This is a genomic window from Nocardioides sp. Root151 (assembly GCF_001427925.1).
Taxonomy (GTDB): domain Bacteria; phylum Actinomycetota; class Actinomycetes; order Propionibacteriales; family Nocardioidaceae; genus Nocardioides.
Window position 1 is genome coordinate 51,226 of sequence record NZ_LMGG01000004.1, and the last position, 55,201, is coordinate 106,426.

61 protein-coding genes and 1 pseudogene (1 of these 62 cut by a window edge) are annotated in these 55,201 nt (G+C 69.6%); 51 read left to right on the forward strand and 11 right to left on the reverse strand.

Features of this window, described 5'->3' with window-relative positions; all coding sequences use genetic code 11:
- Nucleotides 1–93: 93 nt before the first annotated feature.
- Nucleotides 94–714 carry a 2-phospho-L-lactate guanylyltransferase gene (gene cofC, locus ASD66_RS08715; protein ID WP_056890724.1) on the reverse strand — a complete coding sequence of 207 codons (621 nt, stop codon included), beginning with the start codon at nt 712–714 and terminating at the stop codon, nt 94–96.
- Nucleotides 715–841: 127 nt separating this feature from the next.
- On the opposite strand from cofC, the gene ASD66_RS08720 reads away from it, so the two are divergent.
- Nucleotides 842–1,624: a lysophospholipid acyltransferase family protein gene (locus ASD66_RS08720; protein ID WP_056890725.1), complete on the forward strand. Its 783-nt coding sequence runs from the start codon at nt 842–844 to the stop codon at nt 1,622–1,624.
- Nucleotides 1,624–2,625 (forward strand): NAD(P)H-dependent glycerol-3-phosphate dehydrogenase, encoded by a 1,002-nt coding sequence (locus ASD66_RS08725; protein WP_056676235.1) that lies wholly within the window; start codon nt 1,624–1,626, stop codon nt 2,623–2,625. Before ASD66_RS08720 ends, ASD66_RS08725 begins: the two co-directional genes overlap by 1 nt.
- Nucleotides 2,626–2,692: 67 nt before the next feature.
- Here the strand turns inward: ASD66_RS08725 and ASD66_RS08730 are convergent, their stop codons facing one another.
- Nucleotides 2,693–3,760, reverse strand: coding sequence for a trans-sulfuration enzyme family protein (locus ASD66_RS08730; RefSeq protein ID WP_056890726.1), 1,068 nt, complete (start codon nt 3,758–3,760; stop codon nt 2,693–2,695).
- Nucleotides 3,761–3,805: 45 nt separating this feature from the next.
- On the opposite strand from ASD66_RS08730, the gene pyrE reads away from it, so the two are divergent.
- Together pyrE and ASD66_RS08740 are read left to right on the forward strand one after the other, a co-directional pair.
- Nucleotides 3,806–4,345, forward strand: a complete 540-nt coding sequence (pyrE, locus tag ASD66_RS08735) for an orotate phosphoribosyltransferase (RefSeq protein WP_235530014.1) — start codon at nt 3,806–3,808, stop codon at nt 4,343–4,345.
- A gap of 13 nt (nt 4,346–4,358) precedes the next feature.
- Nucleotides 4,359–5,495 (forward strand): D-alanine--D-alanine ligase family protein, encoded by a 1,137-nt coding sequence (locus tag ASD66_RS08740; protein ID WP_056676241.1) that lies wholly within the window; start codon nt 4,359–4,361, stop codon nt 5,493–5,495.
- 96 nt (nt 5,496–5,591) lie between these two features.
- On the opposite strand, the gene ASD66_RS08745 is transcribed toward ASD66_RS08740, so the two are convergent.
- Both ASD66_RS08745 and ASD66_RS08750 read right to left on the reverse strand, forming a co-directional pair.
- The gene (locus tag ASD66_RS08745) at nt 5,592–6,068 is read right to left on the reverse strand and encodes a DUF3515 family protein (RefSeq protein ID WP_056676243.1); all 477 of its coding nucleotides are present in this window, start codon (nt 6,066–6,068) and stop codon (nt 5,592–5,594) included.
- Between the two features lie 35 nt (nt 6,069–6,103).
- The gene (locus ASD66_RS08750; RefSeq protein ID WP_056676246.1) at nt 6,104–6,340 is read right to left on the reverse strand and encodes an Lrp/AsnC family transcriptional regulator; all 237 of its coding nucleotides are present in this window, start codon (nt 6,338–6,340) and stop codon (nt 6,104–6,106) included.
- A 101-nt stretch (nt 6,341–6,441) separates the two neighbouring features.
- On the opposite strand from ASD66_RS08750, the gene ASD66_RS08755 reads away from it, so the two are divergent.
- Nucleotides 6,442–7,413, forward strand: a complete 972-nt coding sequence (locus ASD66_RS08755) for a thiamine-phosphate kinase (RefSeq protein ID WP_056676249.1) — start codon at nt 6,442–6,444, stop codon at nt 7,411–7,413.
- Nucleotides 7,414–7,573: 160 nt separating this feature from the next.
- On the opposite strand, the gene rpmB is transcribed toward ASD66_RS08755, so the two are convergent.
- Nucleotides 7,574–7,759 carry a 50S ribosomal protein L28 gene (rpmB, locus tag ASD66_RS08760; RefSeq protein WP_056676252.1) on the reverse strand — a complete coding sequence of 62 codons (186 nt, stop codon included), beginning with the start codon at nt 7,757–7,759 and terminating at the stop codon, nt 7,574–7,576.
- Nucleotides 7,760–7,891: 132 nt separating this feature from the next.
- Between rpmB and ASD66_RS08765 the strand changes: the two genes are divergently transcribed.
- The 12 genes from ASD66_RS08765 (at nt 7,892) to smc (ending at nt 21,531) form a co-directional block, all read left to right on the forward strand.
- Nucleotides 7,892–9,541, forward strand: a complete 1,650-nt coding sequence (locus ASD66_RS08765) for a DAK2 domain-containing protein (RefSeq protein WP_235530015.1) — start codon at nt 7,892–7,894, stop codon at nt 9,539–9,541.
- A 34-nt stretch (nt 9,542–9,575) separates the two neighbouring features.
- On the forward strand, nt 9,576–11,834 hold the full coding sequence (locus ASD66_RS08770) for an ATP-dependent DNA helicase RecG (RefSeq protein ID WP_082563496.1): 2,259 nt from the start codon (nt 9,576–9,578) through the stop codon (nt 11,832–11,834).
- Between the two features lie 49 nt (nt 11,835–11,883).
- A complete protein-coding gene (gene rsmD, locus ASD66_RS08775) occupies nt 11,884–12,522 on the forward strand; it encodes a 16S rRNA (guanine(966)-N(2))-methyltransferase RsmD (protein ID WP_082563497.1) in 639 nt (212 codons plus the stop codon).
- Between the two features lie 7 nt (nt 12,523–12,529).
- Entirely contained in the window at nt 12,530–13,033 is a 504-nt protein-coding gene (coaD, locus tag ASD66_RS08780; protein ID WP_056676255.1) for a pantetheine-phosphate adenylyltransferase, read from the forward strand.
- Entirely contained in the window at nt 13,030–13,551 is a 522-nt protein-coding gene (locus ASD66_RS08785; protein WP_056676259.1) for a hypothetical protein, read from the forward strand. Before coaD ends, ASD66_RS08785 begins: the two co-directional genes overlap by 4 nt.
- A gap of 35 nt (nt 13,552–13,586) precedes the next feature.
- The gene (locus ASD66_RS08790) at nt 13,587–14,156 is read left to right on the forward strand and encodes a YceD family protein (protein ID WP_235530016.1); all 570 of its coding nucleotides are present in this window, start codon (nt 13,587–13,589) and stop codon (nt 14,154–14,156) included.
- 43 nt (nt 14,157–14,199) lie between these two features.
- Nucleotides 14,200–14,385, forward strand: a complete 186-nt coding sequence (rpmF, locus tag ASD66_RS08795) for a 50S ribosomal protein L32 (protein ID WP_056890728.1) — start codon at nt 14,200–14,202, stop codon at nt 14,383–14,385.
- A gap of 25 nt (nt 14,386–14,410) precedes the next feature.
- Complete coding sequence (rnc, locus tag ASD66_RS08800; protein WP_056890729.1) at nt 14,411–15,175, forward strand: ribonuclease III; 765 nt, start codon at nt 14,411–14,413, stop codon at nt 15,173–15,175.
- A 4-nt stretch (nt 15,176–15,179) separates the two neighbouring features.
- Entirely contained in the window at nt 15,180–16,031 is an 852-nt protein-coding gene (gene mutM / locus ASD66_RS08805; protein ID WP_056890730.1) for a bifunctional DNA-formamidopyrimidine glycosylase/DNA-(apurinic or apyrimidinic site) lyase, read from the forward strand.
- A gap of 173 nt (nt 16,032–16,204) precedes the next feature.
- The gene (locus tag ASD66_RS08810; RefSeq protein ID WP_056676272.1) at nt 16,205–16,417 is read left to right on the forward strand and encodes a hypothetical protein; all 213 of its coding nucleotides are present in this window, start codon (nt 16,205–16,207) and stop codon (nt 16,415–16,417) included.
- 163 nt (nt 16,418–16,580) lie between these two features.
- Entirely contained in the window at nt 16,581–17,819 is a 1,239-nt protein-coding gene (locus tag ASD66_RS08815; protein ID WP_082599417.1) for an MFS transporter, read from the forward strand.
- A 157-nt stretch (nt 17,820–17,976) separates the two neighbouring features.
- A complete protein-coding gene (gene smc / locus ASD66_RS08820) occupies nt 17,977–21,531 on the forward strand; it encodes a chromosome segregation protein SMC (RefSeq protein ID WP_056890731.1) in 3,555 nt (1,184 codons plus the stop codon).
- Nucleotides 21,532–21,575: 44 nt separating this feature from the next.
- Here the strand turns inward: smc and ASD66_RS25515 are convergent, their stop codons facing one another.
- Nucleotides 21,576–21,698, reverse strand: a complete 123-nt coding sequence (locus tag ASD66_RS25515; protein WP_268788519.1) for a hypothetical protein — start codon at nt 21,696–21,698, stop codon at nt 21,576–21,578.
- Nucleotides 21,699–21,995: 297 nt separating this feature from the next.
- On the opposite strand from ASD66_RS25515, the gene ASD66_RS08825 reads away from it, so the two are divergent.
- The 7 genes from ASD66_RS08825 to ASD66_RS08855 all read left to right on the forward strand — a co-directional run bounded on the left by ASD66_RS08825 (nt 21,996) and on the right by ASD66_RS08855 (nt 27,772).
- Nucleotides 21,996–22,445, forward strand: coding sequence for an acyl-CoA thioesterase (locus ASD66_RS08825; protein ID WP_056890732.1), 450 nt, complete (start codon nt 21,996–21,998; stop codon nt 22,443–22,445).
- Between the two features lie 154 nt (nt 22,446–22,599).
- Nucleotides 22,600–22,782 (forward strand): hypothetical protein, encoded by a 183-nt coding sequence (locus ASD66_RS08830; protein ID WP_156388612.1) that lies wholly within the window; start codon nt 22,600–22,602, stop codon nt 22,780–22,782.
- Between the two features lie 42 nt (nt 22,783–22,824).
- Nucleotides 22,825–23,997 (forward strand): signal recognition particle-docking protein FtsY, encoded by a 1,173-nt coding sequence (gene ftsY, locus ASD66_RS08835; RefSeq protein ID WP_056676292.1) that lies wholly within the window; start codon nt 22,825–22,827, stop codon nt 23,995–23,997.
- A gap of 191 nt (nt 23,998–24,188) precedes the next feature.
- Nucleotides 24,189–25,586 carry an ammonium transporter gene (locus ASD66_RS08840; protein WP_235530017.1) on the forward strand — a complete coding sequence of 466 codons (1,398 nt, stop codon included), beginning with the start codon at nt 24,189–24,191 and terminating at the stop codon, nt 25,584–25,586.
- Nucleotides 25,583–25,921: a P-II family nitrogen regulator gene (locus ASD66_RS08845; protein ID WP_056676294.1), complete on the forward strand. Its 339-nt coding sequence runs from the start codon at nt 25,583–25,585 to the stop codon at nt 25,919–25,921. Before ASD66_RS08840 ends, ASD66_RS08845 begins: the two co-directional genes overlap by 4 nt.
- 139 nt (nt 25,922–26,060) lie before the next feature.
- Entirely contained in the window at nt 26,061–27,437 is a 1,377-nt protein-coding gene (locus tag ASD66_RS08850) for an ammonium transporter (protein WP_056890733.1), read from the forward strand.
- Nucleotides 27,434–27,772, forward strand: coding sequence for a P-II family nitrogen regulator (locus tag ASD66_RS08855; protein ID WP_056676300.1), 339 nt, complete (start codon nt 27,434–27,436; stop codon nt 27,770–27,772). The genes ASD66_RS08850 and ASD66_RS08855 overlap by 4 nt, the downstream gene beginning before the upstream one ends.
- Nucleotides 27,773–27,778: 6 nt before the next feature.
- On the opposite strand, the gene ASD66_RS08860 is transcribed toward ASD66_RS08855, so the two are convergent.
- On the reverse strand, nt 27,779–28,168 hold the full coding sequence (locus ASD66_RS08860; RefSeq protein WP_056676302.1) for a hypothetical protein: 390 nt from the start codon (nt 28,166–28,168) through the stop codon (nt 27,779–27,781).
- Nucleotides 28,169–28,192: 24 nt separating this feature from the next.
- Here ASD66_RS08860 and ASD66_RS08865 point away from each other — a divergent pair, with 24 nt between their 5' ends.
- From ASD66_RS08865 to ASD66_RS08885, 5 genes are all read left to right on the forward strand, one after another.
- Nucleotides 28,193–30,427: a [protein-PII] uridylyltransferase gene (locus ASD66_RS08865; protein ID WP_056890734.1), complete on the forward strand. Its 2,235-nt coding sequence runs from the start codon at nt 28,193–28,195 to the stop codon at nt 30,425–30,427.
- A 92-nt stretch (nt 30,428–30,519) separates the two neighbouring features.
- The gene (ffh, locus tag ASD66_RS08870) at nt 30,520–32,073 is read left to right on the forward strand and encodes a signal recognition particle protein (RefSeq protein WP_056891411.1); all 1,554 of its coding nucleotides are present in this window, start codon (nt 30,520–30,522) and stop codon (nt 32,071–32,073) included.
- Between the two features lie 12 nt (nt 32,074–32,085).
- Entirely contained in the window at nt 32,086–32,760 is a 675-nt protein-coding gene (locus tag ASD66_RS08875) for a class I SAM-dependent methyltransferase (RefSeq protein WP_056890735.1), read from the forward strand.
- On the forward strand, nt 32,753–33,145 hold the full coding sequence (locus tag ASD66_RS08880; RefSeq protein ID WP_056890736.1) for an NYN domain-containing protein: 393 nt from the start codon (nt 32,753–32,755) through the stop codon (nt 33,143–33,145). Before ASD66_RS08875 ends, ASD66_RS08880 begins: the two co-directional genes overlap by 8 nt.
- Before the next feature lie 86 nt (nt 33,146–33,231).
- Complete coding sequence (locus ASD66_RS08885) at nt 33,232–34,305, forward strand: amidohydrolase family protein (RefSeq protein WP_056676314.1); 1,074 nt, start codon at nt 33,232–33,234, stop codon at nt 34,303–34,305.
- Between the two features lie 16 nt (nt 34,306–34,321).
- Here ASD66_RS08885 and ASD66_RS08890 read toward each other — a convergent pair whose 3' ends face one another.
- The gene (locus tag ASD66_RS08890) at nt 34,322–35,215 is read right to left on the reverse strand and encodes a VanW family protein (RefSeq protein WP_235530018.1); all 894 of its coding nucleotides are present in this window, start codon (nt 35,213–35,215) and stop codon (nt 34,322–34,324) included.
- A gap of 86 nt (nt 35,216–35,301) precedes the next feature.
- Nucleotides 35,302–37,314 (reverse strand): sulfatase, encoded by a 2,013-nt coding sequence (locus ASD66_RS08895; RefSeq protein WP_056890737.1) that lies wholly within the window; start codon nt 37,312–37,314, stop codon nt 35,302–35,304.
- A 227-nt stretch (nt 37,315–37,541) separates the two neighbouring features.
- Between ASD66_RS08895 and rpsP the strand changes: the two genes are divergently transcribed.
- The 13 genes and pseudogenes from rpsP to ASD66_RS08955 all read left to right on the forward strand — a co-directional run bounded on the left by rpsP (nt 37,542) and on the right by ASD66_RS08955 (nt 47,055).
- Entirely contained in the window at nt 37,542–38,069 is a 528-nt protein-coding gene (rpsP, locus tag ASD66_RS08900; protein WP_056890738.1) for a 30S ribosomal protein S16, read from the forward strand.
- 5 nt (nt 38,070–38,074) lie between these two features.
- Nucleotides 38,075–38,317 carry an RNA-binding protein gene (locus ASD66_RS08905; RefSeq protein WP_056676322.1) on the forward strand — a complete coding sequence of 81 codons (243 nt, stop codon included), beginning with the start codon at nt 38,075–38,077 and terminating at the stop codon, nt 38,315–38,317.
- Between the two features lie 79 nt (nt 38,318–38,396).
- Nucleotides 38,397–38,942 (forward strand): ribosome maturation factor RimM, encoded by a 546-nt coding sequence (gene rimM, locus ASD66_RS08910; protein WP_235530019.1) that lies wholly within the window; start codon nt 38,397–38,399, stop codon nt 38,940–38,942.
- Nucleotides 38,942–39,613, forward strand: a pseudogene (gene trmD / locus ASD66_RS25195) (tRNA (guanosine(37)-N1)-methyltransferase TrmD); the annotation flags it as partial. The gene rimM and the pseudogene trmD, both read left to right, overlap by 1 nt.
- A 171-nt stretch (nt 39,614–39,784) precedes the next feature.
- Nucleotides 39,785–40,123 carry a GNAT family N-acetyltransferase gene (locus ASD66_RS25200; RefSeq protein ID WP_327152719.1) on the forward strand — a complete coding sequence of 113 codons (339 nt, stop codon included), beginning with the start codon at nt 39,785–39,787 and terminating at the stop codon, nt 40,121–40,123.
- A 218-nt stretch (nt 40,124–40,341) separates the two neighbouring features.
- A complete protein-coding gene (gene rplS / locus ASD66_RS08920; RefSeq protein WP_056676326.1) occupies nt 40,342–40,692 on the forward strand; it encodes a 50S ribosomal protein L19 in 351 nt (116 codons plus the stop codon).
- Nucleotides 40,693–40,730: 38 nt separating this feature from the next.
- Nucleotides 40,731–41,606, forward strand: coding sequence for a signal peptidase I (gene lepB / locus ASD66_RS08925; RefSeq protein WP_082563500.1), 876 nt, complete (start codon nt 40,731–40,733; stop codon nt 41,604–41,606).
- Entirely contained in the window at nt 41,603–42,415 is an 813-nt protein-coding gene (locus ASD66_RS08930; protein ID WP_235530020.1) for a ribonuclease HII, read from the forward strand. The genes lepB and ASD66_RS08930 overlap by 4 nt, the downstream gene beginning before the upstream one ends.
- The gene (locus ASD66_RS08935; RefSeq protein WP_056676328.1) at nt 42,412–42,720 is read left to right on the forward strand and encodes a DUF2469 domain-containing protein; all 309 of its coding nucleotides are present in this window, start codon (nt 42,412–42,414) and stop codon (nt 42,718–42,720) included. Before ASD66_RS08930 ends, ASD66_RS08935 begins: the two co-directional genes overlap by 4 nt.
- Before the next feature lie 149 nt (nt 42,721–42,869).
- Nucleotides 42,870–43,238 (forward strand): YraN family protein, encoded by a 369-nt coding sequence (locus tag ASD66_RS08940; protein ID WP_056676331.1) that lies wholly within the window; start codon nt 42,870–42,872, stop codon nt 43,236–43,238.
- A complete protein-coding gene (locus tag ASD66_RS08945) occupies nt 43,238–44,836 on the forward strand; it encodes a YifB family Mg chelatase-like AAA ATPase (protein ID WP_056676338.1) in 1,599 nt (532 codons plus the stop codon). Before ASD66_RS08940 ends, ASD66_RS08945 begins: the two co-directional genes overlap by 1 nt.
- The gene (dprA, locus tag ASD66_RS08950) at nt 44,833–45,972 is read left to right on the forward strand and encodes a DNA-processing protein DprA (protein WP_056890740.1); all 1,140 of its coding nucleotides are present in this window, start codon (nt 44,833–44,835) and stop codon (nt 45,970–45,972) included. Before ASD66_RS08945 ends, dprA begins: the two co-directional genes overlap by 4 nt.
- A gap of 183 nt (nt 45,973–46,155) precedes the next feature.
- The gene (locus tag ASD66_RS08955; RefSeq protein ID WP_056679135.1) at nt 46,156–47,055 is read left to right on the forward strand and encodes a tyrosine recombinase XerC; all 900 of its coding nucleotides are present in this window, start codon (nt 46,156–46,158) and stop codon (nt 47,053–47,055) included.
- Between the two features lie 8 nt (nt 47,056–47,063).
- Here ASD66_RS08955 and ASD66_RS08960 read toward each other — a convergent pair whose 3' ends face one another.
- Nucleotides 47,064–47,669: a peptidoglycan DD-metalloendopeptidase family protein gene (locus ASD66_RS08960; RefSeq protein WP_082599515.1), complete on the reverse strand. Its 606-nt coding sequence runs from the start codon at nt 47,667–47,669 to the stop codon at nt 47,064–47,066.
- A 439-nt stretch (nt 47,670–48,108) separates the two neighbouring features.
- Between ASD66_RS08960 and rpsB the strand changes: the two genes are divergently transcribed.
- The 7 genes from rpsB to ASD66_RS08995 all read left to right on the forward strand — a co-directional run bounded on the left by rpsB (nt 48,109) and on the right by ASD66_RS08995 (nt 53,456).
- Nucleotides 48,109–49,275 carry a 30S ribosomal protein S2 gene (gene rpsB, locus ASD66_RS08965; RefSeq protein ID WP_082599419.1) on the forward strand — a complete coding sequence of 389 codons (1,167 nt, stop codon included), beginning with the start codon at nt 48,109–48,111 and terminating at the stop codon, nt 49,273–49,275.
- A 119-nt stretch (nt 49,276–49,394) separates the two neighbouring features.
- The gene (tsf, locus tag ASD66_RS08970; RefSeq protein ID WP_056676346.1) at nt 49,395–50,207 is read left to right on the forward strand and encodes a translation elongation factor Ts; all 813 of its coding nucleotides are present in this window, start codon (nt 49,395–49,397) and stop codon (nt 50,205–50,207) included.
- 144 nt (nt 50,208–50,351) lie between these two features.
- A complete protein-coding gene (gene pyrH, locus ASD66_RS08975; protein ID WP_056679138.1) occupies nt 50,352–51,104 on the forward strand; it encodes a UMP kinase in 753 nt (250 codons plus the stop codon).
- Nucleotides 51,105–51,170: 66 nt separating this feature from the next.
- A complete protein-coding gene (frr, locus tag ASD66_RS08980; RefSeq protein WP_200950049.1) occupies nt 51,171–51,725 on the forward strand; it encodes a ribosome recycling factor in 555 nt (184 codons plus the stop codon).
- A gap of 10 nt (nt 51,726–51,735) precedes the next feature.
- Nucleotides 51,736–52,611: a phosphatidate cytidylyltransferase gene (locus ASD66_RS08985; protein WP_056676352.1), complete on the forward strand. Its 876-nt coding sequence runs from the start codon at nt 51,736–51,738 to the stop codon at nt 52,609–52,611.
- A gap of 7 nt (nt 52,612–52,618) precedes the next feature.
- Nucleotides 52,619–52,915, forward strand: a complete 297-nt coding sequence (locus ASD66_RS08990; RefSeq protein WP_056890741.1) for a hypothetical protein — start codon at nt 52,619–52,621, stop codon at nt 52,913–52,915.
- A 13-nt stretch (nt 52,916–52,928) separates the two neighbouring features.
- Entirely contained in the window at nt 52,929–53,456 is a 528-nt protein-coding gene (locus ASD66_RS08995; RefSeq protein WP_056890742.1) for a histidine phosphatase family protein, read from the forward strand.
- Here ASD66_RS08995 and ASD66_RS09000 read toward each other — a convergent pair.
- Nucleotides 53,434–54,132, reverse strand: coding sequence for a hypothetical protein (locus tag ASD66_RS09000; RefSeq protein ID WP_056890743.1), 699 nt, complete (start codon nt 54,130–54,132; stop codon nt 53,434–53,436). The two genes, ASD66_RS08995 and ASD66_RS09000, sit on opposite strands and share 23 nt — an antisense overlap.
- Nucleotides 54,133–54,227: 95 nt before the next feature.
- On the opposite strand from ASD66_RS09000, the gene ASD66_RS09005 reads away from it, so the two are divergent.
- Both ASD66_RS09005 and rlmN read left to right on the forward strand, forming a co-directional pair.
- Nucleotides 54,228–55,070, forward strand: coding sequence for an META domain-containing protein (locus tag ASD66_RS09005; RefSeq protein ID WP_162254258.1), 843 nt, complete (start codon nt 54,228–54,230; stop codon nt 55,068–55,070).
- Between the two features lie 25 nt (nt 55,071–55,095).
- A protein-coding gene (rlmN, locus tag ASD66_RS09010; protein WP_056676367.1) for a 23S rRNA (adenine(2503)-C(2))-methyltransferase RlmN crosses the window boundary here: on the forward strand, nt 55,096–55,201 show its start. It continues 1,019 nt past the right edge of the window; 106 of the gene's 1,125 nt are visible here — the first part of the coding sequence; its start codon is at nt 55,096–55,098; its stop codon lies beyond the right edge, outside the window.

Consider the following 55,201-nt stretch of genomic DNA (forward strand, 5'->3'; position numbering starts at 1 on the left):
ACCCGCGAAGAAGGCTCCCGCCAAGAAGGCCTGATCCGCCGACTGCTCGATCCGGCGCCGTCTCCCGCCAACGGGAGGCGGCGCCGCCGTCGTTCAGAGGGTGGCGTTGGTGTGGTCCCCGACGCCGAGCACCATGGCCCGGCCCAGGTCACCCGCCTCGTCGACGTCCTGTCGCAGGCTCGACAGCTCGCCGTCGATGGGCAGGGCGTCGGCCTCGCGGTGGCGTCGCGCGGACTCCCCGCCGAAGTCCGGGTCGAAGTGGCTGAGCGAGCGGGCGGCGTACATCGTGGTGCCTGTGCCAAGGGCGTCGGTCACGAACGCGGGACCGTCGGCCGGCACCTGCGCCAGCGCCTCGTCGAGGTCGTCCGGCCGCAGTGCGGGCAGGTCGCCGCACAGCGCCGCAAGGCCGTACGCCGGCCAGCGCCGCGCGCACTCGTGGGCGGCCTGCACGAGTGTGCCGTTGAGGTCGCCGTGCACCCCGTCGGGCAGGACGGAGCAGCCCTCGGCGACGGCGAGTGCGGCGAACCGGTGGTCATCGGTGACCACCATGACCTCGGCGACCCGAGACGCCCGGCGCGCGGCCGAGATCGTGTCGCGCGCGAACGCAGTGGCCAGCGAGATCCGTTGCGGATCGGGCATCGTGGACAGGCGCGACTTGCCGATCGACGGTGGCTTGACCGGCACGAGGACGACGAACGAGGGCTGACTGGACATCGCGAAGATTCTCCCACCCTTCTCTCGACCGCGTGCCCGAGGGCAGTCGCGGCCGGCACCGAGTAGCCTGCTGGCACGTTGCAGCGCGATCACGGCAAGGTCGCGTGCGAAGGATGAAAGAGGCGCCTTGACCGTTCGTGATCTCGACCAACCCCGTGGATGGGCCTTCGGCCTCGCAGTGGCCGTGATGAAGCCGACCCTGCTCGCCGTGTCGAAGCGGGTCTGGATCGACGGAGAGAAGATCCCGGCCAGCGGCGGCTGCGTCGTGGTGCTCAACCACGTCTCCCACATCGACCCGATGATGGCCGGCCACTTCCTCTACGACCACGGCCGGATGGCCCGCTATCTCGCGAAGGCCGGACTCTTCTCCAACAAGTTCCTCCGCACCTTCCTCAACTCGGCCGGGCAGATCCCGGTGGCTCGCCAGACCGCGGACGCCGTCGGTGCCTACACCGCCGCCGTGCAGGCAGTGCGTGAGGGGCAGTGCGTCGTCGTCTACCCCGAAGGCACCATCACCCGTGACCCCGGTCTCTGGCCGATGACAGGCAAGTCCGGTGCCGCCCGCATCGCCCTCGAGACCGGGTGCCCCGTGATCCCCGTGGCGCACTGGGGAGTCCAGGACGTCCTCGCGCCCTACGGTCACCGGGTGCACGTGATCCCGCGCAGGACCGTCACGGTCAAGGCCGGTGACCCCGTCGACCTCGACGACCTCCTCGAGCTGCCGGAGAAGGAGCGCCTCTCCGTCCAGTCGGTGCAGACCGCCACCGACCGGGTGATGGCCGCGATCACCGGGCTGCTCGAAGACATCCGTGGCGAGACGGCCCCGGCCGAACGCTTCGATCCGCGCAAGGCCGGTGTGAGCATGACCGGCAACCCCCACAAGCAGCAGAAGAAGGGCAAGGACAACTGATGAGCAAGGTGGCAGTCTTCAGTGCCGGTTCGTGGGGGACCGCGTTCTCGATGATCCTCGCCGACGCCGGCAGCGACGTGACCATGTGGGCCCGTCGCGACGAGGTGTGCGCGAACATCAACGACAAGCACGAGAACACCGACTACATGGCCGGCATCGAGCTGCCGCACACGATAAAGGCCACCACCGACCCCGAGAAGGCGCTCGCCGGGGCCGAGGTCGTCGTACTCACCGTGCCGTCGCAGACCCTCCGGGCGAACCTCACCGAGTGGGCGCCGTACATCCCGAAGAACGCGGTGATGGTCTCGCTGATGAAGGGCGTCGAGCTCGGCACCGTGAAGCGGATGAGCGAGGTGATCGCCGAGGTGACCGACGCCGGTCCCGAGCGCATCGCCGTGGTCAGCGGCCCGAACCTTGCCCGCGAGATCGCCCGCCGTGAGCCCGCCGCCTCCGTCGTGGCCTGCGAGGACCACGACGTGGCCCAGCGCATCCAGGCACTGGTGCACTCGAAGGCGTTCCGTCCCTACACCTCGGTCGACGTGGTCGGCTGCGAGCTGGGTGGCGCCTACAAGAACGTCGTCGGCCTCGGGGTCGGCATGGCCGTCGGGCTGGGCTTCGGCGACAACACCACCGCGTCGGTGATCACCCGTGGGCTGGCCGAGACGGCCCGCCTGGGCATCAAGCTCGGCGCGAACCCGATGACGATGATGGGGCTGGCCGGGCTCGGCGACCTCGTCGCCACCTGTTCCTCACCGCTGTCCCGCAACCGCACGTTCGGCGAGAAGCTCGGGCAGGGGATGACCGCGGAGGAGATCTACGCGACGACCAACCAGGTCGCCGAGGGCGCCAAGTCGTGTGCCTCGATCCTCGACCTGGCCCGTCGCAACGGCGTCGACGCACCGCTCGCCGAGGCGGTCACCGAGGTCGTGGCGGGCCGCCTCACGGTCTCCGGCATGATGGACGGCTTCATCGCCCGCGACCCCAAGCCCGAGCACGACTGAGTGCGACAGGCAGGTCAGACCTGGGGACGAGGTCTGGGCCACTGCCGTGCCGGTTGACGCAGCAGCGTCACACCAGGTCGTCGAGCGACGTGCGCAGGTCGTCCCAGAGGTCCTCGACGTCCTCGATGCCGACTGACATCCGCACCAGCCCGTCGGGGATGGTGGAGGCCTCGCTGGCCCAACGACGCCGGCGCTCGAAGGTCGACTCGACGCCGCCGAGGCTGGTGGCGTGGATCCACAGCGACGTCTTGCGGGTCAGCAGGTCGGCGGCCATCGCGCCCTGCGCCAACACGATCGAGACGATGCCGCCGAACCCCGGGTAGCGGACCTCGCCGATCGCCGGGTGCTCCTCGAGCCGGCGTACCAGCTCCTTCGCGTTGGACTCCGCGCGCTCGACGCGGAGGTGCAGGGTGCGCAGGCCGCGCAGCGCCAGGTAGGCCTCGAGCGTGCCGGGCACGGCGCCGATCAGGTCGCGTCGCTTCTTGAGTACGTCGAACAGCTCGGCGTCGCGCGTGACGATCGCGCCCATCAACGCGTCGCTGTGCCCGGCGATGTATTTCGTGGCCGAGTGGACCACGATGTCAACGTCCATCTCGAGGGGCCGCTGCAGCAGGGGAGTGGCGAAGGTGTTGTCGACCACGACGTAGGCGCCGGCCTCGTGGGCAGCGGCGCGGATCGCGGGGATGTCGGCCACCTCGAGCGCCGGGTTCGTCGGCGACTCGAGCCACACCAGTGAGGCGTCCTCACAGGCGGCGACCACCTCGGCGGTGTTGGTGATGTCGACGAGGCGCGCGCTCACACGTCCGCGGGACTCCAGGTCGGCGAGCTGCATGATCGTGCCCGTGTAGGAGTGGCGCGGGGCCACGACGGTCTGCCCCTGGCCGACCAGGTCGAAGATCGTGGACACCGCGGCCAGGCCCGACGCGAACGACAGGCAGCGTCCGCCTTCGAGGTCACCGAGGGCATCCTCGAACGCCGTCCAGGTCGGGTTGCCGTAGCGGCCGTACTCGAGGTCGCCGCCGGCGACGTACGTCGACGCCATGGTGATCGGGACGTTCAGTGGAGCATCCGGCTCGGCCTTCGGGCGACCGGAGGTGACGGCAACGGTGGCGGGGCGCAACGGCTTCTCAGGCATGGGCACCACATTAGGAGGTCTCGGCCGTGCGACATGATGGGGCCCGTGACTGACGAGACGAACGACACCACCCTCGCCCGCGACATCGATGCCTGCTGCCGACTGAGCGGGGAGTTCACCCTCCGCTCCGGCCAGGTGTCGCACGAGTACTTCGACAAGTACCTCTTCGAATCAGACCCGGTCCTGCTGGGCCGGGTCGCCGACCAGATGGTCGACCTGGTGCCCGAGGGCACCGAACTGCTCGGCGGCCTCGAGCTCGGCGGCATCCCGATCGTCACCGCGCTGAGCATGCGGATGAACCTGCCCGCGCTGTTCGTGCGCAAGAAGGCCAAGGAGTACGGCACCTGCAAGCTCGCCGAGGGGCCGGACGTAGAGGGCCGTCGGATCACCATCATCGAGGACGTGATCACCACTGGTGGCGCCGTACGCGATGCCACGAACGCACTCCGTGCGGCCGGTGCCGTCGTCGAGGTGGTGGTGTGCGCGATCGACCGCAGCCCCGAGGGCGTCAACCCGCTGGACGACGTGCAACTCGAGGTGCGACCCGTCCTCACCAAGGCGGAACTCGACGCCGTACAGCGCTAGGGTCTGACGCCTTATGACTGATCAGACCAGGAAGCCCCGTGTCGCCGTCGTCTTCGGAGGCGTCTCCAGCGAGCACTCGATCTCGTGCATCTCGGCCGGCAGCGTGCTGAAGGCGATCGACCGCGAGAAGTACGACGTCGTGCCGATCGGCATCACCACCACCGGCACCTGGGTGCTGGAGAACCCCGACGCGAACCCGCTCGCCCTCGGCGAGGCCGGCGAGCTGCCGATGGTCGTGGGGGAGCAGGAGGTTGCGCTGAGCCCCGGCGAGACCAGCTCACTCGTGATGCGCCCGGGTGCGGCCGGTTCCTCGGAGATCGCGGGGGTGGAGACGCTCGGTGAGGTCGACGTGGTCTTCCCGGTCATGCACGGGCCGTTCGGCCAGGACGGCACCCTCCAGGGACTGCTCGAGATGGCCGGGGTCCGCTACGTCGGCGCCGGCGTGCTGTCGTCGGCCGTGGGCACCGACAAGGCGTTCATGAAGCTGCTCTTCGAGGCCCAGGACCTCCCCGTCCTGCCGTACGTCGTGATCACGCCGCGTGACTGGTCGCGTGACGAGGCCGGCTGCCGCAACCGCATCGAGGAGCTCGGGTTCCCGGTCTTCGTGAAGCCGGCCCGGGCCGGCTCCAGCTTCGGGATCAGCCGGGTCAACTCCGTCGACCAGCTCGACGCCGCGCTCGACGAGGCCCGCCGCTTCGACCCGAAGGTGATCGTCGAGGCGGCCGCCATCGGAGCCCGCGAGGTCGAGTGCGGCGTACTCCAGGGGGAGGGCAACGAGGCCCACCTCACCAGCGAGCTCGCCGAGATCAGGGTCGACCCGCACCACCAGTTCTATGACTTCGAGGCGAAGTACCTCCCCGAGGAGAACACCGCCCTCGACGTACCTGCCAAGCTCGAGCCCGAGCTGGCCGACCGGGTCAAGGCGTACGCCGTCCGCGCGTTCGAGGCGCTCGACGTCGAGGGGCTGGCCCGGGTCGACTTCTTCGTCTTCGACGACGGCCGGATCGTGCTCAACGAGGTCGAGACGATGCCCGGCTTCACCAGCCTGTCGATGTTCCCGCGGATGTGGGCGGCCAGCGGCGTCGACTACCCCGAGCTGGTCGACCGGCTGATCCGGCTGGCGCTGGCCCGCGACCTCGGCCTCCGCTGAACACGCCTGATACTCCCTGACGTTCCGGCCCCTCAGTCGGGATACTCCCTGACGTTCCGGCCCCAAAGTCGGGATACTCCCTGACGTTCCGGCCCCTCAGACGCAGGGGTGGCCGTCGCGCTCGAGGTGCTTCTTCACCGCGGTGCCGACGTCGACGGTGACCGCATCGGGCGGCCGCAGCTCGCCGGGCACCCGGATCTCCACGCGCGGGGTGAACCCGATCGTGGTCAGCACCATGTCGGCGGCGGGGTCGGTGAGCTGGTCGTCGGGAGCGTAGAACCCGACGCCGTTGGCCTCCCAGCACGCGGAGAACTTGTTGAACCCCTCGGCCTTGTCGACGCCGCAGGTCACCACGATCGGCGGATCGCCCCACGCCCGGCCCAGGGCGTCGTCGGGTTCGACGTCGACCGAGGACTCACCGGAGAGCGTGTCGGGCAGCGCGTCGAGGAACGACTCGCACGTGGCGCGGGTCGCGTCGTCGACGTCGGGTGAGTCGATCTCGACGGCCCCGGAGCAGCCGGACACGAGCAGCAGTGCAGCAGACGCGACAGCGCCCCATGCCCGGGCGGGCACGGGGCGCCGACGCGAACTGCGTGGTCGCACCTGGATCAGATGTGGACGACCGGGCAGGTCAGCGTGCGGGTGATGCCCTCGAGGTTCTGCACCTTGGAGACGACCAGCTTGCCGAGTTCGTCGACGTTGCGGGCCTCGGCGCGCACGATCACGTCGTAGGGACCCGTGACGTCTTCGGCCAGGGTGACGCCCTTGATCTGGGCAATGGACGTGGCAACCTCAGCGGCCTTGCCGACATCGGTCTGGATCAGGATGTAGGCCTGGACGACCATGGGAGCTCCTCGGTCTGTTGTGGACATTGCCACGTCAACCTACCGCCTCGGGCCCGCGTGTCGGTAGGTGGTGGCGATTCTTGCCTGATGGGATGAGGCACATGCCCGCAACGCCGTTCTCCCCTGATGCCACACTCGCCGACGTCGGCGAGTTCGGACTGATCTCCGCCCTCAGCGGAATCTTCGAGCAGGGCGAGCACGTGCTGATCGGCCCGGGTGACGATGCGGCTGTCCTGCGGGTGCGCAGCGGCCACGTGGTGGTGTCCACCGACATGATGGTCGAGGGGCGACACTTCCGTCGGGACTGGGCCGGTGCGGCCGACGTCGGCGCCCGCGCCGCGGCGCAGAACCTCTCCGACATCAACGCCATGGGCGGCACCGCGACCTCGTTGACGATCGGCCTCGCGGCACCCGCAGACCTGCCCGCCCAGTGGGCGCTCGACTTCGCACACGGGTTCGCCGACGAGTGCGCCAAGGTCGGCGCCAGCGTCGTCGGCGGCGACGTGACGCGCTCGGAGGTTCTGGTCATCTCGGTCACCGTGATCGGTGCCTGCACGGTCGCCCCCGTCGTACGCTCCGGCGCGGAGGCGGGCGACGTGGTGGCACTGTGCGGCCGCCAGGGCTGGGCCGCCGGAGGGCTCGCCGTCCTCGGTCGCGGCTTCCGGTCCCCGCGCGTCCTGGTCGAGGCCTACCGCCGCCCCGCGCCGCCGTACGCCGCCGGGCAGGTGGCCGCCGATGCCGGCGCGACGTCGATGATCGACGTCTCCGACGGACTCCTCGCCGACGCGGCCCACGTCGCCGAGGCCTCAGGGGTGGCCATCGACATCCGCACGGCGTCGTTCGAGATCGCGGAGCCCCTGCATGCCGTCGGCGCGGCCCTCGGTGCCGACCCGATCCAGTTCATCCTGGGCGGCGGCGACGACCACCCACTGCTGGCCACGTTCGCCAGCGCCGACGTCGTACCCGAGGGCTGGCAGGTGATCGGCACGGTCTCGGAGCCCGGTGAGGACGGTCCGGTGGTCACGGTCGACGGTGCGCCGTACGACGGCCCGACCGGCTGGACGCACTTCTGAGTCCTGCCAGGCGACTTCCGCGCCCCTGTTGACACTTTGCCCCCTGCTGGTGGGGTGCGAAGTGTCATGGACGGAGCGTTGCACGAGGGCGGGGACGCAGAGGGCGGGGGACGCAAAAGAGCCCCCGGACCTCACGGTCAGGGGGCTCTGTGCGTTCAGGTCAGCGGGAGACCTTGCCAGCCTTCAGGCAGCCGGTGCAGACGTTCAGTCGCTTCGGCGCACCGTTGACGGTGGCGCGGACGCGCTGAATGTTCGGGTTGAAGCGACGCTTCGTAATCTTGCGCGACCAGGGCCGGTTGTTACCGAAGCCCGGCTTCTTGGCGCAGATGTCACAGACGGCAGCCACCGTGAACTCCTGGAAAGTCGATGTTGGAACGAGATGGGCCCGGAGCAGGTCGGCTCCCGGGCAACCGAACAAGAGTATCTGATGGGCACCCGAAGAAGGAAATCGTTCCAGACACTAGCCTGTGCGCAGCACATGGAGACGACGACGGAGGTGACGATGCAGGACCAGAGGTTCGACCTGCCCACGATCCTGAAGTTCGTCGACATCGCGACGTCGGCCCTCAGTGACGCTCGCGAGGAGATCGACGCGCTCAACGTCTACCCGGTCCCGGACGGCGACACCGGAACCAACATGTTCCTCACCGTCTCGGCCGCCCGGGAGGCATTGCTGCAGGCCACCGACGGCAACGAGGCCGCGGAGCTGGGGCCGGCGCTGGCCGCCTTCTCACGCGGTGCGCTGCTCGGTGCGCGGGGCAACTCCGGCGTGATCCTGTCGCAGATGCTGCGGGCCATCGCGGCCCGCCTGGTCCGGGCCAGCCCGGAGACCAGGTACGCGAAGGTGTTCGCCGAGGCCCTGCACGAGTCCACCGACGCCAGCTACGCCGCCGTCGGCACCCCGGTCGAGGGCACGATCCTCACGGTGGCCCGTGCCGCGTCCGACGCGGCGCTCGCCAGGGCAGATGACCCCGAGGCGCGCACCACCGACGTGCTCGCCTGCGCCGCAGAGGCCGCCCGCGAGGCCCTGGCCCGCACCCCCACGCAGCTGAAGGCCCTCGCCGACGCCGGTGTCGTCGACGCCGGTGGTCGCGGACTGTGCGTGCTGCTCGACGCGGCCGAGACGACCCTGACCGGGCGCCGCCCGATCACCGCCCCGCGCAGCGCCCCGCACATCCCGCGCCCGATGCCGACCGGCGACCTGCATCCCGACGGTCCGTCCTACGAGGTGATGTACCTCCTCGACGCCGACGACGACGCGGTCGGCACGCTCAAGGTCACCCTGGCCGGACTGGGCGACTCCCTGGTCGTGGTCGGCGGCGAGGGGCTGTGGAACGTGCATGTGCACGTCGACGACGTCGGTGCCGCCATCGAGGCCGGCATCGTGGCCGGCCGCCCGCACCGCGTGCGGGTCACCCACTTCGCCGAGCAGGTCGCCGAGGCCGGAGCCCGTACGTCGACCCGCACCGGCCGCAGGATCGTCGCCGTCGCAGCCGGCCCCGGACTCGAGCAGCTGTTCACCGAAGCCGGTGCCGTGGTGGTGCCCGGCGGGCCCGGGCAGCGGCCCAGCACCGGCATGCTCCTGGAGGCGATCGAGGCCTGTGGTGCGGCCGAGGTCATCGTGCTCCCCAACGACCACGACTCCGTGCGCGTCGCGGAGATCGCGGCCCGCACTGCCGAGGAGTCCGGCGAGGTCCGGGTCGCGGTGATCGCCACCCAGGCGCAGGTCCAGGGACTGGCTGCGGTCGCCGTCCACGAGCCCGGCCGCTCGTTCGACCAGGACCTCCTCCACATGACCGCCACCGCACGGCACGCCCGGCACGGTGGCGTGACGATCGCCGCTCGACAGGCGATCACCATGGGCGGGCCCTGCGAGCCCGGAGACGTGCTCGGCGTCATCGAGGGCGACTTCGCAGTCGTCGGCCAGGACCTCTACGACGTCGCCACCGGCGTCATCGATCGACTGGTGGGCGGTGGTGGCGAGCTGATCACCCTGGTGGCCGGACGCGACGGCCGTGACCTCGCGACACGCTGCGAGCAGTACGTCGAGTCGACGTACCCGATTGTGGATGCTGTGGTGTACGACGGAGGCCAGGAGCGCTACCCGTTGCTCCTCGCGGTCGAATGACCCGCGACCGAACCACCGGAGGCCTCGGAGCACCATGACCGGCATCACCCTCGACTCATCGATCGCGACCGTCCTCGGCAGCGGCAAGAAGGACGCCAGCAAGGCCAAGGCCCTGCAGGAGAAGCTCGGCATGCGCACCGTCGGCGACCTGCTCTGGCACCTGCCGCGCACCTACCTGAAGACGGGCGAGGTGACCGAGGTCAGCGGCCTGGTCGAGGGCCAGCCGCTGACGGTCGTGGCCGACGTGGTCAGCACCCGTGTGGCGTCGTACCAGGACCGCCGGACCCACCGGCAGGCGTTCCGTGTCGAGGCCGTGGTCAAGACCGACGGCCCGGCGTTGCGGATGACGCTGTTCGCCCGCAACAAGGGGGTCGCCGACTGGCAGGCGGCCCGTCTCACACCCGGTGCGAAGGGCGTCTTCACGGGCAAGGTGAGCACCTTCAACGGCAACTGGCAGCTCAACCATCCGCAGATGGTGATGCTCACCGACGACCCCGACGACGCGCGGGCCGAGTCGGCGCGGGCGATGGCCGAGAGCCTGAAGGCGCTGTTCCCGATCTACCGGGTCACCGGTCCCGTCGAGACGTGGGACATCCAGCGGGTGGTGAGCTTCGCCCTGACCGTAGTCGACGACATGCCCGATGCCCTGCCCGACTGGTTGCGTGACGAGCACGGCGTGGTCGACCTGCACACCGCGATGCGCTGGATCCACTCGCCCGACGACTACGGCCAGCTCGGTGCCGCCCGCAAGCGCTTCCGGTTCGAGGAGGCCCTGGTCACCCAGTTGGTGATGGCCAGGCGTCGAGCGGCCGTCCGGGCACTGGGCGCCCGCGCCCGCACCGGTGGGGGCGGTCTGCTGGCCGCCTTCGACGAGCGTCTTCCGTTCACGCTGACCGAGGGCCAGCGTGCGATCGGCGACGAGCTCGAGCACGACCTCGCCCAGCCACACCCGATGAACCGGCTCCTCCAGGGAGAGGTCGGCTCCGGCAAGACCCTGGTCGCGCTGCGCGCCATGCTGCGCGTCGTCGACTCCGGGGGACAGGCCGCGCTCCTTGCCCCGACGGAGGTGCTGGCCCAGCAGCACCACCGGTCGATCGGAGCCATGCTCGGCGACCTGGCCGCGGGAGGCATGCTCGGCGGTGCCGCCGACGCCACCACCATCGCCCTGCTCACGGGGTCGATGGGCAAGGCCGCCCGCCAGGAGGCGATGTTGCGGATGGCCAGCGGGGAAGCAGGGTTGGTGATCGGCACCCACGCGCTCCTCGAGGACAAGGTGCAGTTTGCCGACCTCGGCCTGGTCGTCGTCGACGAGCAGCACCGCTTCGGCGTCGAGCAACGGGCGGCGCTGACCGACAAGGCCGGCGCGCCGCCGCACGTGCTCGTGATGACCGCGACACCCATTCCACGCACCGTGGCGATGACGGTGTTCGGGGACCTCGAGGTCTCCACCCTGCGTGAGCTTCCGGCCGGGCGCGCGCCCATCCAGTCGACCGTCGTGCCGCTCAAGGACCAGCCCCAGTGGCTCAACCGGGTCTGGGAACGCGTTCGCGAAGAGGTCGGCAAGGGGCACCAGGTCTACGTCGTGTGCCCCCGCATCGGCGGCGACGAGGCCGAGGAGGGGCAGGTCGACCAGCTCGACGTCGACGACGACGGAGACGTGCTGCCGTCCGTCCGCGAGGGCCAGCTGGCGGCGGTCGAGGAGCTCGCACCCGAGCTGTCCGGTGGCGCCCTGTCCGGCCTCAGGGTCGAGATGCTCCACGGCAAGATGCCGCCCGACGACAAGGACCGCGTGATGCGCGCCTTCTCCGCCGGCGACATCGACGTGCTGGTCTCCACCACCGTCATCGAGGTCGGCGTCGACGTCGCCAACGCCACCACGATGGTGCTGCTCGACGCCGACCGTTTCGGGGTCTCGCAGCTGCACCAGCTGCGCGGTCGCGTGGGTCGTGGCGGGCTGCCCGGTCTCTGCCTGATGGTCACCCACAGTGAGACCGGTTCGCCGGCACGTGATCGACTCGATGCCGTGGCAGGGTCGACCGACGGGTTCGAGCTCTCCCGCATCGACCTCGAACAACGCCAGGAGGGTGACGTGCTCGGTGCCGGTCAGTCGGGCTTCCGGTCCAGCCTGCGCCACCTCAAGGTGCTGCGTGACGAGAAGACCATCGTGGCCGCGCGTGACGCCGCCGAGAAGCTGGTCGCCGACGACCCGTCGCTCGCCGTCGCGCCCCTGCTGGCCGAGCGGGTCGACGAGCTCGAACGGTCGAGCAAGAGTGACTTCATGGAGCGTTCATGAGCACCCCAGACAAATCCTCGCTCCGCTGCGGTTTGACCGGGGACCCCGCATGACGCGCATCATCGGCGGCACCGCCGGCGGACGGCGGCTCGAGACGCCCCACGGCCACGCCACCCGTCCGACCAGCGACCGCGTGCGTGAGGCGTTGTTCTCGGCCATCGAGTCCTGGGCCGGCACGTTGAGCGGCCTCCGCTTCCTCGACCTGTACGCCGGCTCCGGCGCCGTCGGCCTGGAGGCCCGCTCACGTGGGGCCTCGGCGGTGACGTTGGTCGAGCAGGACCGGCGCACCGCAACGCTGATCTCCAGCAACGTGCGCATGCTCGGGTTCACCGGCGTCGACGTGGTCCCCACCTCGGTCACCACCGCACTGGTGCGCCCACCCGGGTCGGCGTACGACGTGGTGTTCGCGGACCCGCCCTACCCCCTGCCCGACGACGAGGTCGAGGCCATGCTCGGGCTGCTCGTCGCGCACGACTGGATGGCCCCCGGCGCGCTGGTCGTGGTCGAGCGCGGAAGGAGGGGTTCGTCACATCGCTGGCCTGCGGGTATCGAAGGCTGGCGCGACAAGCGTTATGGCGAGACCGTGCTGAGATATGGTCACGCGGCCGATCCAGAACAAGATCCAGAGCGCGATCCACAGGAGGATCCAGACCAGGCTCCGGATCCATCCGACGAGCCAGAGGAGTAGGAGTCCAGTGCGCAGAGCTGTCTGTCCAGGATCCTTCGATCCGGTCACCAACGGTCACATCGACATCGTGTCGAGGGCTTCGCTCCTCTTCGACGAGGTCGTGGTCGCCGTCGGGGTCAACAAGTCGAAGAACCGGCTCTTCTCCGCCGACGAGCGCATCGACATGCTGCGCGAGGCGTGCCGCGAGTTCAAGAACGTGACCGTCGACGGGTTCTCCGGGCTGCTCACGACCTACTGCCAGGACCGTGACATCCACGCGATCGTCAAGGGCCTGCGCGCGGTCAGCGACTTCGACTACGAGCTGCAGATGGCCCAGATGAACTCCAGCCTGGCCGACATCGAGACCGTCTTCGTGCCCACCAGCCCGGAGTACTCCTTCCTCGCCTCGAGCCTGGTCAAGGAGGTCGCCATGTTCGGCGGTGACGTGTCCGGGCTCGTGCCCGACTTCGTGCGCGAGCGCCTGGCCGTGCGACTCGACGAGAAACGCCGCCTCGAAGGAGAGGGCAGATGAACGACGTACAGTCCGAGCTCGCCGCACTGCGCGACATGGTCGTGAACGCACGGTCGATGCCGATGTCGGCCTCCGCGGTGATCAACCGCCAGGAGTTCCTCGACGCGATCGAGCGGCTCGAGCAGCGGTTCACCGCCGCCACCAGTGAGTCTGCCGCCGTACTGGCCGACCGCGACGGCGTGGTCGCCGAGGGCGAGGGCATGGCGATCGAGATCGTCCGCCAGGCCGAGCTCAAGCGCGACCACCTGGTCTCCGACACCGAGGTCTTCCGGCTCGCCACCCGTGAGGCGGAGACCGTGCGCGCCGACGCGGTGACCGAGGCCGAGCAGCTGCGACGCGACGCCGACGCCTACATCGAGCAGCGCTTCTCGAACTTCGAACACTCCCTGGAGCGCACGCTGACGGAGGTCAGGCGGGGCATCGCGAACCTGAGCGGTCGCAGCTCGTTCGAGGGTGACGCAACCAACAACGAGCCTCCCGCCGGAGACGTTTTGCTGAGTGGCCCCGAAGCCGGGTAGCCTTTGGCTGATTTGTTGTGTCTGGACAGGGAGAAGTGAAGACCTCGAAGTTGGACCCGAGAGCGCCGCTCGTGCTCGATACACGCGAGCTCGGCCGCCGCCCGGGGTCCCAGAAGGAATTCACGGAGACTGTTCCGGCACCAGCAGATCTCGGCATCGAGGTCCTCGGTGTCGCCGAAGGCACGCCGGTCGAACTCGACCTGCGGCTCGAGGCGGTCATGGAGGGCGTTCTCGTCACGGGCACGGTCCACACCGAGCTCACCGGCGAGTGTGTGCGGTGCCTGGACCCGATCTCCGACGAGCTCGAAGCGCGGTTCCAGGAGCTGTACGTCTACGACGATGGTCACCACGACATCGACGCAGACGAAGAGAGCGAAGTACGACGACTCGAGGACGACCTGCTCGACCTCGAGCCCGTCCTGCGGGACGCGGTGGTGCTTGCACTACCGTTCCAACCGCTCTGTGAGGAGGACTGTCCCGGGTTGTGCACCGAGTGTGGTGCCCACCTGGCCGACGATCCCGATCACACCCATGAGGCGCCGATCGACCCGCGTTGGGCGGGTCTCGAGGCCCTCACGCAAGACGACAGCAAGACGACAGACTGAAGCGGCAGGCCGAACGGCCTTCGCGAATCCAGAGGAGATCACAGTGGCAGTCCCGAAGCGGAAGATGTCGCGCAGCAACACGCGTCACCGTCGCTCGCAGTGGAAGGCCGTTGCGCCGTCCCTCGTGACGTGTGCCAACCCGGCGTGCGGTTCCAAGCACCTCCCGCACCGCGCGTGCGGCGAGTGCGGCCAGTACGGCGCCAAGGCCGAGCGTCGTCAGGTTCTCTGAACCGTTGACTGAGTTCTCTGAACCGTTGCCGGACCTCACGGAACTCACGTACGAGGAGTTGCGGTCAGCGCTCGGCGATCCTGTCCTGGATCCCGAGCTGCTGGACCGTGCCCTCACACACCGCTCGTTCGCCTACGAGAACGGCGGCCTGCCGACCAACGAGCGCCTGGAGTTCCTGGGCGACTCGGTGCTCGGCGTGGTGGTCACCGAGACGCTGTTCCGCACCCACCCCGACCTGTCCGAGGGCAGGCTGGCGAAGCTGCGGGCCGCAGTGGTCAACGCGCGCGCCCTCGCCGAGGTGGCGCGCACGATCGGTCTCGGTGAGCACATCAAGCTCGGCCGCGGCGAGGAGTCGACCGGTGGCCGCGACAAGGCCTCGATCCTCTCCGACACCGTCGAGGCCGTCATCGGCGCGATCTACATCTCCGGTGGCTTCGAGAACGCCGGTGCGGTCGTGCACCTGCTCTTCGACCCGCTGATGGAGGCCGCCGCCGGGCTCGGCGCCGGCCTCGACTGGAAGACCTCCCTCCAGGAGCTCTCCGCGGAGCGCGCCCTCGGCGTGCCCGAATACGTCATCGAGGACTCCGGTCCCGATCACCTCAAGGAGTTCACCGCCCAGGTGCGGGTCGGCGACTCCCTCTACGGCCACGGCGTCGGCCGCTCCAAGAAGGAAGCCGAGCAGCAGGCCGCGCAGACGGCGTACGGCGAGATCTCGGCCGTCCCGGTGCCCGTGCCCGAGCCCGACACCGAGTCCGCGGTCGAGCCCGAGTCCGACACCGTCTCCGACTGAGGCCGTGCCCGAGCTCCCCGAGGTCGAGGTCGTACGTCGAGGGCTCGACACCCACGCCGTCGGACGCCGCATCGACTCGGTCGAGGTGCTCCACACCCGACCCGTCCGTCGTGACCCCGGCGGCCCCACCGGCTTCGTCGCGTCCCTGACCGGGCGCACGATCGAGGCCGCCCGCCGCCGCGGCAAGTATCTCTGGCTGCCGCTCGACTCCGGCGACGCGATCCTCGGGCACCTCGGCATGAGCGGCCAGATGCTGGTGCAGCCGCCGACCGTGCCCGACGAGAGGCACCTGCGGATCCGCCTGACCCTCTCCGACGGGCAGGAGCTCCGCTTCGTCGACCAGCGCATGTTCGGCGGTCTGGCCACCTCGCCCGGTGGCGCCGAGCTGCCACCCGAGATGGCACACATCGCCCGCGACCTGCTCGACGACGAGTTCGACCTCGACGACTTCACCCGCCGGGTGCGCCGGCGTACCTCCGCGGTCAAACGGCTGCTGCTCGACCAGACCCTGGTCAGCGGTGTCGGCAACATCTACGCCGACGAAGCGCTGTGGCGGGCCGGGCTGCACGGCGAACGACTGGGGGAGAAGCTGACCGCACGCCAGGTCCGCGAGCTGGCCGGCCATGCCGCGCAGGTCATGCGCCAGGCGCTCGACCAGGGCGGCACGTCCTTCGACGCGCTCTACGTCAACGTCAACGGGGAGAGCGGCTACTTCGAGCGGTCCCTCAACGTCTACGGACGCGAGGGAGAGGCCTGCCGCCGGTGTGGGGCTCCGATCCGCCGGGTCGCGTTCATGAACCGGTCGTCGTACTTCTGTCCGGTCTGCCAGAAACCCCCGCGAACCCCGCGTTCTTGATGCGCGAACCGTGGATTCTTGCGGTTCTCACATCAGGAATCCACGGTTCGAAGCGCAAGAATCCACCGTTCGCGAAAACGGACGTTGCCGGTGGTTTGACCATTCCCGCCCGCGGTGGGACTCTTGAAGACGGGCCGAGTCAGGTCCAAATCACAACTTTCGGAGGCTTTTGAATGGCCAAGGCGCTTCTCGGCTACATGAGCAGCGACCAGCAGTTCCTCTCTCGTCAGACGGCCGTGCGACTGGCCGCCGAGAACAGGGCGCTGCGCGAGCGTGTCGCTGATCTTGAAACCCTGATCGTGCGGTTGAGCGAGGAGAACGAAACCCTCGCCGCAGCCGGGGCAGCCGCCCTCCTCGAGCCCGTCGAGGACATGCAACCGGTCTGAACCGGACCCTTGATGACGCTGCGACGGCGTCACCCCTGAGTCGCGCCCGAACGCGACCCGACGGGCCGGACGCGCCCAGACGTGACCGGGCGCGACGCGTCGAGCCTGTGCCGACTTAATCGAAGTGACGCGGGGTCGCGCTTGCCACTAGCGTGACGACCTTGTGAGCCGAATCCTCGACGCCGTCATGCCTCCGCGGCTCGGACGCGACTTCAGGTGGCTGCTCGGCTCCTCCTGGGTGAGCCAGGTGGGCGACGGGATCGCCCTGGCCGCCGGCTCGCTGCTGATCGCGTCGCAGACCCACGACCCGTTCCTGGTCGCGATGGGCGCGCTGCTCCAGCGGCTGCCGTGGCTGCTCTTCGGGCTGTACGCCGGGGTGGTGGCCGACCGACTCGACCGCTTGGTCGTCGTCGTGGCGGTGGACGTCATGCGGGCCGTGGTGCTCGGGGTCCTGGTGCTCGCGCTGGCCACCGGTGTGGTCAACATCGGCCTTGTGCTGGTCGTGCTCTTCCTCTTCGGCACGGCCGAGGTGTTCGCCGACACCACGTCGTCGACGCTGCTGCCGATGGTGGTGGCCAAGCGTGACCTGGGCGTCGCCAACGCCCGTCTGACCGCAGGGTTCGTCACGGTCAACCAGATGCTCGGTCCGCCGGTCGGCGCCGCACTGTTCGCGGCAGGCATGGCCTGGCCGTTCGTCGCCCAGGCCGTGTGCGTGCTCCTCGGTGCTGCCCTGATCGCGAAGATGCGACTGCCTGCGGTGCCCGCGCCGGAGGAGCCGAAGCGGGTGCGTCACGACATCCTCGAGGGGCTGCGTTGGACCTGGCGCCACCCCGCCGTACGCACCCTGACGCTGACCATCGTGGCGTTCAACATCACCTTCGGTGCCGCCTGGTCGGTGCTGGTGCTCTACTCCCTCAAGACCCTCGACATGGGGGAGGTGGGCTTCGGCCTGCTCACCACTGCCGGCGCGATCGGCGGACTGGTCGCCATCGGGTCCTACGACTGGCTCGAGCGGCACTTCTCACTGGGCAACATCATGAGGGTCGGGCTGATCATCGAGACCTTCACCCACCTGGCACTGGCACTGAACCGCTCGGGCCTCGGCGCCATCGTGATCATGTTCGTCTTCGGCGCGCACGCCTTCGTGTGGGGTACGACGTCGCGCACGGTGCGGATGCGCGCCGTACCCACCGAGTTCCAGGGACGGGTCGGCAGCGTCTACCTGGTCGGGGTGTTCGGATCCATGGTGATCGGCACCGCCCTCGGCGGGGTCATCGCCGGAGCCTGGGGGATCGTCGCGCCGTTCTGGTTCGCGTTCGTCGGTTCGGCGCTGCTGGTGGTGCTGATCTGGCGACAGATGCCGCACATCGCGCACGCCGACGAGGCGCTTGTGCGCGGCTGAGGACTGAGGTCCCGGGATGCCGCGATTCGGGGTTGTCGGCGTGTAATCTCGGCCGTGCTGACCCTTCCCCACGGCGCCTGCAATGATTTCGTCGTTCAGCGACATGTTGAAGCTGACCTGTGAAGCTGACCTGACCGCCGCTGCGAGGAGTCGCACGTTGTACCTCAAGAGCCTGACGCTCAAGGGCTTCAAGTCCTTCGCGTCCTCCACGACCCTGCAGCTCGAGCCCGGGATCACCTGCATCGTGGGACCCAACGGCTCCGGCAAGTCCAACGTCGTCGACGCGCTGGCCTGGGTGATGGGGGAGCAGGGTGCCAAGTCGCTGCGCGGCGGCAAGATGGAGGACGTCATCTTCGCCGGCACCTCCGGTCGCCCGCCCCTGGGTCGGGCCGAGGTGCAGCTGACCATCGACAACGCCGACGGCGCCCTGCCGATCGAGTACGCCGAGGTCACGATCAGCCGCACCATGTTCCGCAACGGCGGCTCCGAGTACGCCATCAACGGCAACACGTGCCGGTTGCTCGACGTACAGGAGCTGTTGTCCGACTCCGGCATCGGCCGCGAGATGCACGTGATCGTCGGGCAGGGGCAGCTCGACCAGATCCTGCACGCCACTCCCGAGGAACGGCGCGGCTTCATCGAGGAGGCCGCCGGAGTCCTCAAGCACCGCAAGCGCAAGGAGAAGGCGCTCCGCAAGCTCGACTCCACCGAGGGCAACCTGCACCGCCTCGGTGACCTGCTCAGCGAGATCCGCCGCCAGCTCAAGCCGCTGGGTCGACAGGCCGAGGTGGCCCGCAAGGCGGCCACCGTGCAGGCCGACGTGCGCGATGCCCGGGCCCGCCTGCTGGCCGACGACCTCGTCACCGCCCGTACGGCGCTCGAGCAGGAGATGGCCGACGAGTCGGTGCTGCTCCAGCGGCGGGCACAGGTCGAGAAGGACATCGCCGCGATCCGTGAGCAGGAGGCCACCCTCGAGGCAGCCCTGCGCGAGGACCTGCCCGCCCTGGCGAAGGCACAGGAGACCTGGTTCGCCCTGTCGGGACTCCGTGAGCGCCTGCGCGGCACCCAGTCGCTGGCGAACGAGCGGGTCCGGAATGCGGCCGGCACGGCCGACGAGCCGACCCAGCAGGGCGGCCGCGACCCCGATCAGCTCGAGGCCGAGGCGGCCCGGGTGGGGGAGCAGGAGAAGCAGATCAACGTCGAGCTGGAGAACCAGCGCACGGCGATGAGCGACGCGGTCACCGCCCGCAAGGCGGCCGAGGACGCCGCGGCCGAGGAGGAGCGTCGGGTCGCCGGACTGCAGCGAGCCGCGGCCGACCGACGCGAAGGACTGGCCCGCCTGCACGGTCAGGTCAACGCGCTCAAGTCCCGCGCCGCCGCAGCAGACGAGGAGATCGGCCGACTCACCGTCGCGCACGAGGAGGCCACCGCCCGTGCCGACCGCGCCCAGCGTGACTTCACCGCCCTCGAGACCAGGGTCGCCGGCCTCGACGCCGGCGAGGAGGGGCTCGACGCCGAGCACGAGGCCGCGGTCGGCCTGCTCGACGACCTCGAGGAACGACTCGCGAAGGCGCGCGACGAGGCCACCCTTGCCGACCGGGAGCGCTCGGCACTGATCGCCCGCAAGGAAGCCCTCGAGATGGGGCTGACCCGCAAGGACGGCGCCGGTGCGCTGCTGGCCGCCTCGGACTCCGTCTCCGGACTGCTCGGTTCGGTGGCCGCCCTGCTGACCGTCAGGCCCGGCTACGAGACCGCCATCGCCGGAGCCCTCGGCTCGGCCGCCGACGCGGTCGCCGTGGCCGGCCCCGACGCCGCCATCGACGCGATCACCCACCTCAAGGGCGACGACCTCGGTCGGGCCGGACTGCTGCTCGGCGGTGGCCCCGAGGCCGATGCGGACTGGCCCGGGCTGCCCGGTAGTGCGGCGTACGCCGTGGATGTCGTGGAGTGCCCGGCCGACCTGCGCCCGGCGCTGACCCGGCTGCTCTTCAAGGTGGCCGTGGTCGACGACCTCGACGCCGCGCGTGCCCTGGTCGACTCGATGTCCGACGTCACCGCAGTGACTCGTGAAGGCGACCTGCTGGGTGCCCACTTCGCCTCCGGTGGCTCGGCCAAGCAGCAGTCCCTGATCGAGATCCAGGCCGCGGTCGACGAGGCCGCCCAGGCGCTCGAGGAGGCCGCGGCGTCCTCGGAGCGGTTGATGTTCGAGACCTCGCGCATGGAGACCGAGCGGCTCGACGCCCAGAAGCGGGTCGACGTGGCGTTGGCGAAGCTGCACGAGTCCGACGCGACCCTGGCCGCCGTGGCCGAGGAGCTCGGCCAGTACGGCTCGCAGGCCCGGTCCGCCCGCGGCGAGGCCGAGCGCCTCACCACCGCCATCACGAAGGCCCAGGAGGCCCGCGAGAAGGACCTCGCCGGGCTCGCCGAGCTCGAGACGCGCCTGGCCTCCGCCGAAGAGGCACCCGAGGAGGAGCCCGACACCAGCGTCCGCGAACAGCTGATCGACTCGGCCCGGGCCTCCCGCCAGGCCGAGATGGACGCCCGGCTCGCGCTGCGCACCTCGGAGGAGCGGGCCCGGGCCCTGCACGGCCGCGCCGACGGTCTGCTGCGTGCCGCCCGACAGGAACGCGAAGCCAGGGCCCGTGCCGCCGAACGACGCGAACGACTGATCCGCGAGGGCAAGGCCGCCCAGGCGGTGAGCACCGGTGTCGGCATCGTGCTCGAGCGCCTCGAGGGCTCCGTCGCCACCGCCGCTGAAGCGCGTACGACGGTCGAGCAGTCGCGTGCCGGTCGTGAGCAGGAGCTGATGGCCACCCGCACCCGCCTGCGCGACCTCGACCGTGAGCACGACGAGCTGGTCAACTCCGTCCACCGCGACGAGATGGCCCGCACCCAGCAGCGCATGCGCATCGAGCAGCTCGAGGAGCGCGCCCTCGAGGAGCTCGGCCTCGACCCCGAGGCGCTGGCCAATGAGTACGGCCCCGACAACCTCATCGCCTTCAGCGGTGAGGTGCCCGAGGGCGAGGAGGCCCCCGAGCCAATCCCGTTCGTGCGCGAGGAGCAGACCAAGCGGCTGCGTGCCGCCGAGCGGGCCCTGTCGATGCTGGGCCGGGTCAACCCGCTGGCGCTCGAGGAGTTCTCCGCGATGGAGGAGCGGCACAAGTTCCTCACCGAGCAGCTCGAGGACCTCAAGAAGACCCGCAAGGACCTCCTCGACATCGTGCGCGAGGTCGACAGCCGGGTCGAGCAGGTCTTCACCGAGGCCTGGGAGGACGTGCGGGTCGCCTTCGACCACGTCTTCAAGCGGTTGTTCCCCGGCGGCGAGGGCAAGCTCGTGCTCACCGACCCGGGCGACATGCTCAACACCGGTATCGAGGTCGAGGCCCGTCCGGCCGGCAAGAAGGTCAAGCGGCTCTCGTTGCTCTCCGGTGGCGAGCGGTCACTCGTCGCGGTCGCGTTCCTGGTCTCGCTGTTCAAGGCCCGGCCCTCGCCGTTCTACATCCTCGACGAGGTCGAGGCCGCGCTCGACGACACCAACCTCGGTCGCCTGCTCGAGATCTACGAGGAGCTCCGCGAGAACTCCCAGCTGCTCGTGATCACGCACCAGAAGCGCACGATGGAGGTCGGCGACGCGTTGTACGGCGTGACCATGCGCGGCGACGGTGTCTCCGCGGTGATCAGCCAGCGACTGCGCGAGACCGAGCCCGCCTGACCGATGCCGGCTTGACCGATCCGGGCTTGGGCACCGGATCGCAGTCACCCGGTCGGCTGTGGGGGTTCGACCAGGGCAGCACTCACCGGCACGGCCGGCGCCAGGTCGGCGAGACGCGGCTGGCGGACCGTACGACAGGTGAGCAGGCGGGTGTGGGCGCGGCTCACGCCCAGATCCGGCCCACCGCCCGCGAGTTGCCTGTCGGACGGTCCGGTGCGGTCCGTCAGCGGACGACGAGCGGCCGTCCCAGGGGCAAGACGTTCATTTCGACGGGCAGTTCGCTCGTCCCGATGCTCACGTCACGCTCAGCTGACGCACTCGTGGCGTGAACTGCATGTCGAAATGAACAGCGCCGCCTCACTCGGTGTGGTCAGGCGGCATCGCGGGGCCTGCACGCCGGGTCGCAGTCACCCGGGGCGAGCAGGGTGCACGAGCAGACGAGTCAACCGCATAGGGTGCCCTGCGTGAGTGACGAGAAGACCCGACCCACCCGCGCCGACTACGTCGCCTGGCGCACCGTGACCACCCGGTGGCGCGACGACGACGTCTACGGCCACCTGAACAACGCGACCTACTACGAGTTGTTCGACACGGCCGTCAACGCCCACCTCATGGAGGCGACCGGCACGAACGTGCGGTTCCTGCCGCAGATCGGCGTCGTCGCGGAGACGAGCTGTCGCTACTTCCGCGAGATCGGGTTCCCGGAGCCGATCGAGATGGGACTCGTGGTCGACAAGGTCGGCACGTCGTCGATCATCTACCGGATCGGGCTGTTCCAGGGCGACTCCGACGAGGCCGCGGCCGAGGGCCGCTTCGTGCACGTGTACGTCGACAACGAGCACGGCGCCGGCAACCGGCCCGTCGTGCCGATGCCCGACGTGATCCGCGCTGCCGTCGAGCCCCTGCTGCGCTGACCTGTCGTCAGCTCGTGATGACCTGTCGTGGGGTCGCCGGCGGGCGCCGTACGGCGTGGGGTGTGACACGTTCCGCGCGTCGGAATGGGGGAAGGATGACGTTGCCGTGTCACGATGTTGGTGACGTCCGCTTTCCAACACCGAGGTGATCTGCTTGCTGGCCATCGTGCTGATGATGCTCGTGATCGTGCTGCTCGCGGCAGTGGTCGTGCTCTACGTCGCCTTCCCGCACCGCGGAGAGGACCTGCCCGCGGTGCCGTGGGTCGGCACGGCGCTGCGCAAGGGCGTCGACGCGATGCCCACTCTCGACGAGGAAGCCGCCGACGCCCGGCGCTGACCGTCGCGAGGGGACCCACGGCGGGTCTGATTGGATTGGCCCATGGAATTCCTGGGTGACTGGCTCTACCTGATCATCGGCATCGCCGTCGTCGGCATCCTCGCCGTCGTCGGACTGCTCTCCGGTGGACGCTCGAAGACCAAGCCGCCCGCTGGTGGCACCGACGTCATCGCGCCGCCGCGCGACAAGCCGGTCGAGCCGCCGCCTGAGGTCTCCACCGAGGAGCCCACGGCCGAGCCCGCTCCCGTCGAGCCCGCTCCGGTCGACGCGGGGACGGCCCCGGCTCTCGAGAAGCCCGAGGGCACCGCCAGCCGACTGGTTCGGCTGCGTCAGCGTCTCTCCAGGTCGCAGAGCGGTCTGGGCAAGGGGCTGCTGGCCCTCCTCTCGCGGGACCGCCTCGACGAGGACACCTGGGAGGACATCGAGGACACCCTCATCACCGCCGACATCGGTGTCGTCCCGACGCAGGAACTGGTCGAGAAGCTGCGCACCCGGCTCCGCGTCGAGGGGAACGAGGCCGGTACGCCGCGCCAGGTGCTGCGCGAGGAGCTGGTCAACCTGGTCGACCCGACCATGGACCGCCGCCTGGCCATCACCGGTGCGGACGGGCTCCCCGGCGTCGTGCTCGTGGTCGGCGTGAACGGCGCCGGCAAGACCACGACCGTCGGCAAGATCTCCCGCATCCTCGTCGCCGATGACCGCAAGGTCGTGCTCGGCGCCGCGGACACGTTCCGTGCCGCCGCCGTCGAGCAGCTCGCGACCTGGGGCGAGCGTGTCGGCGTGCCGGTGGTCCGCGGACCCGAGGGCTCCGACCCCGCCAGCGTCGCCTTCGAGTCGGTCAAGCGTGGCGTCGAGGAGAACTACGACGTGGTGCTGGTCGACACCGCCGGCCGCCTGCAGAACAAGGCCGGCCTCATGGATGAGCTCGGCAAGGTGAAGCGGGTGATCGAGAAGCAGGCGCCGGTGACCGAGGTGCTGCTGGTCCTCGACGCCACCACCGGCCAGAACGGCATGATCCAGGCCCGCGTCTTCTCCGAGATCGTCAACGTCACCGGCATCGTGCTGACCAAGCTCGACGGTTCGGCCAAGGGCGGGATCGTGGTCGCCGTGCAACGTGAGCTCGGCGTCCCGGTCAAGCTGGTCGGCCTCGGCGAAGGCGCCGACGACCTGGCGCCGTTCGACCCCGAGGCATTCGTCGACGCCCTCCTCGGCTGAGGCGTCCCCGTGTGAGCAACGCGTCACACGGAAGTAACACACGGCGGGAACTCGTTTCCTGAGCGCAATGAAGCAACGCGCAAGCCGAAATCTCCAGAGGTGAAGGTTTCACCAACTGAGCGGGAGAGTGTGCCGACATCGTCGTCGGCGTGGGGGCTCCCGCCACTCCGTGATCCACCCCTGGAGGTTCCGTGTACGACGGCTACTACACCTGGATGCTGGTGTCGGCGTCGCTGGTCTTGTTGATGACCGCGCCCGGCCTGGCACTGTTCTACGGCGGCATGAGCCGCTCGAAGTCCGTGCTCAACATGATGATGATGTCGTTCGCGGCCCTGGGCGTCGTCGGCATCGTGTACGTCCTCTGGGGCTGGAACATGTCCTACGGCGACTCCTACGCCGACGCGAACGGCGACACCGGCAAGGAGATCCTCGGCCTCTTCGCCAACCCGTTCCACAACTTCGGGATCAGCAACCTCGACCCGGCCAACTACGTGTTCGTCGCGTTCCAGCTGACCTTCGCCGTGATCACCGCGGCGCTGATCAGCGGCGCCATCGCGGACCGCGTGAAGTTCTCGGCCTGGCTGGTCTTCGTCCCGCTGTGGGTCACGCTCTCCTACTTCCCGCTCGCACACATGGTGTGGGGCGGCGGCTTCCTGACCTGGGCCGACGGTGACGGCCTGGCCGGCATGCTGTTCGGCACCACCGACGGTCTGCCCAACGTGGCGCCGATCGACTACGCCGGCGGCACCGTGGTGCACATCAACGCCGGTATCGCCGGGCTCGTCCTGGTGCTGCTGATCGGCAAGCGCCTCGGCTTCGGCAAGGAGCCGATGAAGCCGCACAACCTGACCCTCACCATGATCGGTGCCGGCCTGCTGTGGTTCGGCTGGTTCGGCTTCAACGTCGGCTCGATCGTCTTCGGCTCGACCGAGGAAGAGGCGATGCTCACCCAGTTCACCACCGAGACCGGCCTGGTCTGGATCAACACCACGGTGGCCACCTGTGCCGCAATGCTCGGCTGGCTGCTCCTGGAGAAGATCCGTGACGGCAAGGCCACCTCGCTGGGTGCCGCGTCGGGCATCGTCGCCGGTCTCGTCGCCATCACCCCGGCCTGTGGTTCGCTGACCCCGGTCGGCTCCATCGGCCTGGGCCTCGTCGCCGGCATGCTCTGCGCGATGGCGGTCGGCCTGAAGTACCGCTTCGGCTACGACGACTCGCTCGACGTAATCGGTGTCCACCTCGTCGGCGGTCTCGTCGGCACGATCGGCATCGGCTTCCTCGCCGCGCCGACAGCCGCCACCGAGGCCATCCCCGAGGGCCTGCTCTACGGCGGCAGCTGGAAGCTCCTCGCCGTGCAGCTCGCCTGCGCCGGCTTCGCGATCCTCTGGTCGGCCGTCGCCACGCTCATCATCGGCCTGGCCATCAAGTACACGATGGGCTGGAGGGTCCACGACGACCACGAGGTCGAGGGCATCGACTTCAACGAGCACGGTGAGTCGGCGTACGACCTGGCCGGCACGTCGGGTGCCCGCCGCGGCCTGACGCCCAGCACGGGCGTCCTCAAGGAGAAGGAAGGTGCCAACGCATGAAGCTGGTCACCGCGGTCATCAAGCCGCACAAGTGGGAAGACGTGCGTGAGGCTCTCGAGACCTTCGGCGTGACGGGCATGACCGTCAGCGAGGTCAGCGGCTACGGCCGCCAGAAGGGCCACACCGAGGTCTACCGGGGCGCGGAGTACGACATCGCCTTGGTGCCCAAGATCCGCATCGAGATCGTCGTGGACGACGCAGACGCCGACGACATCGTGGGCATCGTCGTCAAGACCGCCGCCACCGGCCGGATCGGTGACGGAAAGGTCTGGGTCAGCCCGATCGAGACGGTCGTGCGGGTCCGCACCGGCGACCGCGACGAAGCGGCGATCTGACCGACGTGACATTGGTCCCGGCCTCCAGGCCGTCTGATTCAGACGGGGCGCCGTACGGCGTGGGGAGGCCGGGACTTGTTACCTGCGCGAAACACAACACGACCTCGGCGGTAACGACCGCGAAGCACAGTTTCGCCCCATGACTTCACCTCTCGTCGCGTCCGCGGGCCTCGACACCGGGGACACCGCCTGGCTGCTCGTCGCCACGGCCCTCGTGCTCCTGATGGCACCGGGCCTGGCCCTGTTCTACGGCGGCATGGTCCGCTCCAAGAGCGTGCTCAACATGATGATGATGACCTTCGGCTCCCTGGCCGTGATCATCGTGATCTGGGTGCTGGTCGGCTACTCGATCGCGTTCGGTGACGACCTGGGTGCCGGCCTGGTCGGCGATCCGCGCCAGTTCGCCGGGCTCGGGCAGCTGATGGAGCCCAGCGCGAACGGCGACTCGACGTACCCGCTGATCCTCTTCGCCGTCTTCCAGGGCCTGTTCTGCGTGATCACCGGAGCCCTGGTCTCCGGAGCGATCGCGGACCGGGCCCGCTTCGGCGCCTGGATCGTCTTCATCGCCCTGTGGACGGTGCTGGTCTACGCACCCATCGCGCACTGGGTCTTCGACCTCTCCGCCGGTGACCACGAGGGTGGCTGGCTGCTCAACGGCCTCGGCCTGGTCGACTTCGCGGGCGGCACGGCGGTGGAGATCTGCTCCGGCGCCTCCGCCCTGGCCCTCGCTCTCGTGCTGGGCCCGCGGGTCGGGTTCGGCAAGGACTCGATGCGGCCGCACAACCTGACCCTCGTCATGCTCGGCGCCGGCCTGCTGTGGTTCGGCTGGTTCGGGTTCAACGCCGGGTCCGCGCTCGGTGCCGACCAGAACGCAGCACTGGTCTTCGTGGCCACCCTGCTCGCCGGCGCCGCCGGAACCCTGGGCTGGCTGGCCGTCGAGCGGTTCCGTGACGGCCACGCCACCTCTCTCGGCGCGGCCTCGGGAATGGTGGCCGGCCTGGTCGCCATCACACCGTCCTGCGGCGCCGTGTCGCCGATGGGTGCGCTCGCCATGGGCGTGGTCGCCGGTGCCATCTGCTCCGGCGCGATCGGCCTGAAGTACCGCTGGAAGTACGACGACTCGCTCGACGTCGTCGGCGTGCACATGGTCGGTGGCCTGGTCGGCACGTTCGGCATCGGCCTGATCGGTACGTCGGCGGCACCCAGCGGCGTCGACGGACTGTTCTACGGTGGCGGCTTCGACCAGCTCGGCAAGCAGGTGCTCGGCGGGGGAGTCGTGCTGGCCTACGCGTTCGTCGTCTCGGGCATCCTTGGACTCCTGGTCCACAAGCTGATGGGCTTCCGGGTCGACGAGGAGCATGAGATCACCGGCATCGACCTGGTCGTCCACGCCGAGTCGGCGTACGACCTGCACGCGTCGGCGGGAGCTCGCACCACGGGCCACGGCTTCCTGGCCGGCCTGACCCACCACGATCCGTCCCAGCACGACACCAGCCACAACGAGGAGAACCGATGAAGCTGATCACCGCAGTCATCAAGCCGCACAAGTGGGAGGACGTCCGCTCCGCCCTCGAGACCGTGGGCATCACCGGCATGACGGTCAGTGAGGTCAGCGGCTACGGGCGCCAGAAGGGCCACACCGAGGTCTACCGCGGTGCGGAGTACGACATCGCCCTGGTGCCGAAGGTGCGTCTCGAGATCGTGGTCGACGACGACGACGTGGACACCGTCGCGGGCGTGATCGTGTCGGCTGCCGCGACGGGCAAGATCGGTGACGGCAAGGTCTGGGTCAGCCCCGTCGAGAGCGTCGTGCGGGTGCGCACCGGTGACCGCGACGAGGCGGCCATCTGAGGAGGCTCAGACGCCGCGGGCGTCTTCGACGCCCAGCTTCACGCCGATGGCGATGACACCGATCGAGGTCAGGATGCCGCTAGCCCACAGCAACAGCACGCTCGCCCCGGCGGCGACGCCGCGCCCGTCGGCGCCCACCGCCGACAGCCAGCCGATCAGCCCGAGCACGATGCCGAGGACGACGAAGATCAGGCCGGAGGGGAGCCCGCTGATGAACTCGGGCACCGGCGCGATCGGATCCTCGTCGGCCACCCGCGGGGTCGCGACCGTCGACTGTTCGTCGAGCTCGTCGACCTCGACGAACTCGGCGCCGGCCAGCGACGCACCGCATGCCGGGCAGGCCTTGAGGAACTCCTGCGGCACCTGGTGGCCGTTGGCACAGATCCGGATCTCCATGCCGTCATTCTTGCAGGGCTCTTCATGAGTGCCGCCGACAGGCAGGCCCGCACCGAGGCGGCCGACGCCCTCTGCACCAAGGCGTACGCCGACCTCCATGGGCCCGACACGGGCGTCGCCCTGGTGGCCGTCGGGGGCTACGGCCGGGGAGAGCTGGCTCCGTTCTCCGACCTCGACGTGGTGCTGGTCCACGATGACGACGTCGACCCCGGTGAGCTGGCCACGGCCATCTGGTACCCGCTGTGGGACTCGGCGGCCAAGCTCGACCACTCGGTGAGGTCCTTCGGGCAGACCGTGGACGCGGCCTCCGACGACCTGCGCGTCGCCCTGGGCATGCAGGACGTGCGGTTCCTGGCCGGTGACAGCAACCTGGCCCTGCGGCTGCGCACGACGATGCTGGCGCAGTGGCGGCGGGAGGCGAAGTCGCGGCTGCCCGACCTGCACAAGCTCGTCGTGCAGCGCCACACGCTGATGGGGGAGCTGGCCCATGCCTCCGTGCCCGACCTGAAGGAGTCCCAGGGCGGCCTGCGCGACGCCACCGTGATGAAGGCGCTGGTGGCGACGTGGCTGGTCGACGCGCCCCACGTGGAGCTCGAACGCTGCCGCCAGGACCTGCTCGACGTACGCGACGTGGTCCAGGGCCTGGCCGGCCGGGCCAACGACCGCGTCCCACCGGAGATCTGGGCACAGCTGCCGGAGCCGCTCGGCCTCGACGACACGGTCGCCGCGCAGGTCGTCGTCCGTGACCTGGGTCGCCGGATCACGCACATCTCACGGCTGACCTGGCGCCGGGTCGAGTCCGTGCTGGCCCCACCCGCCGCGGTCGGTGCCCGGCGTCCGGACCTCGACCCGATCGCACCCGGTGTCGCGGTCTCCAAGAACGAGGTGGTCCTCGACAGGGGAGCCCGCCCGGAGAAGGACCCGGTCCTGCTGCTGCGGGCCGCCACCGCGGCGGCCGAGCGCGACATCGTGCTGGCGCCCGCCACTGCCGCGCGGCTGGTCCGCGCCTGCCCGCCACTGCCGGAGCCGTGGCCGACCGAGGCAAGGCAGCTTCTGGTGCGGATGCTGGCCGCGGGCCGCGGTCTCCTCGGCGTCTGGGAGACGCTCGAGCAGACCGGCGCACTCGCCCGGATCCTGCCCGAGTGGGAGCGCATCCGGTCACTGCCGCACGCGTCGGCGATCCACCGCTTCACCGTCGACCGCCACGTGGTGGAGACCTGCATCGAGGCGGGCGCGCTGATCCGCACCGTGGCCCGCCCGGACGTGCTGCTGGTGGCGGCGTTGCTGCACGACATCGGCAAGGGCGGGCTCATCGAGCACAGCCAGGCGGGGGAGCCGATCGCCCGCGAGGTGGCCACCCGGTTCGGGTTCGCGCCCGACGAGGTCGACCTCATCGCGACGCTGGTGCGATGGCACCTCCTGCTGTCGGAGACCGCGACGACGCGCGACCCCGACGACCCGGCGACGGTCGACGTCGTGGTCTCGCACCTTCCGTCCGCCGAAGCGCTCTCGCTGCTCCTGGCGCTGACCGAGGCGGACGCCCGGGCAGCCTCGGGCAAGGCCTGGTCGACCTGGCGCGCCGGCCTGGTCCGGCAACTGGCGCGTCGCTGCCACTCCGCGCTGGTGGCCGCGGAGACCGGGACGACGCGCCCCCGCCTCCCCGAGCCGGAGGTGCCCGTGCCGGCGGAGGTGGTCGCCGATCCGTCGGCCATCGCGGTGTCGGTGACGCCGGGCACCGACGGGTGCCGGGTGACGGTGGTCTCCGGCGACCGGGTCGGACTGCTCGCCGACGCCGCGGCGATGCTGGCCCTGCACCGTACGTCGGTGCACGCGGCGCGGGCCTGGACCCAGGACGCGTACGGCGTCTCGCAGTGGGAGGTCTCCGACCAGCACCTCGACGTCGCCGTCCTGCGGCAACGCATCCAGGGCATCGCCGAGGGACGCATCGACGTCTCGCGCAAGCTGGCCCGGCCCACGGCCACGCGTCTGGCGCCCAGTGTCGTCGTACGCCCGGAGGCGTCGGAGCGCGCCACGGTCCTCGAGGTGCGCACCGACGACCGGCCCGGCGTGGTCCACCTCGTCTGCTCCGCCCTGGCCGCGGTCGGGGTGTCGGTGCGCTCGGCGCACGTGGACACGCTCGGTCCGCAGGCGATCGACGTGTTCTACCTGCAGGAGACCGGGGCGGGGGTGCTCACCGACGTACGCGCGGCGGAGGCCGCCCACGCCGTACGCGCGGCGCTCACGACGACCGGGCCCTGAGCCGCCGCGGGGCAGGCTTTTTCGGACAGTCGCGCCCGGCGGTTACCCTTGACCACTGATCCACGCCTGCCGCTACCCAGGGGATGCCCGACTTGTTCGCAACACTTTCCGACCGGCTTGCCGACACCTTCAAGAACCTCCGTGGCAAGGGCCGGCTCTCCGAAGCCGACATCGACGCCACCGCGCGCGAGATCCGCATCGCGCTGCTCGAGGCCGACGTCGCCCTGCCCGTGGTCAAGGAGTTCGTGGGCGCGGTCAAGGAGCGGGCCCGTGGCGAAGAGGTCAGCGGTGCACTGAACCCGGCGCAGCAGATCATCAAGATCGTCAACGAAGAGCTCGTCACCATCCTCGGCGGCGAGACGCGTCGCCTGCGGTTCGCGAAGTCCGGCCCGACAGTCATCATGCTGGCCGGCCTCCAGGGTGCCGGCAAGACGACGCTGGCCGCGAAGCTGGCGCTGTGGCTCAAGGAGCAGGACAAGACCCCGCTCCTGGTCGCCTGCGACCTCCAGCGCCCCAACGCCGTCAACCAGCTCCAGGTCAACGGTGAGCGCGTCGGCGTGCCCGTGTTCGCCCCCGAGCCCGGCAACGGCGTCGGCAACCCGGTCTCCGTCGCCCAGGCCTCGATCGAGGAGGCCAGGCGCAAGCTGTACGACGTGGTCATCGTCGACACCGCCGGTCGACTCGGTGTCGACGCGGAGATGATGCAGCAGGCCTCCGACATCCGCGACGCGGTGAGCCCCGACGAGGTGCTCTTCGTCGTCGACGCGATGATCGGCCAGGACGCCGTCAACACCGCGCTGGCCTTCCAGGAGGGCGTCGGCTACGACGGCGTCGTCCTCACCAAGCTCGACGGTGACGCCCGCGGTGGTGCGGCCCTGTCGATCGCGTCGATCACCGGCAAGCCGGTCATGTTCGCCTCCGCCGGCGAGAAGATGACCGACTTCGACCTCTTCCACCCCGACCGGATGGCCTCGCGCATCCTCGACATGGGCGACATGCTCACCCTGATCGAGCAGGCCGAGAAGGCCTTCGACCAGGACGAGGCGCTCAAGGCCGCGGAGAAGCTCACCGGCAAGGGCGGCGACTTCACGCTCACCGACTTCCTCGCCCAGATGCAGCAGATCCGCAAGATGGGCTCGCTGACCAAGATCATGGGCATGCTGCCCGGGATGGGCCAGTTCCGTGAGCAGCTCGACAACTTCGACGAGCGCGAGATCGACCGCATCCAGGCGATCATCTACTCGATGACGCCGGGCGAGCGGGAGAACCCGAAGATGATCGACGGCTCCCGCCGGCTGCGCATCTCGAAGGGTTCGGGCACCCAGGTCTCCGACGTCAACACGCTGGTCGACCGCTTCTTCGAGGCGAAGAAGATGATGCAGCAGATGGCCCGCGGTGGCGGCATGCCCGGCATGCCGGGCGTCCCCGGCATGGGCGGGGGAGCAGGCAAGGGCAAGCAGAAGCCGCAGAAGGGCAAGAAGAAGCGCGTCTCCGGCAACCCGGCCAAGGCCGCGCAGCAGAAGAAGGAGCTCGAGGAGAAGTCCAAGGCCGGCGGCAACCCGTTCGGCACGCCCGGCGGCATCGACTACGAGACTGCGGCCGAGAACCTCGAGCTGCCCAAGGACTTCTCCAAGTTCCTGAAGTGACGCGGGCCTGCGATGTCCTCGGATCCCGACGCTGACGCCCGCCGGCTCGCAGCAGTCGCCGGTGAGGGCGACGACCCGAACCGCTGGTTCGAGGAGCTCTACGCCGCGGCGGAACGCGGCGAGGCCGTGGTGCCGTGGGACCGCGGTGGCCCGCACCCGATGCTCGAGTGGTGGGTCGACGAACGCCTGGCCGCGCAGCACCTGTCCGCCGGGGCACGCGCCATGGTGGTGGGCGCCGGTCCCGGCCACGACGCGCTCCTTCTCGACGATCGCGGCTTCCTGACCACGGCCTTCGACATCTCACCGACCGCCGTCGCCGTTGCTGCCGAACGACTGGGCGACACCTCGGTCGTCGTACGCCGGGCCGACCTGCTCGACCTTCCCGCCGAGTGGAGCGGAGCCTTCGACCTGGTCGTCGAGGCGATGACCGTCCAGGCGATGCCGCGCTCCCTGCGCGAGCGGGGCACCGAAGCAGTGCGGTCCATGGTCGCGCAGGGTGGCGTGCTCCTGGTGATCGGCATGCTGCTGCCCGAGGGTGGTGACCTTGACGAGGGGCCGCCGTGGCTGCTCACCCGTGACGAGATCGATGCCTTCGCCCGCGACGGCATCGAGTTCGTGCAGCTGGAGGACCAGCCCGGCTCCGACGGCGACACGGTGCGCTACCTGGCCGAGTTCCGACGTGCCTGAGCTCCCACGTGCTGAGCCCCGGCGCGTGCTGGTGGTCGACGCGGCCAACGTGGTCGGCACCAGGCCCGACGGCTGGTGGAACGACCGTGCGGGTGCGGCCCGCCGACTGCACGGCCAGTTGATGGTCGGCGACACGTCGTACGACGAGATCGTGCTGGTGCTCGAGGGCGGCGCGAAGGGTGGCGTCCGAGCGGGACGTGACGGCCATGTCCGCACGGTGCACGCCAAGGGGGCCGGCGACGACACGATCGTGGCCGAGACACGGGCGGCGATCACGGCCGGCCACCGGGTCACGGTGATCTCCGCCGACCGGATGCTCCAGTCACTCGTGCAGGGCGCCGGGGCGATGGCGATGTCGCCCTCCTGGCTGCTCGACCAGCTCTGACCCGCTAGGGGGCGGTCGAGTGCTGAGGTGGCCGCCTGAACGACCACCACGGCACTCGACCGGGTGGAGTCGGTACGGTCGGGGGCATGACTGCGTTGAGGTTCTCCGGACCAGTGCTGCCCGACGGCGAGGCACGCGAGCTGTACGTCGTGGACGGCACGATCACCTACGAAAGGCAGGCCGGCGCCGAGAGCGCCGCAGAGGGATGGATCGTGCCGGGCCTGGTCGACGCCCACTGCCACCTCGGGCTGGACGACGACGGCGCCATCAGCGACGAGGAGACCGAGCAGCAGGCGATCGCCGACCGCGACGCCGGCGCTCTCCTGATCCGTGACTGCGGCTCGGCCGCGGACACGGCCTGGATCCACGACCGCGACGACCTGCCTCGGCTGATCCGGGCGGGACGCCACATCGCCCGCACCAAGCGCTACATCCGCAACTACGCCCACGAGGTCGAACCCTTCGACCTGCCGGCGTACGTCGCCCAGGAGGCACAGCGCGGCGACGGCTGGGTGAAGCTCGTCGGTGACTGGATCTCGCGCGAGACCGGCGACCTGGCTCCGAGCTTCCCGGCCGAGACGTTCGCCGAGGCGATCAGGGTCGCTCACGAGCACGGCGCGAAGGTCACCGCGCACTGCTTCGGAAGCGCCGTGCTTCCCGGCCTGATCGACGCAGGCATCGACTGCATCGAGCACGGCACCGGGCTCTCCGAGGACCTGATCGACCGGATGGCCGCCCAGGGCACGGCACTGGTGCCGACCGTGATGCAGCTCGACAAGTTCCCGACGTACGCCGAGGCAGGGGCGGCGAAGTTCCCCGCCTATGCGGCCACGATGACCGACCTGTTCGACCGTCGCGCGGACACGATCATGGCCGCCCGGGAGGCCGGCGTGCAGCTCTATGCCGGGTCTGACGGCGGGGGAGTGAGCCGTCACGGCAACCTGCCCGGCGAGGTGATCGCGATGCGCGGTATCGGGCTGAGCGCCGAGGACGCGCTCGGTGCCGCGTCGTGGCGGGCCCGCGGCTGGCTCGGCTGGAACAGCGGCCTCGACGAGGGTGCGCCGGCCGACTTCGTGGTCTACCCGCGCAACCCGCTGGAGGACCTGTCGGTGCTGTTCGAGCCGACCGCGGTCGTGCTGCGCGGCAGCGTCGTCGCCTGAGTCCGCAGCGGGGCACTCAGTCGACGACGTCGATGATGCGGCCGTCGGCCGGTTCGTACTTCACCAGGGCGCAGTTCTTCTTCAGCAGCTCCTCGCCGATCGCGTTGCCGCTGCGACGCGAGATGACGGTCCGCCAGATCTCGTTCTTGCGGAAGATCTCGCCGTCGTGGCGCAGGAAGGCCTCGTTGCGCGCCTCCACCTTGTACGACGTCTCCGGCAGCTCGTCGACCAGCAGCTCGCCGCGCAGGTGCCGCTCGTCGACGAAGGCCTTGAGCTGGAAGGTGTGCGCGGTGTCGTTGCGGACGACGAGGTCGACGTAGTTGTAGACGATCGAGCAGCCCACGCCCCACGGCAGCACCCGGCCCTTGTCGGGGAAGGGGTCGAAGCTGTGCTCGGAGCGTTCGACGACGGTCAGCGGTGAGTGCAGGAACATCCAGTGCAGCAGGTTGGCGAGCTGGCAGATCCCACCACCCACACCGGGCACCGCCGCCCCGTTGGACAGCCGCATCCCCTCGACGTACCCCTTGCTGCGGGTGCAGTTGCCGACCGCCTTGTTGAACGAGAACGACTCGCCGGGGCGGATCACGATGCCGTCGACCCGGGCGCTGGCCAGGCGCAGGTTCACCACCTTGTTGCGCTGGAGCACCATCTCGTCCTCGGACAGCTCGCGCATCAACAGGGACGCATGCTTCTTCACCCGCACGGGCAGGGACGTCGTGCGACGCTCTGTCGCCCAGGCAGTGTCCGACCGCATCCACTGGATCCGCCGGCGCACCCGGTGGGCCCGCACCGCCCAGGGGTAGAGCGCCGGAAGACGCTGGGTCAGCCGCGGGGGTGCGACCACCTGGGCGGGGATGTCGAGGCCCATGGTGGCGGCGTCGGCGAGGGTGACTCTGGTCAGCGTGCTCATCGGGTTTCCTGTCGTAGAACTGCTCCTTCCCTTTCTGACGCACGCCGGGGCGGTTTTGTTGGCACGAGTTTTCTGCCGTCCGCACGTCAGCCTCGACGGCGCGCGGTGACTCCGTCCAACGTGATCGTCCCGTCGTCGAGCCGGACGCTCGTGGCGTAGCGGTAGTGCGCCCGCACCGTGGGGTCGCCGAGGTCCAGCACGCCGCCGGTGTCAGCGGTGAACAGGAACTCCCAGCCCGAGCCCTGGTCGGCGTACGCCGTGGCGACGTGGCCGCGCAGCACGAACGCATAGCGGGCACCCGGGCCGGTGAGGTCGACGGTTCCGTCGAGGTTGCCGTGGGGCTCCTGGCCGGCGGTGACCAGCCGGCCCTTGCTGCGCAGGTCGAAGCCGACCCGCTTGTGGCCGTTGTGGTAGCGGAACAGCAGATAGTTGTCGGCGTCCTTCGCGACACCCACGAACACCGTGTCCTGGGTGCCGGCCTCGGCGAATGCGCCGGTGTCCAGGACGAGTGCCACCTCGTCCGAGCCGGGAGCGACCTCCGAGCGGAGCACGACGTGGGTCAGTTCCTCGGCGCTGACCGAGAGCTGTCCGTCGGCGACTCCGACCGTGCCGACGGGGCCGCCGGTCGGAACCGGGAGCACGGTCCAGTGCGACAGGTCCGCGTCGAAGCGCTCGTCCAGCTCCAGGATCGGGTACGCCGTCTCCGACGGCGTGGGTGGGAACAGGTCCACCTCGGCGATGTGGGCCTCGAGCAACGCACGCAGCTGGCGCGCCTTGGCGGGGTGCCGGCGGCTCACGTCGGTGGTCTCGCCCGGATCCTGCACCAGGTGGTAGAGCTCGGAGCGGCCGTCGCGGAGGTACTGCACGAGCTTGAACTGCCCGTGCCGCACGGCCGCGTGCGGGTGGGTGGCGCCGATGAAGTGGGGGTACACCCAGAACATCGGCCCGCGGTCGACCTCGCCCGTGTCGGTGAGCACGGGGGCCAGGCTGACGCCGTCGAACTCGGCGCCCGGACGGCCACCGGCGAGCGCGAGTGCGGTCGGCAGGACGTCGATGGTGCTGGTCAGCTGGGCCGTACGGCGACCGGCCGCAACCGTGCCCGGCCAGTGGGCGACGAGCGGGACCCGGATACCGCCCTCGTAGAGCTCGCCCTTGCCGCCGCGCAGGGGCCGGTTCGCGTCGCGGTAGGGGCCGCCGTTGTCGGAGGTGACCAGGAACAGGGTGTTCTCCGCGAGGCCGAGCTCCTCGAGCGTGGCCGCGATGCGCCCCACCTGGTCGTCGACGCACTCGAGCATCGCCGCGAGCTGCGGTCGGTTCGGAGCCTGGTCCGCTCCGGGCTTGGCGGCGTACTTCGCGACGAGCTCCGGTTTGCCGTGGAGGGTGGTGTGCACCGCGTAGTTGGAGAGATGCAGGAAGAACGGCTCGTCGCGGTGACGGGTGATGAACTCGACGGCCTCGGTGGTGAGCCGGTCGGTCAGGTGCTCGCCCGGTTCGCGGGCAGGGAGCTCGGGCATGAAGAAGTAGGGGTGGAAGTAGTCGCCGTCGGCGATGTACTGCTGCTCCGAGACGAGCACCTCGTCGAACCCGTGCGCGAACGGGTTGCCCGGCCGCTGGTCGTACGCACCGCTGTAGGTCTCGGTCAGGTGCCACTTGCCGACCAGGCCGCTGACGTAGCCACGCGGGCCGAGGACGCCGGGGACGGTGGGGATGTCGGGGGAGAGGTACTTGTTGCTGGCTGCCGGCTCCTGGCGCAGGAAGTCGGTGATGCCGGTCCGCACCGGATAGAGGCCGGTGACCAGGGCGGCGCGGGTCGGCGAGCACAGCGGCGCGGCGGCGTACGCGTTGTCGAACTGCAGTCCCTCGGCGGCGAGGCGATCGATGTTCGGCGTCTCGTTGAACGTGTTGCCATAGCTTCCGAGCTCATCCCAGCCGAGGTCGTCGATCGACAGGAAGACCACATTCGGTCGATCGGCCCGGGGGCGCGCCCTGACCGGCCCGGTCCCCGCGTTCGCTGCGGTCGTGCCAGCTGCGGCGACGAGACCAGTGGCGGCCATCCCGCGCAGGACGGTGCGCCGGGTGGTTGCGGTGGTGATCGACATGGAGCCCCCTGTTAGACGAGTAAGTCAACTTGACAACAGCAGTATGCAGCATGCGAAGTGGACCGGATTTCAACCCCCGACGGATGTCTGGCAGAATCTCCCGCTGAGTCCTGCGCAGATGGCCCCTCTCATCCGGACGCACGGGATCCACAGAATTCGTCCGACCTGGTCCCCACCCGGCCCCGGGCAGTTCACCAAACCACAATTGTCGAGGAGACACCCACAACGTGTCCGTCAAGATCCGTTTGAAGCGCATGGGCAAGATCCGTGTGCCGCAATACCGCATCGTCATCGTCGACTCGCGCAAGAAGCGCGACGGCAAGGTCATCGAGGAGATCGGTACCTACCGTCCCAAGGAGGAGCCGTCGTTCATCTCGGTGACCTCCGACCGGGCGCAGTACTGGCTCGGTGTCGGCGCGCAGCCTTCCGAGGCCGTTGCCGCGATCCTCAAGATCACCGGTGACTGGCAGAAGTTCAAGGGCCTGCCGGGCGCGGAGGGCACCCTCAAGGTGGCCGAGCCCAAGCGCGACAAGCTCGAGATCTTCAACGAGGCGCTCAAGGAAGCCGGTAGCGAAGCCAAGGGCGACGCGGTGACCAAGAAGGCCGAGAAGGCCGACAAGAAGAAGGCCGACAAGGCCGACGACGCTGCTGAGGCGCCGGCCGCCGAGGCTGCTGCCGAGGTTCCGGCGTCGGAGACCCCTGAGGTCGCCGCCGACGAGGCCGAGGCCGCCGAGACCAAGTCCGACGAGGCCTGAGTCCCATGCTGGCTGACGCGCTCGAGCACCTGGTCCGCGGCATCGTCGACAACCCCGACGACGTCTCGGTCCGCGACAAGCAGATGCGCCGTGGCTCGGTCCTCGAGGTGCGCGTGCACCCCGACGACCTGGGCAAGGTCATCGGTCGCGGTGGTCGTACGGCGTCCGCGTTCCGCACCGTCATCTCGGCCCTCGCGGGTCGCGGTGGCGCGCGGGTCGACTTCGTGGACGTCGACCGCCGACGCTGAGCAAGAGCTTCACCGCTTCCGGGCGCATCTCCTCGCGGGGATGCGCCCGGTCGCCATTTCCGACGTTAAGGTTCTCCGCGTGGAAGAGATCGAGCTCGTGGTGGGTCGCATCGGCAAGCCGCACGGCATTCGCGGCGAGGTGACGATCGACGTACGCACCGACGAGCCGGAACGACGCTTCGCCGTCGGTACGACGTTGCGCGCCGAGCCGCCCAAGGGGTCGGCCAGCCGGGTGCGCGCGGTGACGGTGAGGTCGTCGCGCTGGCACCAGGGTGTGCTGCTGCTCGGCCTCGACGAGGTCTCCGACCGCAACACTGCCGAGACCGTGCGCGGACTGGTCCTCCACGCCACCATCCCCGTGGACGCCACGCCCGACGACCCCGACGAGTTCTACGACCATCAGCTGGTCGGACTCGAGGCGCACAACCTCGAGGGTGAGGTGCTGGGCACGGTCACCGGCCTGGTCCACGGGGGCGCCCAGGACCTCCTCCAGATCCGTACCCCGGACCGCCGCGACACCCTCGTCCCGTTCGTGAAGGCGTTGGTGCCCGAGGTCGACCTGGCCGGCAGGCGCGTGGTGGTGGCCGACCGCCCGGGCCTGGTCACGCCCCTGGACGACGACTGATGCAGATCGACGTCCTCACGATCTTTCCCGACTACCTGGCCCCCCTGGAGCTCTCGCTGCCGGGTAAGGCGCGGGCCAAGGGGCTGCTCGAGCTGCACGTCCACGACCTGCGGCAGTGGACCACCGACAAGCACCACACCACCGACGACACCCCCTACGGCGGCGGTGCCGGCATGGTGATGAAGCCCGAGCCGTGGGGCGCGGCGTTCGACGCGCTCGACATCGACGGCGCGACGGTCGTCTTCACCACCCCGAGTGGTGCGCCGTTCACCCAGGCGATGGCCGCCGAGCTGGCCGGCCACGAACGACTCGTCTTCGCCTGCGGGCGCTACGAGGGCATCGACCAGCGGGTGATCGACCACGCCCGCACCCGCGCCGACGTCCGCGAGATCTCCATCGGCGACTACGTGCTCAACGGGGGAGAGGTGGCCGCGCTGGCGATCACCGAGGCCGTCGTGCGCCTCATCCCGGGCTTCATGGGCAACCCGGAGTCGCTGGCCGAGGAGTCCCACGAGGACGGACTGCTGGAATACCCGGTCTTCACCAAGCCGGCGTCCTGGCGCGACCTCGACGTCCCGCCCGTGCTGCTGTCGGGCGACCACGGCAAGATCGCCGCGTGGCGCCACGAGCAGGCCGTACGCCGCACCGCCGAGCGCCGCCCCGACCTGCTCCACGCCTCCCAGACGATCGACGCGGGGGATCTTGCCGACCTCGAGGTGCGACCCGCGACCCGTGGCGACGCGGGCGAGATCCTCACGCTCCAGAAGGCCTGCTGGGTGCAGGAGGCGCAGGCCAACGCCGCACTCGACATCCCGCCGCTGCGCGAGGGCCTCGACGACGTCGTGGCCTCCCTGGACCGGTGGACGACCCATGTCGTGCGTGCGGAGGGCCGCTTGATCGCCTCCGGCCGCGGACGGCTCGACGGCTCGGCATGGGACGTCGGCCGGCTGATGGTGGCCCCCGACCTCCAGGGTCGCGGACTGGGTCGCTGGCTCCTGTCGTACGTCGAGGGGCTGGCGCCCGAGGGTGCCACGTCGTACGCGCTCTTCACCGGCGCCGGGAGCGCCGAGAACCTGCGGATGTACAAGAAGGCCGGCTACCGGCTGCGCGGAGAGCTCGACGGCCACCCCGGGGTCGTCGTACTCACCAAGCGCCGGCCAGAGCAAGTCCGGATTTTCTGACCCGCGCGAGTCTGTGGCAAACTTCTCTCTTGGCCCAGTCGGCCGAAGGACTGCTCCGAGTCTCCCGTGATGGGTGAGCGCGGGGAGTCCGCGCCAGATCTCCTGCCACAGGGGGAATCGGCGCCGCCGGCCATCGCACTGGTCCGACCCGATCGATCACCGCTGAAGAATTTCAGCACTGTCCGCGGCTGACCTGTGGCACTCGCGAGGAGATAGACATGACCAACGTCATTGACGAACTTGCCAAGGCCAACCTGCGCTCCGACGTCCCGGCCTTCCGCGCCGGTGACAACATCAAGGTGCACGTGAAGGTCATCGAAGGCAGCCGCTCGCGCGTCCAGGTGTTCCAGGGCGTCGTGATCCGCGTGCAGGGCTCCGGCATCGGCCGCACCTTCACGGTCCGCAAGGTCTCCTTCGGCGTCGGCGTCGAGCGCACCTTCCCGCTGAACTCCCCGATCTTCGAGTCCATCGAGATCGTGACCCGCGGTGACGTCCGTCGCGCCAAGCTCTACTACCTGCGCAACCTGCGCGGCAAGGCTGCCAAGATCAAGGAGCGCCGCGAGGCCTGAGCACTCGGCCTGACCGCAGCACGGTTAGGCTCTGTCGCGTGACTTCTGAAGACCGCGACGCCCTCCCCGAAGAGGACGGAACCACTGGTTCCGAAAACGACAAGGGTCAGGCGTCGCGGTCTTCGCATTCCGACAGCGCCCCGGACCCTGACGAGGAGAACCCGTTGTCGGAGACGACCGCACCCGCAACCGCCCCCAAGGGCAAGAAGAAGCGCAAGCAGCTGCCGGTCTGGCAGGAGACAATCCTGCTGGTGGGGGTCGCGCTGGTGCTGGCGATCATCATCAAGGCCTTCTTCGTGCAGGCCTTCTACATTCCGTCGGAGTCGATGGAACCGGGGCTCAAGGTCAACGACCGCATCCTCGTGCAGAAGGTCTCCTACTGGGGCGACGGTACGCCGCAGCGCGGTGACGTGGTGGTCTTCAAGGACCCGGGTGGCTGGCTCGGACCCGAGGACTCCGAAGGCCCGACGAACCTCGTCGCGAAGGCGATGGCCAAGGTCGGTCTCTACCCGACCGGGGGACACCTGGTGAAGCGGGTGATCGCGGTCGGCGGCGACCACGTGGTGTGTTGCGACAAGCAGCAGCGTCTGTCGATCAACGGTCACCCGATGGACGAGAGCGCCTACGTCAAGGGCGACGCCGAGTGCGCCGCGCCCCAGAGCCCGGTCAACTGCAAGCTCGACGTCACCATCCCCGACGGCTACCTGCTGATGATGGGCGACAACCGCGGCAACTCGCGCGACTCCACGGCCCACATGTGCGCGAACCCGAAGCGTGAGCAGTGCCCGCCGACCCGCGGCCTGGTCCGCGTCGAGGACGTCGTCGGCAAGGTCTTCGCCCTCGTGTGGCCCAAGGACAGGTTCCACCGGATCAAGCGTCCCGCGGTCTTCGAGGACGTCCCCGACCCGAAGTGACTGCAGTGGGCGCCTCACACCGACCGACGTTGCGGCTCGAACGCAGTCTCCTGCGCGAGGGCCGCACCTACCTCGCGGCCGCCGACGAGGTCGGCCGTGGAGCCCTCTGCGGCCCGGTGACCATCGGCATGGTGGTGATCACCGAGGCCACCCGTACGGCGCCCCAGGGCGTGCGGGACAGCAAGCTGCTCAGCGCGAAGGTGCGTGAGCGCCTCGTCCCGAAGATCCAGCGCTGGGCGGTCTCCTACAGCGTGGGCCATGCCAGTCCCGACGAGATCGACGAGTTCGGCATCATGGTCGCGCTGCGGATGGCCGGACACCGGGCGCTGGCCGGGCTCTCCGTCGAACCCGACCTGGTGCTCCTGGACGGCAACCACGACTACCTGACGCCGCCGGTGCAGCCCGGGCTCTTCGGTGAGGTGCCGACCGCGGTCGTCGTACCTCCGGTGACGACGGCGATCAAGGCCGACCTGCGCTGTGCGGCCGTGGCGGCCGCGAGCATCCTGGCCAAGACCGCCCGTGACGCCCAGATGGTCGAGCTCGGTGCGCGCTACCCGGCGTACTGCTGGCAGGAGAACAAGGGCTACTCCGCCCCCGACCACCTCGAGGCCCTGGCTCGGCTCGGCCCGACCGCGCACCACCGGCGTTCGTGGAACCTGCCCGGGGTCGGCGCCTCGGCTGCGGAGATCGCGTCAGCCATCGCCGAGGTCGAGGACGCCACGCCGCTGGTTGAGGAGGTCGCTCTGAGACCGTCTCGAAACCAGCACCTAGACTCGCCGCAGCCGCCGAACCACGAGGAGTGCTCATGAGTGCCGAGGATCTCGAGAAGTACGAGACCGAGATGGAGCTCAACCTCTATCGCGAGTACCGCGACGTCGTCTCCATCTTCAAGTACGTCGTCGAGACCGACCGGCGCTTCTACCTCTGCAACGCGGTCGACGTGAAGGCGCGCACGGAGTCGGGCGACGTGTTCTTCGAGGTGTCGATGAGCGACGCGTGGGTGTGGGACATGTACCGCCCCGCGCGGTTCGCCAAGAACGTCAAGGTGCTGACCTTCAAGGACGTGAACGTCGAAGAGCTGGCCGCTTCCGACTTCGAGCCGCCCAAGCCCTGATCGTCAGGCCCTGATCGCCAAGCCCTGGCTGGCTTCCGGCCCGCTTTTCGTGCACGTGCAGGTTCGCGTCCACGATCTCCACAGGCTGAGCCCTCGCCGTACGGCGCCGTCGTCCGCTGCCGCCAGTCTTGGCGCAGGAGGTCAACGACATGGGTTCACGGGCAGCACGACAGCAGGCACTCGGTGCGTACGGCGAGGCGATCGCGGCCAGGCATCTGGTCGACCGCGGGATGATCCTGGTCGACCACAACTGGCGATGCCCCGACGGTGAGATCGACCTGGTGCTGCGCGACGGCGCCGAGCTGGTCTTCTGCGAGGTGAAGACCCGCCGGTCGGTCTCGCACGGGTCGCCGATGGAGGCCGTCACCACGACGAAGTTCGCCCGGATGCGCCGCCTCGCCTCGGCGTGGATGGCCGCCAACGGGGTCCACGCGGTCGACGTGCGCTTCGACCTGGTCGGCATCGTCGCGCCGCACGCCGGTGCCCCGACCGTCGAGCACGTGGCGGGGGTCTGCTGATGGCCGTCGCCACCGCCCACTGCGTCGCCCTCGAGGGGGCCATCGGTCACCTCATCGACGTCCAGGTCGACGTCTCCCAAGGCGTGGTGGTGACCAGCTTGGTCGGTCGCCCGGACGCCTCGATCAACGAGGCCCGCGACCGCTGCCGCACCGCGATCTCCAACAGCGGCTTCGACTGGCCGGCCACGAGACGGGTGACCATCCTGCTGTCGCCCGCCGACCTGCCCAAGCGCGGCACCCACTTCGACCTCGCGATCGCGGTGGGCGTGCTCGCTGCCGCCGACCCGAAGAACACCCTGCGCGACGCGCTCGAGGGCACGGTGATGATCGGTGAGCTCACCCTCGACGGACGGCTGCGCACGGTGCCCGGTGTGCTTGCGATGACCATGGCCGCCTCGGCCCGCGGCTTCCGTCGGGTGTTCGTGCCCGAGCCACAGTCCGCGGAGGCGGCACTGGTGCCCGGCATGTCCGTGTTCGGGTTCCGCTCCCTGGCCCAGGTCATCGCCGAGCTGCGCGGGCTGGAGGTGCCCGACGCTCCGTCGGTCGACTGCAACACCTCCGGCAACCTGCTCACCTGGCAGGGCGACCACCGCCTCGACGAGGTCGACATGGCCGACATCATCGGCATGGACGACGCCCGCTACGCGATGGAGGTGGCCGCGGCCGGCGGGCACCACCTGATGCTGACCGGTCCGAAGGGCGCCGGAAAGACCTCGCTCGCCGAGCGCATCCCCGGCATCCTTCCCGACCTCGCGCTCGACGAGGCCCTCGAGCTGACCGCGATCCTGTCGCTCTCCGGAGTGCTCGACGGCGGCCAGGGGCTGATCACCAAGCGGCCGTTCTTCGCGCCACACCACTCGGCCTCCAGGGTCAGCCTGCTCGGCGGCGGCACCGGTCGGGTGCGTCCCGGTGAGATCAGCCGCGCCCACCACGGCGTGCTCTTCCTCGACGAGTTCCCCTTGTTCAACAACGACATCATCGAGGCGCTCCGCCAGCCACTCGAGTCGGGCGAGGTGACCATCGCGCGCGGCGAGGAGACCGCGACGTACCCCGCCCGGGGCATGTTCGTGCTGGCCTGCAACCCGTGCCGGTGCGGCAACTACTCGTCCGACCCGGTGAGCGACTCGTGCAAGTGCAAGGAGGTCGTCCGGCGTGACTACCGGCTCAAGCTCGAGGGCCCGGTGATGGACCGCATCGACATCACGCGTCACGTCAGGCCGGTTCCGAAGTCGGCCGGCCGCGACCCGCTGAACAGGCCGGAGAGCTCCTCTTCGATCCGCGCGCGGGTCACCGCGGCGCGGCGCGTCCAGACCGAGCGGTACGCCGGACTCTCCTGGCGCATCAACGGACAGGCTCCGGGCCCCGTGCTCCGCGATCGCTGGCCGTTGACCGACGAGGCAGCCACCCGACTCGACGAGGCGATCTATGGGGGAGAGATCACCCGACGCGGTGGCACCCGGGTGCATCGCCTGGCCTGGACGGTCGCGGACCTGGCCGGGGTCGAGCAACCCGGACTCCCCGAGGTGGAGACCGCCCTGGCACTGCGCACCGGCCAGCCACTGGCCCTGTCCGCCCTGTCCGGACGAGCGGCCGGATGACCGCCGCGCATGACGAGCGGTTGGCGCGCATCGCCCTGGGCCAGCTGGCCGAACCGGGAGACGTCCGCATCCGCCACCTCGTCGACGAGATGGGCCCTGCCACGTTGCACGACGCGCTGATGAACGACCGCGGTCCCGACGGACTGCTGAGTGATCTCGCGGTGCGACTTGCCGACCTCGATCCGGTGGGCGACCTCGAGCGGGCCCGGCGACTCGGCATCAGATACGTCGTGCCCGGTGACGACGAGTGGCCGGTCCAGGTCGACGACCTGGGCTCGTGCGAGGTGGTTCAGGACCGCACGGGTGCGCCGCTCGGCCTCTGGGTGAAGGGGCCGTTGCGGCTCGACGAGATCGCCGACTCGGTCGGCGTGGTCGGCTCACGCAGCGCCACGACGTACGGCGCCGAGATGGCCGGCGGCATCTCCGCCGAGGTTGCCGCCACCGGCACGTGCGTGGTCTCCGGTGCTGCGTTCGGTATCGACCAGGCGGCGCACCGTGGGGCGTTGTCCGCTGGCGGTCGCACCGTCGCGGTGCTCGCCTGCGGTGTCGACCGCGCCTACCCGGCCGCCCATGCGAGCCTGATCGACTATCTCGCCGAGCACGGTGCCGTCGTCTCCGAGCTGGCGCCCGGATGCTCGCCGATGCGGTCGAGGTTCCTGGCCAGGAACCGCCTGATCGCGGGACTGACCCGGGGCACTGTCGTCGTGGAGGCAGCCGTGCGCTCGGGCGCGTTGAACACGGCCAACTGGGCAACCCGGCTGAACCGGCCCTTGATGGCGGTGCCCGGCCCGGTGACCAGTGCGCAGTCCCAGGGAGCCCACCAGCTCATCCGCACCGGGGCCGCCGAGCTGGTCACCCAGGGCTCGGAGGTGCTCGAGCTGGTGAAGCCCGCAGGGGAGTACCTCTTCGAGGAGCCACGAGGCCCCGAGCGGCGCCGCGACAGGCTGCGCTCCCGGGAGGCCCAGGTGCTCGAGGCGGTCCCGGTCGTCACCCCGGCCGGCGCGGCCTCCATCGCGCGCACGGCGGGTATCGCGCTGGTCGACGTGGCCAGGGCCTTGTGCAAGCTCGAGTCCGGAGGACTGGTCTCCCGCGGTCTGGGCGGATGGACGCTCACGGAGGCCGCCCGTGAACGCTGAACTGTTCTCCACAGGCGGGCGTTCGACGCTTCCGGCTTGCTTCGCGCCTGCGCAATGTGGGGCCACTGCGCACCTATGCTCGGCGATGTGGAGGACCAAGGCGGCGAGCCGGATCGAGCCGGGCGGCCGGAAGAGCCGGCGCCCGAGCCAGACGAGGCCGCGAACGAGGTCCTGCCCGAGGCGATGATGCGGGTCTTGGCCGACTACGAGCGCCATCTCGTCTCTGAACGCGACCTGACGCCGCACACCGTGCGTGCCTACATGGGCGACGTCTCGTCCATGCTCGACCACGCCCATCGACTCGGCCACGATGACGCCTCAAGTCTTGATCTCAGAAGCCTGCGCAGCTGGCTGGCCAAGCAGCAGACCGTCGGGAAGTCACGCACCACGATCGCCAGGCGGGCAACCGCAGCCCGGGTCTTCACGGCCTGGCTCGCGCGGACCGGACGCTCGCTCACCGATGCCGGGAAGCTGCTCGCCTCGCCGAAGGCGCATCGGCCGCTGCCGGACGTGCTCCGGGCAGACGAAGCCCGTGAGCTCGTCGAGCAGGCGGCCGCGCTCGCCGATGACGGCAGCCCGGTCGGCATCCGCGACGTGGCGATGCTGGAGCTGATGTACGCCACCGGCATGCGGGTGGGGGAGCTGTGCGGCCTCGACGTCGACGACCTCGACTTCGATCGCAACGTCGCCCGTGTGCTCGGCAAGGGTCGCAAGGAGCGCATGGTGCCGTTCGGTGGTCCCGCGTCCAGGGCGCTCAAACGATGGCTGGACCACGGGCGACCGCACCTACGTGTTGAGGGTGCAGGACCGGCACTGTTCCTCGGTGCGCGGGGCAAGCGGATCGACCAGCGTGCGGTGCGCACCCTGGTGCACAAACGGATCCGCGAGGTGCCGGGCGCTCCCGACATCGGGCCGCACGGGCTGCGGCACACGGCGGCCACCCACCTGCTCGAGGGCGGAGCCGACCTGCGCACGGTCCAGGAGCTGCTCGGTCACTCGTCGATGGCGACCACGCAGATCTACACGCACGTGACCAGCGAGCGCCTGCGGGCGGCGTATGCACAGGCCCACCCGAGGGCCTGACGGGCAACTCAGGCTTGGCCGAGCAACCCGAGGATGCCGCCCGACGTCGGGGCGCGGTGGTCGATCGAGCCACGGCCCGGGATACCGGAGAGGAGCGGTACCGCGAGCCCGTCGAACGGCAGCAGCCGCACCCGCTGCGAGCCGACGAGGTCGAGTGGGTCGAGGTAGACGTCGTCGACGTTGCGGATCCAGCCCCAGTGCAGGCAGGCCGAGGGCAGGCAGTGCGAACCGCGTGCCTCGAGGCGGCCGATCGGCGTGCCGGCCTCGACGGCGGTGCCGACGGGAGCCGTGGCCACCACGGGTTCGTACGTCGTGCGGGTGTCGCCGTGGGACACCACGACGACCGAGCGGCCGGCGATCACGCCGGTGAACGACACGGAGCCGGGGAGCGCGGAGCGCACGACCTGCCCCGGAGAGCCGGCGAGGTCGACGCCACGATGGCCTCGTCCCCACCGCGTGTCCGGGGGGTCGAATCCGGTCACGACGGCGGGGCGAGGAGCGAGTGGCCAGACCCCTTGGGGGTCGTCACCCGCCACAGCGGACCCGGTGCCCACACCGAGTCCCAGCAGCTGGGGGGTCAGCAGCAGGGGGAGGAAGAGGAGTCGGATTCGCATGTCGATCAGGATGCCCGTCAGCCCGGTTCGCCGAGCGTCAGAGGACGCGACCTGTGGAGAAGTGAGGCGCCGGATCGCATGTGCGTGGAAACCGGTCGAGAGGGGGCCGAGTCCGGGCGAACTCACGACGGGTCGGCGATTGGTGGGGTTCGGCCCTCATCAACTAGTCTGGTCACCGCAATCCATCCGTGGATTGACTTCGCACGCTCGCAGACCACGACGTACCTCCCGGGGTACGACCACCCGTGGGCGACGTACCTCAGTTCCGGCCCCGGCCGGATTGGTTCGCCGCGCGGCGTCAGGGCAGTCGGCACCCGTCGGCTGTGGAACTGAAAACAACGCTGGTCCGCACGCTGGCCCGCCTCTCCGACGCCGATCACCGGCCGGGAGCAAGGCAGGCACCAACGGTGCGCAGGCCACACCATCAGAAAGTAGAAACATGGCAGTCGTCACCATGCGCCAGCTCCTCGAGAGCGGCGTCCACTTCGGACACCAGACCCGTCGCTGGAACCCGAAGATGAAGCGCTTCATCATGACCGAGCGCAACGGCATCTACATCATCGACCTGCAGCAGTCGCTGGCCTACATCGACCGCTCGTACGCCTTCATCAAGGAGACGGTCGCCAAGGGCGGCGTCGTGATGTTCGTCGGCACCAAGAAGCAGGCCCAGGAGGCCATCGCCGAGCAGGCGACCCGCGTCGGCATGCCCTACGTCAACCAGCGTTGGCTCGGCGGCATGCTCACCAACTTCCAGACGGTGCACCAGCGGATCAACCGCCTCAAGGAGCTCGACGAGATCGACTTCGACGACGTCGCGGGCTCCAACCGCACCAAGAAGGAACTGCTTCAGATGAAGCGGGAGCGCACCAAGCTCGACAAGACCCTCGGTGGCATCCGCGAGATGACGCGTACGCCGTCCGCCGTGTGGATCGTCGACACGAACAAGGAGCACCTGGCTGTCGAGGAGGCGCGCAAGCTGCGCATCCCGATCATCGGCATCCTCGACTCCAACTGCGACCCCGACCTGGTCGACTTCCCGATCCCGGGCAACGACGACGCGATCCGCGCTGTCGGCCTGCTGACCCGCGTGGTCGCCGACGCCGTCGCCGAGGGCCTCATCGCCCGCTCCGGTGGCAAGTCCGAGGGCACTGCCGAGGAGCCGCTGGCCGAGTGGGAGCGCGAGCTCCTCGAGGGTGACGCCGCCAAGACGGCCGCCGAGGCCACCGGTGGCGACGCCACCGACACCCCGGCCGCCGAGGCCACCGGTGCCGCTGCGGAGGCCCCCGCGGCCGCTGCCGTCGCCGAGGCCGCTGTCGAGGCTCCCGCCGAGGCCGCTGTCGAGGCTCCCGCCGAGGTCAAGCCGCTGGCCGACGTCCCCGCCGGTGAGTTCGGTGCCGACTCGGCTCCGGCCAACGAGGACGGCTCGGCTCCCGAGGGCTTCGAGATCAAGGGCAACAAGGACTCGATGAAGTTCCACGCGCCGACGAGCCCCTGGTACGGCCGCACCATCGCCGAGGTCTGGTTCAAGACCGCTGAGGCTGCCGAGGCCGCTGGCTTCGTCAACGCCGAGCACAAGGCAGACGAGAAGGCCGACGACAAGGCCTGACGACCCGGGCCGCGAGGCCTGAGCCGTACGCATTCGCTTCACCGGCGGCCGCGCCCAACGCGGGCGCGGCCGCAGTTTCAATCTCATGTGAAACATCTGAACTTCGAGGAAGAAGGATCATGGCTAACTTCTCCGCAGCCGACGTCAAGCGGCTCCGCGAGCTCACCAGCGCCGGCATGATGGACTGCAAGAAGGCGCTCGACGAGGCCGACGGTGACTTCGACAAGGCCGTCGAGCTGCTCCGGGTCAAGGGTGCCGCCAAGGCTGCTGCCCGTGGCGCCGAGCGCGAGGCCTCCGCCGGCCTGGTCGCCAGCTCCGGTGGCGCCCTCGTCGAGCTGAAGAGCGAGACCGACTTCGTCGCCAAGAACGAAGAGTTCATCGCCACCGCCCAGCGCATCGCCGAGGCTGCTGACGCCGCCAAGGCCGCCGACACCGAGGCCCTCAAGGCGGTCGAGCTGGACGGCAAGACCGTCGGCGAGGTCGTCGAGAGCCTCGCCATCACCATCGGCGAGAAGATCGAGCTCGGCAACGTCGCCTACTTCGACGGCCCGGTCACGGTCTACCTGCACAAGCGTGCCGCCGACCTGCCGCCCGCCGTGGGCGTCCTGGTCGAGTACGAAGGCGACGAGGCCGCTGCCAAGGCTGCCGCGATGCAGGTTGCCGCGCTCAAGGCGCAGTACCTCACGCGTGACGAGGTGCCGGCCGACATCGTCGCCGCCGAGCGCGACGTCCTGCAGAAGAAGACGATCGAGGAGGGCAAGCCCGAGGCTGCCGTCGCCAAGATCGTCGAAGGCCGCATCGGCGGCTTCTTCAAGGAGATCGTCCTGCTCGAGCAGGAGTCGGTCGTCGAGAGCAAGAAGACGGTCAAGGCCGTCCTCGACGCTTCCAACACCACCGTGAAGCGCTTCGCCCGCTTCGAGGTCGGCGCCTGACCCCAGGTCCACACAGCTCCACCCGTTCAGGGGCGGTACGACGAACGCGTCGTACCGCCCCTGAATGCATTGCGGATCACGTGGAACCTCGTCTCGGAGCGGCCCGTCGGGTTCGACCGGGACACCGACACTCAAGTAGGTTGCATGACGACGATCGACCTCCTCGAAGGGAATGCCTCCGTGACGCCGTACAAGCGAGTCCTGCTCAAGCTCTCCGGTGAGGTCTTCGGTGGTGGCCAGGTCGGTGTCGACCCCGACGTGGTGCAGAAGGTGGCGGCCGAGATCGCCGCCGTCGTGCGTGCGGGAACGCAGATCGCGGTCGTGACCGGTGGAGGCAACTTCTTCCGGGGAGCGGAGCTCCAGCAGCGTGGCATGGACCGCGTGCGCGCCGACTACATGGGCATGCTCGGCATCGTGATGAACTGCCTGGCGCTCCAGGACTTCCTCGAGAAGGAAGGCATCGACACCCGCGTGCAGACCGCCATCACCATGGGCCAGGTCGCCGAGCCGTACATCCCGCGCCGCGCCATCCGTCACATGGAGAAGGGCCGCGTGGTCATCTTCGGCGCCGGCATGGGCATGCCGTTCTTCTCCACCGACACGGTCGCCGTGCAGCGTGCGCTGGAGAGCAAGTGCGACGTCGTGCTGGTCGCCAAGAACGGCGTCGACGGTGTCTACACCGCCGACCCGAACGTCGACCCGACTGCCACGAAGCTCGACAGCGTGACCTACTCCGACGCCATCAGCCGGGGCCTGCGCATCATGGACCAGACCGCCTTTGCGCTGTGTGGAGAGAACAAACTGCCGATGGTGGTCTTCGGGATGGAGCCCGAGGGCAACATCCTTCGCGTCGTCCAGGGTGAGAAGATTGGCACGCTCGTGAGCGCGGACAGCTGACCCAGCGGTGCCGACCGCCGTACGACGACCACCAGCCACATCCGTAGCGAACTAGGAGAAACCGTGATCAACCAGGTCCTGTCAGAAGCCGACCAGAAGATGGGCAAGTCGGTGGAGGCGACCCGCGAGGAGTTCGCAGCGATCCGCGCCGGCCGGGCGAACCCCAGCATGTTCAGCAAGCTGGTCGCCGACTACTACGGCACGCCGACGCCGCTGCAGCAGCTGGCCTCGTTCACCTCGCAGGACGCCCGCACGATCCTGATCGCACCCTTCGACATGAGCGCCATCGGTGCCATCGAGCGGTCGATCCGCGACTCCGACCTCGGCGTCAACCCGGCCAACGACGGCAAGACGCTCCGCTGCGTCTTCCCCGAGCTGACCGAGGAGCGCCGCAAGGAGTACATCAAGATCGCCAAGGCGAAGGCCGAGGACGGCCGGGTCTCGGTGCGCAACGTGCGCCGCACGGCCAAGCAGTCGCTGGAGAAGCTCGAGAAGGATGGGGAGGTCGGCAAGGACGACGTCACCGGTGCCGAGAAGAAGCTCGACGCCTCCACCAAGAAGCACACCGACGCGATCGACGACATGCTCAAGAACAAGGAAGCCGAGCTGCTCGAGGTCTGAGCACCCCCTGATGACTGCTGCCACGCCACCCGCCGCGCCCAAGAAGGACTACGGCCGCGCCGGACGAAACCTCCCCGCCTCGATCGCCTCCGCGGTCGTGCTGCTGGGGGCCATCGCCCTGTCGCTCGCGTTCTGGAAGACCGCGTTCATGGTCATCGTCGCGGTCGCTGTCGTGGTGGCCGTGTGGGAGCTTCGGCGCGGGCTGCTCACCCACGACATCGACCTGCCCGAGCAACCCCTGATGGTGGGCGGCATCGTGATGGTCGTCGTCGCCTACTTCTGGGGCGCCCCGGCGCTGGTCACGGCCACGGCAGTCTCCGCCCTGGTGATCATGCTGTGGCTGCTGCGCCGCGGCGTCGACGGCTACGTCAAGAACGCCACGGCGTCCGTCTTCACGCTGATCTACGTGCCGTTCCTCGGCTCGTTCGTGGCACTCATGCTCGCCGAGGGCGGCGCCACCGGCTTCGAGCGTTGGGACGACGGGGTCAAGGGGATCCTCACGTTCATCCTCATGACGGTCGCCTCCGACATCGGCGGGTACGTCGCCGGGGTGCTCTTCGGCAAGCACCCGATGGCCCCGGTGATCTCTCCCAAGAAGTCGTGGGAGGGCTTCGCCGGCTCGTTCATCGCGTGTGTCGCCGCCGGCGTCGCCCTGGTCGTCCACCTGCTCGAGGGCGACTGGTGGGTCGGCGTGATCCTCGGCGCGATCGCAGTCGTGATGGCCACTCTGGGCGACCTGTGCGAGTCGGTGATGAAGCGCGACCTCGGCATCAAGGACATGTCGCAGATCATCCCCGGCCACGGCGGCCTGATGGACCGACTCGACTCCCTGCTGGCCACCATCGCCCCGATCTGGCTGCTCCTGCACTACCTGGTCTTCAACTAGTCGACCGATGAGCGACAACGCCAGCCGCGCCATGTCGCTCGAGGGCGGTGCGCTCGGCGGGCCGGTGATCGTGTTGCTGGGCTACGTGATCGGCGGTCGCCTGGGCATCGTCTGGAGCGATCCGCTGCTCCTGGCCCTGTTGGGGCTGCCGATCCTGGTTGCCGCACCCTTCCTGCTGCTCCCGCGCCGACGCGCCGATGCGGTCAGGTTCATCGTCGGATCCTTGCTGGGCATCGCGATCCTGGTCGTGGTGGTCGTCGGCGGCATCTCGCTGGTGGCCAACATGCTCTCGGACCCGGCGTGAGGCGGCGAGGTCGATGACCCTGTTCCTGGTCCGTCACGGGCGGCCCTTGCCGGTGGCCGGCGTACCCGCTCACCTGTGGTCGCTCGACCCCACGGGCTTCGATGCCGTGTGGGCCCTGCGCGACGCGTTGCCGGCGCGGGCGGCGTGGTTCAGCTCTCCCGAGCCGAAGGCGACCGAGACGGCGCAGCTGCTGACCGACGGCCAGGTCGGCGTCATCGACGAGCTTCGCGAGCACGTGCGTGAGAACACCGACTGGATCGACGACTTCGAGGCGGTGGTTTCTGCGGCCTTCGACGCCCCCGGCGTGGCGGCGTACGACGGGTGGGAGCCGCTGGCCGCCTGCCGGGACCGCGTCGTCCCCGCCGTACGCCGAGTGCTGGACGTGCACCACGACCAGGACGTCGTGCTGGTCGGGCACGGCACCGCGTGGACGCTGGTCGTCGCCGCACTCTCGGGTCAGGCGCCCGACCTGGAACGCTGGGCGGCACTGGCCATGCCCGACGTCATCGTCGTCCGGGTCACCAGCCCAGGACGACCTTGAGGCCCGAGCTGATCAGCCTCTGCCACTCCGACTCGCTCCATTGGCCCTCGGGCGCGCCGTACTGCACGGCGATCAGGTAGGTGCCGAGTGAGCGGGCGACGAACCGCGATCGGTACGTCACGCCCGCGGCGGTGACGTAGGTCAGGTCCTGCTTCACGAACTCGACCGTGCCGTGGTCGGTCTGCAGCAGTGCGGTGCCGTACGTCGGCGTGCTGACCTTCGAGATCTGGGAGTTCTGGGACAGCTCTGCGTGGTACTTCACCAACCAGGCCTTGGAGTCGGCCGCGTCGCTGGAGTTCGATCCGGCCTCCTTCAGCTGGTACGACGTGAACAGGGCGTCGCTGCCGTTGCGGGTGAGCTGGTTGACGCCCTTCTGGTCGCGGGTGGTGAACGTCCAGCCCTTGACCACCACGGGGAAGGCCCACATCGGTGCCGTTCCCGGCTGCTGGGCGTCGGTGGTGAGCGGCAGCTCGGTGAGGCCGTCGGGTGGAGTGCCGGTCGGATCCGTCGGGTCCGTCGACTCGGTCGGGTCCGTCGAGGTGGTGCCGTCGTCGGGGGAGGCGGCCGACGAGCTGGAGGTTCCGGCGTCGTCGGACGAGTCGTCGCAGGCAGCATGGGCGAGCAGGGCGGTGCAGACGAGCGTGGCCGCCAGGCCTCGACGTACGTGGAGCTGCATGGTGTGCCTTTCGAGAGCGGAACCGTCGGCGCGTCCGACCCGTCCCATCCATGCCCGGTGCGAGGGTTTTGGAAACACGGCGAAAAGGTGACGCGATGAGCAGGTTGACGGTGTTGTTGGTGGGGCTGCTCCTGGTCGTCACAGGGTGTGGCACGGAGAACGACTCGGAGGGCGTGGACCAGTCGTCCGACCAGTCCGCCAGCCAAACGCCCAGCCAAACGCCCAGCCAAACGCCCGGCCAGTCGTCCGGTGAGTCATCGCTCAGCGGCTCCTGGGTGGTCACCGCGATGGAACAGGACGGACAACCCCGCGACCTCGCGCCCGGCACCACGGTCACCTTCGAGTTCACCGACGAACGGGTCACCGTGGCCACCGGGTGCAACGGGCTGTTCGGCACCTACCGGTACGCAGACGGCACCCTCAGGATCTACGGACTGGGCGGCACGATGATGGGCTGCGGTGGCCCGCGGATGGAGCAGGAGGCCTGGCTGAGCGAGCAGCTCGTGAAGTCGATCAAGGTCGAGCCGGAAGACGGGCTTCGCCTCACCACCGACGAGGCCGCGTTCGTCCTCGAAGAAGCGCCGAAGGTCGAGGACACCACGCTGGCAGGCACGACCTGGAAGCTCGACTCACTGATCGACGGCCAGACGGTGAGCTCGGTGCCGCAGGGCACGACTGCGAGTCTCACCCTCACCAGTGACGGCACGCTCCAGGTCGACACGGGCTGCAACACCGGCGGGGGATCGGTGAAGGTAGGCACCGCGACCCTCCGGGTCGGGCCGCTGATGACCACGAAGATGGCCTGTGTGGATCCTGCGCGCCAGCAGGTGGAGGCCGCGTTCACCAAGGTGCTGAACGGGACCGTGGGCTACACGGTCGAGGCGGACCGGCTGACGCTCACCAAGGGTGACTCGGGTCTGGGATTCACCGTGAAGTGACCTTGGGTGGGACACTGGGTCGGTCATGAGTGAGCCGATCAAGACCCTGCCCCTCGTCTTCGACGAACCCCGCGGACGCAAGAAGCCCCCGCGGCACCTTGCCGACCTCGACGAGGCCGGCCGCAAGGACC

Excerpts from the sequence above, each read along its gene's own strand:
- cofC (WP_056890724.1), bottom strand. The coding sequence starts at position 714 with ATGTCCAGTCAGCCCTCGTTCGTCGTCCTCGTGCCGGTCAAGCCACCG.
- ASD66_RS08725 (WP_056676235.1), top strand. The coding sequence starts at position 1,624 with ATGAGCAAGGTGGCAGTCTTCAGTGCCGGTTCGTGGGGGACCGCGTTC.
- ASD66_RS08730 (WP_056890726.1), bottom strand. The coding sequence starts at position 3,760 with ATGCCTGAGAAGCCGTTGCGCCCCGCCACCGTTGCCGTCACCTCCGGT.
- ASD66_RS08740 (WP_056676241.1), top strand. The coding sequence starts at position 4,359 with ATGACTGATCAGACCAGGAAGCCCCGTGTCGCCGTCGTCTTCGGAGGC.
- ASD66_RS08750 (WP_056676246.1), bottom strand. The coding sequence starts at position 6,340 with ATGGTCGTCCAGGCCTACATCCTGATCCAGACCGATGTCGGCAAGGCC.
- ASD66_RS08755 (WP_056676249.1), top strand. The coding sequence starts at position 6,442 with ATGCCCGCAACGCCGTTCTCCCCTGATGCCACACTCGCCGACGTCGGC.
- ASD66_RS08765 (WP_235530015.1), top strand. The coding sequence starts at position 7,892 with ATGGAGACGACGACGGAGGTGACGATGCAGGACCAGAGGTTCGACCTG.
- ASD66_RS08770 (WP_082563496.1), top strand. The coding sequence starts at position 9,576 with ATGACCGGCATCACCCTCGACTCATCGATCGCGACCGTCCTCGGCAGC.
- rsmD (WP_082563497.1), top strand. The coding sequence starts at position 11,884 with ATGACGCGCATCATCGGCGGCACCGCCGGCGGACGGCGGCTCGAGACG.
- ASD66_RS08785 (WP_056676259.1), top strand. The coding sequence starts at position 13,030 with ATGAACGACGTACAGTCCGAGCTCGCCGCACTGCGCGACATGGTCGTG.
- ASD66_RS08810 (WP_056676272.1), top strand. The coding sequence starts at position 16,205 with ATGGCCAAGGCGCTTCTCGGCTACATGAGCAGCGACCAGCAGTTCCTC.
- ftsY (WP_056676292.1), top strand. The coding sequence starts at position 22,825 with ATGGAATTCCTGGGTGACTGGCTCTACCTGATCATCGGCATCGCCGTC.
- ASD66_RS08845 (WP_056676294.1), top strand. The coding sequence starts at position 25,583 with ATGAAGCTGGTCACCGCGGTCATCAAGCCGCACAAGTGGGAAGACGTG.
- ASD66_RS08850 (WP_056890733.1), top strand. The coding sequence starts at position 26,061 with ATGACTTCACCTCTCGTCGCGTCCGCGGGCCTCGACACCGGGGACACC.
- ASD66_RS08855 (WP_056676300.1), top strand. The coding sequence starts at position 27,434 with ATGAAGCTGATCACCGCAGTCATCAAGCCGCACAAGTGGGAGGACGTC.
- ASD66_RS08860 (WP_056676302.1), bottom strand. The coding sequence starts at position 28,168 with ATGGAGATCCGGATCTGTGCCAACGGCCACCAGGTGCCGCAGGAGTTC.
- ASD66_RS08865 (WP_056890734.1), top strand. The coding sequence starts at position 28,193 with ATGAGTGCCGCCGACAGGCAGGCCCGCACCGAGGCGGCCGACGCCCTC.
- ASD66_RS08875 (WP_056890735.1), top strand. The coding sequence starts at position 32,086 with ATGTCCTCGGATCCCGACGCTGACGCCCGCCGGCTCGCAGCAGTCGCC.
- ASD66_RS08885 (WP_056676314.1), top strand. The coding sequence starts at position 33,232 with ATGACTGCGTTGAGGTTCTCCGGACCAGTGCTGCCCGACGGCGAGGCA.
- ASD66_RS08890 (WP_235530018.1), bottom strand. The coding sequence starts at position 35,215 with ATGAGCACGCTGACCAGAGTCACCCTCGCCGACGCCGCCACCATGGGC.
- ASD66_RS08895 (WP_056890737.1), bottom strand. The coding sequence starts at position 37,314 with ATGTCGATCACCACCGCAACCACCCGGCGCACCGTCCTGCGCGGGATG.
- ASD66_RS08905 (WP_056676322.1), top strand. The coding sequence starts at position 38,075 with ATGCTGGCTGACGCGCTCGAGCACCTGGTCCGCGGCATCGTCGACAAC.
- rplS (WP_056676326.1), top strand. The coding sequence starts at position 40,342 with ATGACCAACGTCATTGACGAACTTGCCAAGGCCAACCTGCGCTCCGAC.
- ASD66_RS08935 (WP_056676328.1), top strand. The coding sequence starts at position 42,412 with ATGAGTGCCGAGGATCTCGAGAAGTACGAGACCGAGATGGAGCTCAAC.
- ASD66_RS08940 (WP_056676331.1), top strand. The coding sequence starts at position 42,870 with ATGGGTTCACGGGCAGCACGACAGCAGGCACTCGGTGCGTACGGCGAG.
- ASD66_RS08945 (WP_056676338.1), top strand. The coding sequence starts at position 43,238 with ATGGCCGTCGCCACCGCCCACTGCGTCGCCCTCGAGGGGGCCATCGGT.
- dprA (WP_056890740.1), top strand. The coding sequence starts at position 44,833 with ATGACCGCCGCGCATGACGAGCGGTTGGCGCGCATCGCCCTGGGCCAG.
- ASD66_RS08955 (WP_056679135.1), top strand. The coding sequence starts at position 46,156 with ATGATGCGGGTCTTGGCCGACTACGAGCGCCATCTCGTCTCTGAACGC.
- ASD66_RS08960 (WP_082599515.1), bottom strand. The coding sequence starts at position 47,669 with ATGCGAATCCGACTCCTCTTCCTCCCCCTGCTGCTGACCCCCCAGCTG.
- rpsB (WP_082599419.1), top strand. The coding sequence starts at position 48,109 with ATGGCAGTCGTCACCATGCGCCAGCTCCTCGAGAGCGGCGTCCACTTC.
- tsf (WP_056676346.1), top strand. The coding sequence starts at position 49,395 with ATGGCTAACTTCTCCGCAGCCGACGTCAAGCGGCTCCGCGAGCTCACC.
- pyrH (WP_056679138.1), top strand. The coding sequence starts at position 50,352 with ATGACGACGATCGACCTCCTCGAAGGGAATGCCTCCGTGACGCCGTAC.
- ASD66_RS08985 (WP_056676352.1), top strand. The coding sequence starts at position 51,736 with ATGACTGCTGCCACGCCACCCGCCGCGCCCAAGAAGGACTACGGCCGC.
- ASD66_RS08990 (WP_056890741.1), top strand. The coding sequence starts at position 52,619 with ATGAGCGACAACGCCAGCCGCGCCATGTCGCTCGAGGGCGGTGCGCTC.
- ASD66_RS08995 (WP_056890742.1), top strand. The coding sequence starts at position 52,929 with ATGACCCTGTTCCTGGTCCGTCACGGGCGGCCCTTGCCGGTGGCCGGC.
- ASD66_RS09000 (WP_056890743.1), bottom strand. The coding sequence starts at position 54,132 with ATGCAGCTCCACGTACGTCGAGGCCTGGCGGCCACGCTCGTCTGCACC.
- ASD66_RS09005 (WP_162254258.1), top strand. The coding sequence starts at position 54,228 with ATGAGCAGGTTGACGGTGTTGTTGGTGGGGCTGCTCCTGGTCGTCACA.